The sequence below is a fragment of the Gimesia sp. genome, from assembly GCF_048262075.1.
GTDB lineage: Bacteria > Planctomycetota > Planctomycetia > Planctomycetales > Planctomycetaceae > Gimesia.
The window spans coordinates 115344-173014 of the sequence record NZ_JBLXFK010000010.1 but is presented as its reverse complement, the minus strand read 5'-3'; the positions used below and the strand labels follow the sequence as shown (position 1 = coordinate 173014).

The window sequence follows — 57671 nt, the reverse complement described above, 5'->3', positions numbered from 1 at the left end:
AGAAACAGAACGATGCGCTTCTGAATTCCGCTGAATGGAATGGATACAATCAGATGAATCAGCCGGATGAAACAACAGAACAGGCCAGCGTTGAACAGCCTGATGCCTGGGATCAGCTGGAGCAGATCGTCGCCGCCGGAGATCCTGATGCCGCACATTCATTTCTCAAGGAACTTCCTCCCGGGGAAGACGCGCGCATCATGGCACAGTTGTCGGAGACGGAACAGCATGAGTTCATCGCCCTGCTGGATGACGAGAACGCAGCACGCCTGATGGAGTCACTCCCGGAACTGCAGGCCGGGCAATTACTCTCTACTTTACCTGCGGAACAGGCCGCTCATATCTTTGATGAGATGAACAGCGATGAGCAGGTCGACCTGCTGGATCAGCTGTCGGAAGCCCAGTCCGAAGCCATTCTGGAAGAAATGGATCCCGAAGAAGCCGAGAATGTCCGCTTTCTTTCCAAGTACAATCGACTGAGTGCCGGCGGATTGATGATCACCGAACTGCTTTCCTTCCAGGAGACGGAGACGGTCGACGACGTGGTTGCGGACCTCCGCAAAAATGCCGAAAAGTATGCCGAGTACAACGTACAATATATCTACGTCATCAACGCCGATCTGCAACTCATGGGTGTACTGCGCCTCCGCGATCTGCTGATGGCGCCCCCCGGCCGCAAACTTTCTAAAATGATGATCGCTAATCCACATAGTTTTCCAGACGTAACCCCACTTCAGGACCTGCTGCATTTCTTCGACGCCCACCCACTATTTGGTCTTCCTGTCGTCGACGAGAACAAGGTACTGGTCGGCGTCGTCAGGCGGGAAGACGTCGAAGCGGCCAGCGAAGAACTGGCCGGGAAAACGTTCTTACGATTCGCGGGGATTATGGGCGGTGAAGAACTCCGCAGCCTGCCTCTCAAAACCCGCAGTGCGCGACGCCTGTCGTGGCTCAGTATCAACATCCTGTTGAATATCGTCGCCGCCAGCATCATCGCCATGTATGAAGAGACGCTGGAAAGTGTAATTGCGCTGGCCGTCTTTCTGCCCATCGTCTCCGACATGAGTGGCTGCAGCGGCAACCAGGCCATCGCGGTCAGCACGCGGGAACTGGTGCTCGGCGTCATAAGGCCCAGCGACTGGTTACACGTCTTCCGCAAGGAATTCGCATTGGGACTAGTCAACGGCTTCGCCCTGGGCCTCTTACTGGGAGCTGTCGCCTACATCTGGAAAGGCAATCCCTATCTCGGTCTGGTCATCGGCGGCGCACTCGGCCTCAACACACTGATGGCGGTCTGCCTGGGAGCCTTGATCCCGCTGTTACTGAAAGGCTTCAAACTGGACCCCGCCCTCGCCTCCGGCCCGATCCTGACCACCCTCACCGACATGTGCGGCTTCTTCCTCGTCCTCTCCTTCGCCCAGGCCCTGCTCCCCTGGCTGATTTGAGAAGAAGAACAACACTGCCACCAATCAGAGGAAAGAAAAAGAGCCGCCGAGGAGAGTCGAACTCCTGACCTACGCAATACGAATGGATGAAGAGGCACAAACTGAAAACCAACCAGACACCAACCGCTAACTACACAGGCGTTTGGTGTCTTTTCTTTTTGCCTGACTGGTTGTTAATGAGTGTTTGATTGGCGATTGGATGCGGAAGTTGGTGACGTTTTTGGTGATACTTATTACTCACACAGCTATTTTAATTATTGAATGCCCATTTTCTTTAAACAGAAAACCATTCCCAGGTATAAACCAATCATCACCACAGTCGAAATCCCGAAGCCCGTATTGAAGCCGACTCCTTTTTTCAACAAATAGGGCAATAACAAAAAGAAAGAGAGTGATGGCAAGACCAGCCAGAAAATATTTCGGGACAACTCAGAGACCTTGTCGATACTCCCAGTATCGATGTAGAGCCAGATCATGCCCAAGAAGGATATAAGCGGTAGGGAAGCGAGGACACTGCCCAAGAGAGTGCTGCGTTTTGAGATTTCAGATACCGCCACAACCAGAACCGCTGTCAAAGCTACTTTAATGAAATAATACATGGTCTCGCTCCAGTTGACACGTTTTGACTCTTACTCGACTAAAGTCTCCTCTGGCCATCGCCTGATTTGATTTCAAAAACGATGACCAGCATGGAGACCAGGGACTCAACAGAGTGAATTATTCCTGGAACTCACCCTGAGATGGTTTACCGTCGATTTCACCCAGTACGGTTCCGGCAAAATCAGCGACATTGCCTATTCCGGGGTCAGTCCCGACGAATTTGGCAGCTTTTCCATCCGCCGCATCCTGAGGAAGCATCTTGACGGTCATCGGGGGCACGACTTTGCCTTCTGCCGTTTTCGTTTCTTTGATCGACAGTGTCAGCTCTTTCGCAGCCACTGGGCCAGCTGATTTCTCATCTGCTCCCAGGAACAGAATCGTACACTCATGCTTGGGGTGATCGACCGTGAATTCGGCATGGTACTTACCCATATCAAAGACGACCCCGCCATTCGGACCTGTCCCATGCGAATGAGCATCGGCATGACTCTCTTCTGTCTGTGCTGCTGGCGGTGGAGTTGTCTCCTTCGAAGCAGAGTCTGTGCTGCCTTTATCTGCACAGCCTGTCACAAACAGAGCAGCGAACAGTAAGCCAGAGATTTTCAAGTTCATCATTTTGTTTTCCTTTTTTTAGAGAAATCAATCAAGAGTGTTGTTGTGTGACAGCCCGCAGCAGTTCCTCGTCAGAACTTTCACTGCGAACCAGTCGTTCGGCATCCTTGCCTGAGAATTTCCAGAACAGTCCAGGGTGAATAAAAAACTCACAGAATGTAGAGGTCACCAGGCCTCCCAGTATGACTGTTGCAACGGGATAGAGAATTTCCAATCCCGGTTTATTTCCGCCGACTACCAGGGGGATGAGTGCAATCCCGGCAGTCAATGCGGTCATCAGTACTGGAGCCAGCCGTTCCAGGCTGCCCCGCAGTACCATCTGAGTAGTGAATGCTTCTCCCTCTGCTTCCATTAAATGGAAATAATGCGTCACGAGTAAAATACCATTACGGACGGCAATTCCCCCCAGCGACACAAAGCCGACCATGCTGGCGACGGTCAGGGTCTGATTGGTTAGGACCAGCGCAAAGACACCGCCGATAAACGCCGTCGGAATGGCGTTCAGAATCTGGAATGTGATCCGGGCTGAGGGATAGAGCATCATCAGTACAATAAAGATGCCGGCAACAGAGACGGCAGCCAGAATGGTAATCAGGAATGTGGCAGAACGCTGCGCTTCAAACTGCCCTCCGAACTCCACAAAATAACCGGTAGGCAGGTCTACCTGTTTACGCACCTGATTTTCAATTTCTACTACGGTACTGGCCAGGTCGCGCCCCGACACATTACAGCGTATCGTCTGTCGCCTTCTGACGTTTTCCCGGTTGACCAGATTGGGGCCACTGGCTGATTCGGGGAAGTCAGCAACCTCTCGTAAGCGAATCTGGCCTCTGTTATCAGGGAGTTCGAGTCGCAGTGCGCCTAGATTATACGGATCGGAACGATAGGGTTCGTCGAGTTTGATGACCAGGTCGAATCGCCTCTGTCCTTCCAAGACCTGCGAGACAGCTTCTCCCTTCAAGGCTGTCTCAACAAAATTCGCGACATATTCTCGACTCAGCCCAAAGAAAGCGAGTTCTTCCGGTTTCAGGACTACATGCAGTTCATCGACTCGTTGCTGCGGATCGATAATAGGAGGCGTCACGCCGGGAATGTCAGAAATCGCATCCCGGACATCGCCTGCCAGTTCGCGCAGCTTGTCCAGATCGTCTCCATACAATTTGATTCCGACCTGGGCTTTGACTCCGGACAGCATATGACTGATAAGATGAGATAGCGGCTGTTCCGCTTCAATCCCCACTCCGGGAACATTCGTTTTCAGATCAGAAAGCAGCGTCTCAAGAAATTTGTCCCGCTCGTAGTCTGCCTGCGGATTCATTGTCAGGATATATTCTCCGACGTTGACCGGTTGAGCATGCTCATCCCGTTCTGCACGACCAGTGCGGCGGAAAAAGTGCAACACCGGACCGTTCGGATTGTTCTTTGACTTCTGCATTTTTACCAGTTGGGCATCGATTAGTGAAGACGCTTGATTTGAAGCTTTCAACGAAGATCCCCCCGGCAGGGTAACGTTGATCTGTACGCTGCCTTCATCGAATTTCGGAAGAAAGTCTGCTCCCAGTTTGGAGAGTTCCCAGGCACTGACACCAACCAGAGCCCAGGTCAGAACCAGTAAGACTCCTGCCCGCCGCATGCTGAACCGGATCAGAAACCCCGCGCCCCATTTCAGTATTCGCAACAGACGACCATCTTGATGATCGTGAGTTGCCTTAGCCTGGGGCAGCAGGTAGTAAGACAGTACCGGTGTCACACTCAGCGAGACCAGCAGAGATGCCAGGATCGAAACGATATAGGCTATCCCCAGGGGGACAAACAGACGCCCTTCCACTCCCGATAAGGCAAACAGGGGCATGAAAGCGAGCACTACTACTGCGGTTCCAAAGATGATGGCAGAGCGGATTTCCCGGCTGGCTTCAAAAACGACTACAATGGCAGGTTTTGGATCAGGACTTAAGTTGTTTTCTCCCAGGCGGCGAAAAATATTTTCCACGTCGACAATTGCATCGTCGACGAGTTCACCAATAGCCACCGCAATTCCTCCCAGAGTCATCACATTAATCGAGAGTTCGACTCCTGTGATCAGACCTACGATCCGGAAAACGAGAGTTGTGATGACCAGCGATAAAGGGATCGCCGTCAGTGTGATGAATGTCGTACGCAGGTTCAACAGAAACAGGAACAGCACGATCACCACGAGCACAGCACCAATCACCAGAGCTTCTTCAACATAGTAAATTCCCCGGTCAATGAAGCTCTTGAGTTTGAACAGCTTCGTATTGATGACGATGTCAGCGGGCAGCGACACTTCCGCATCTTGTAACGCAGCCATCACGTCGTCAGTCAGTTTTCTGGTGTCTGCGTGGGGCTGTTTGACAATCGTAATTACGACTCCCGCCTGTCCATCAATGCTGGCATCCCCTCGTTTCGGCGCAGGGCCTTCCATGATTTCTGCTACATTTTCCAGCAGGATAGAACGGTCACCGTTCATTTTAACGGGAACTCTACGGAGTTCTTCCAGCACGTCATTGGTGAGCGCTCCCAGGCGTCCAATGACCCGCACAGAGCGTTCGGTCTGACCGCTGAGTATAAATCCGCCGCTGGCATTCAGATTATTCGACTGGACTGCTGCTTCGACATCCTGCAACGTCACATTATATTCCTGTAACTTGATCGGGTCGACCAGAACCTGATACTGTTTTTCATCACCTCCCATGACAATGACTTCTGCAATGCCGCTCAATTTGAGTAATCGCGGTCTGATGAGCCAGTCTGCCTTGGTACGCAGGTCCATCCGTTCTTCCAGGGGAGTGGGAAAGACGACGTCATAGGATCGTTTATCCCAGACAAAGGAAACCTGCCGTCCGATATCTGCCGGTTCCCAATTTGGATTCTGGACCTGAACTTTGTGCCACAGGCTGGGATCATTGCGTTCCACCGGATTCCACACCGTCAGCACAGGCTTTCCCTCTTTTCCGGTACGTTCCGCCAGTAAGCCAGTCTGTCCAACCGGGGTCAGCGTTCCGCCTTGCGGTCCTTTACGACGGTGGATGCCCACATGCAGAATCTGTCCCATAATTGAGGCCTGGGGAGTCATGATGGGGCGGATGCCCGGTGGCATGGGAACATTCGCCAGGCGTTCTGAGACAATCTGCCGGGCATAGCGTGGTTCAGTCTGCCAGCTGAACTCGATATAAATGACGTTCATCCCCTGGCTGGACTGGCTACGAACATCTTCGACTCCGTTCGCTCCCAGGATGGCTGTTTCGATGGGATAAGTGATCAGGGTTTCGACCTCTTCAGACGACATGCCGGGGCACTCCGTCAGTATAACGACACGCGGGCGGTCCAGATCGGGAAACACGTCGATCGGCAATGTGGTAGTCAGGTAACCGCCGTATGCCAGAATGACAACACAGGCAGCCAGCACCAGTGTGCGATGAGTCAACGAAAGTCGAATAATGGAATTGAGCATGGCGTTCTTCTATTGCCCTTCATCTTCGTTTTTATGGAGGCTGCCGTCCGCGTGGATGTGGTAGCCTTCCGGCAGGTCATCCCCGGAGGACGATTTCAGCATGCGGTTCAACTGTTCGGCAGACCCCCGGACGACAAACGAACCGGGAATGAGCGCTCCATCATTGGCAATGACGGTATGACGACGATCCCGTTCCAGGACCCGCACCGGTTTACGATTGAAGGTATTCACATTCTGAGTGAAGACATAGGCTTCTGCGCCTTCACGGGCAACGGCATCTGTCGGAAGGACGAATACATTTTCGAGTTTTTCAACTCGAATCAACAGTCGAACCTTCTGTCCGGGACGAAAACGCCAGAGAACCTGAGTCTGTCCATCCTGATTCACAACGCGGGACTGATTTTCCAATGGCATGCGGAATGAGAAAGTACGGTTAACCGGATCGATCACATTCGAAAGGTATTGAATCAGAAAACGCTGATTGACGACGGGCCAGTCAGAGGAAGCGTGTTCCTGGAAATCGACTTCAACTGGCCAACCTTCTTTGACGCTGCGTTCCAGAAGTTGTGTTTCATCTCGAAAAGCACGCCCTTCAATTGCGAGCAGGCGATGATTTGCCAGCAGACACAGCATCTGGCCCGTTTTGACCTGCTGTCCCAGATCAACCTTGCACTCCTGGACCTCGAAGGTCGGAGACTCTTCCCGTTTGACGGTATCCCCTGTTGTCTGCATCACGACAGAGGCTCCCGGAGGGTTGGTTTTATTAGTTTGATCGGGAACAAGAATATTTAGCTCTTTGACGAATTTTCCAGTCGCGATTTCGCTCAGCTGCTGGGTTGTAAACCCCCGACTAAGCAATTCCTGTCGATAGCCTTTGATGGCTGCTGTCAGTCGCTTTATATCATTGGCGACTTCAATAATCAGCGAACCGGGAACGGCCCCTGCTGAAGCTTCCAGTCGCTTCTTTTTGGCTTCCGCCAACGTGATGTTTTGAGTGTCTTTAAACAGATTCGTCTGAGTCTGCTGTAACGTTTCGCTGAGAATACGGATGGTGTAGAGAACCTCTCCCGGACGGACTGTATCACCCGGGAAATAATACATTTTCTCCAGAACACCATCGACGGGTGAAATCACTCCTCGATCACTACGTCCGGGCCGATCTACGACCATTCCAGGAACCTGTAGTGTTTTCCAATAAGTCTCGGGCAGAACAGATTTGACCTGCAGCCCCAGGTTGGAAATCGCCTGATCGGAGAGGACGATCTTTTCCTGATTGGGAGCTTTTTTCTTATCGGTCTGTTTCGGATCCGCTGCCTGACTCCGCAAAATATCCGACTGTTTTTGCATTAGCAGCGGCCTCCAGTGATCGCGCAATAGAAATCCTGCTACGCTCAACACAACGAGAGCAATCCCCAGAGTGGGCTTTATCGACTGACCAGATATCTTCATGACTGTCCTTAATGCGTTCGCGGCTCGGTACGGTTATTTTCCGTTTTCTCCGTGTCGCGAGATCAGCTGGCATCAGAAAATGAGATATTTTCCGACTACGGAGTGGACAATGGATTGTGAGAACTTTTCGCTGCTTTACGGGAAAAATGCCCCAGATGGCAGTGAAAAAGACTTTGACGCCAGAAGCTGAGGCAGAACAACCAGTCTCTGCAATAAGACTGTTGCCGCCTGTTAAGTCATGCTTAGATCAGAATTGCATGATGGCAGAGAAAGAGTGGCGAATCGGGATCGGGAGGCGCGCAGTCCTGCACAAGCCAATCCGGTCCGGAAGCTGGAAGCGTTTCTGAAAATAGATCGGTCCCGGTTTCGTTCCAATGGAACTGGACGATCATATCGATCCTGATGTTGGATCGTGTTCCAGTCGTGAGATCCGAACTGTTCAGATAAACGGCAGAGGAATCGTGATGAAACGGGGATTCCATTTGATCAGAAGTTTGCCTGTTATGATCCTGGTGAGAGTGATTCTCATGTGCGTGGCAGTGAGTTCCATGTGAATGAACATGCCCATGCTGTTCCTCAGCGGAGGACGTATTGACATGAATATGAGCGCGTAGGCCATGTCCGACAGGTTCGTTACCTACATGCGAATGCCCGAATGTAACTGACTGCGTCAGCAACACAAACGGCATCAGGATCAGGGACACGATTCTTCGATACATAGTCATGGATTCCGAAAAAGACGAGACTTCACTCTCGATTTTAGCATTCAGATCAGTAAAGTCCAGATCCAGCAACAATAAAGTAATTCTACTTAAGTTCTTGTTATCAACTGACTCATACTAATGAATAGTACCATTTAGCGTAGCAAAATAATTTACAATATTTATTATGAATATTTGCAGCACAGTGACGATATTGAGGTTCTCTATAGGAGAAGTTCGCTTATTTCACCTTTTGAAAGGAGTCTGCTGCAGGGAATACGGTGGCGAGATCGAGCAGGGCAAGGTGTATACTATCGAACGATTCATGCAAGTGACTGGAATCAAACGATTCGCCCTCGACACTGCCCGTCGTAATGGCCTTACCGTTCGCAAAGTCGGTCGACGTTGTTTTAATTATGGTCAGGATTTCATTGATCATCTGCTCTCACCAAAAACCATTCAGAGTGAATCTCCGGTTGCTGGTGTTTCTTTCCCATGACTGGTCGGTGCCAGCCGCGTGATACCCGCTGTAGGTGGTATCGATAGATTTAATATCCGCTTTTCTGTTTTCGGGCAGTTCTGATTTAAAAGAACGGCTACGGGCATCTAATGAGGAAACCAAAAAGAGCCGCCGAGGAGAGTCGAACTCCTGACCTACGCATTACGAATGGATGAAGAGGAGTAGAATAATCTACTATTGTAGGCCCAAACGCTACGTATGCAGTGTTTGGGCCTTTTTTGTTTCTGTCGCCTCTGTTGTTGGTGAATTCTATTCGGGGCGTTGGCTGCGGTTTTTGGTGACGTTTTCGGTGACGCTTGATACAAGGCTCATTAACAGCTGCTGGTTTCTCTGATACCGAGTGCTAAACCAATCTCCCCCACCGCATACCGGCTGCATCACTAGCGATCTAACTCGAATGGGACTCAGGAATGATTATTGTTCGTCGGTCATTTTTTATGGCGTAACCTCTGCACATATGGTGAAACAGTTGAACCATCACAGTGAAGAGAGCCCAGAGTCACTACGGGCTTAAAGAATCGTGGATTGATAAATCTAACGTGAACACCTTCAGCGTGTCGCTCGCTGCTGCCACCTGGCAGGCATCGGAATAGGTTGGCCCAAACCATATCAAATGCTCAATCATTGGCAATGATAAACTTTGAGGATTTCTAAAAAATTATTCTGCGGTTTCGGGAGAGGGATCGTTGATGCCTTGGTGACTTGTGTCGTTTGGCTTTATTCTTAAAAATCCCAAGGCGAGTATCACTGATAGTGCGAGTGATTGAATCATTAAGAATATAGACATCCTGGCCCCAAAGGTTTCACTGCATTCAAGATTGTATGGTTCTGAGCTAATCTCAGGGGTTATGTATGCATAATTTGCAATGACAACTATCTGCCAAAGATACAGCACCAGTCCAGCGAGCATAAAAATTATGAACCCTAGTACTGCTCGTCCTTGCCAAACGAAGATTTTATCATTTAGTCCATCTAACCAATTTCGATGCTGAAACCAGTAACCAACCATTACGCCTACTGGAGTAAATTGTGTAACCATTCCACCGATGGCAACGAGATATTCATCGGTACCTGGCATGCCAATTCCAGATCGGAAAAAGCCACCAAAAACCAATACTGCGAAGACGATAACGGCGTATACCATTAGAAGAATAACTATTGTTGCCCTGAAAACGTGAGCTTTGCCCTCGCGTTCTAGAAAATTCATCACGCGCATTTTCAAATTATGCATAGTATTTCCTATCACTACGGTCCGAAGTTTTTCATGGCAGTTTTCAATTGAAGGAGTATTTTATTTGCTTCCCCTTCAGGTGGGGCGACAGGTTTTTGCCCATTTGATGATTGAATAAGCCTGACTGATTCAATCTCAATCACTATATTTTCAGTAACAGATTTGATAGACGCAGTTAGTATTTCCTTGTCATCGAAAGTAACCAATCCGCTATCTGTATTGATCCTGTTACGGCGTGCTTTGGTGATCAATTTAATCGTATCATTCTTTACTTCAGTGAATTGATGATCGACTGGATGATTGATTGAAGACAGTGCGTCCCCGATGATGCTGGCGAGTTTAACAGCGTTCATTCCCATTGCTTTCGGGTTGACTTCGCTAAATCGAAACACACTCGAGGATCTGTCAGAAGGAATTTCTCTGTAACCCATTTCCTTCATGCAATGTACATTGCCGTTCTCGTCAATGATTTCTCTGGAACCTTCCGGACAGTAGCGGCTTGTTCTTATAGTCGGAGTAGGACATGGTTGCCCGCACATATAGCCATTAACATCGACTGGGTTTGAGTAATAGTCGTAATAATAATCTCCGCACGTCGCGCATGTAGAGAATTGACAGGGGGAAGTTTGACAGCCTGAGAACAGAAAATACAGGCATAATATGAGTGCAGAATTACGGGCTTGCATGAGTTGAGACCGTATCAGGGGAGTGAACGAGAGTTGAGAGAGAAATGAGAGGCCAGAAGAATACCGGTACCTGAATGATCACTCAATACCAGTTTTCATTACTCATGCATTAATTTATATGTATTTTCTGGCCGAACATACTTAACTCCAATTGAAGCTGGGCGTTATTAAAATTGGGGTTAAGCAGTGTTTTTCAACTTGAATTCAGTGGTTCCATATTCATCGGTAACTTGTTCAGCGATACCGCGCCGGACGCATTCCCCTCTCAGCTCCTTTAACTCCTCAGCCTGTTTTTCCAGATCCATCCATCTATTAATCAAGAAGAAAACGAACCTTATGAATGCGATCAGAATAATGACAAAAAGAACAGATCCACTGTTGAAACTGCCCATTCCAAGACTCTCCTATTTTGAATCAAATTTTTATGAACCGGGGGGCAGGGCGTAGTATCTACATCAGGGCGAATGAGTATAGAGCAAATTTCGGGCACTAAATCCACATTTTTCATCTGAATGTTTCCCAAGAAATAATCGGAGTAGGGAACTTGATACAGTTTGCAGTTGACATATGTTACTAGTGCTGTAGCATATAGTCTTCCCTCTTTAGTAACAACTGGATCAATGAGCTGGTCCTCGGGACGTGTGCCACCCGGGCCTTTTTAATTACGCTCGTATGATTCAGATCTGGCTAAGAGCAGTTTTCTGTTCAAAAACAAGTTACCAATACAAGAGTCTTCAGTGATTGAAAAAGTTGGACATGTTCGAAACCCACTAACGATCATCGCGATCTCCGCTGGGCTGGCTGAAGTGGGCGGTACTGTCGTACTGCCTCTGCTTGAGCCGGTAACGCAGTCCATCTATGTCTGGTTCTTGATGCTTTTCCCAATGGGACTGGTAGGTATCTTTTTTTTCGTTCTTTACAAAAAACACCATGTGCTATACGCCCCATCTGACTTCAAGGAAGACAACACATTTCTTGATCTTCTCGAATCTCAATCAGTAAGCCAACGCCTGGAGTCACTTAAATGGGAAGTGGAAGAATCAGCGGAGGAAGAGCAGAGTGAAAGCACCGGCGATGGCTCCACGATTTCTGCGCTTGACGTAATGCAGCGGGATTACCGAGCCAAATATCTGCTCGCCGAAGAGTTGGCAATTGTTAAACTCTCCAAAGATCGAAACCTGAACATCCGCCGAAATGTAGCTGAACGCGGTAAATCCCACGGCGGTTTTGACGGCGCAGCGGAGTCAACAAACTACGACTATATCATTGAAGTGTCATACACCCGCCGCAACTGGATGACATCATTCTGGAAACACCGGATAAATCAAGTCAGCCAGTTTTTTGACAACCTTTCGCACGAACGCAAGAATAGATTTCGGGCCATATTTGCTATTGTGTACGATCGTGAAGACAAAGAGCGATTAATTAGGGCCGTGGAACGTGTGCAGAGATTGGTGGCAGACCTGCCTTACAACGTCGAGGTTGTGACCTTCTGTTACGAAGACCTCACGGATGAATTTGAATTGCGATGATGAACAATTGCTGGCAACCAAGCAGTGACGCGAAGCCACTCATACTTGAGGAATGTCTGATTATAGAATTCACTCCCGTTGAAACCTCAGTAACTCCCCCCCACTGGGCTGCCTTGATTCTTCGGGCAGCAATCTCGCAATACTCCTCGGACGCTTCAAAACCGATAATACCCCAGCCTTCTAGCACCGATGAAACCAGCGTCGTTCCTGATCCACAGAACGGGCGAATGCCAGACCACCAGCAGGAACACACTGCACCAGGCGTTTCATCAATGGCGTGGCATTGCCGGTCATGACGAATGGCTTTTAATCATCAAATCATGATGGTTTTGGGAATGTCGTTGACTGCCAGTGCACATTTGGTAGCATGGTTGTAACAGGCATATCCGAAACGATTTGGATTAGACAGGTGAACGTTATGAATAATAATGCTGGACTCCCCAGTAGTGATGAATTGGCTGAGCTTCCCAACAGATCGATAGCAGTATACGCAATTCGCTGTGCATTAAGGGTCCAGCCATTATTGGCTAGTTCAGAGATAAATAGCATTGATTACAAGGATGCCGTTTTAATTCTGAATTCGAACCTTCAAATTCTTACCAACACTGCCAAAGACTTGGTCTCAGCAGCAGCTGCCATTTCTACAGCCGCCAAAACAATTGAAAAGTACGCCCAGAAACATGCAGCCAGAAACTCTGTTCGGGAGGTTATTGCTGGGGTCGCCAAAGCCGCCGACTATGCTGCTGAGGCATACGCCACTTACTCGAATACCTCTACCTCTGCCGCTAAAGCTGCATTTGCAGCTGATGCCGTTGATGTCGAAGCTTATGATTTATATTCCGCCCCCTTTGGCGATGCTGCTTTCTCAGAAAATGTCTTTGGTGTCTACGCCAGAGCGGATTATGTACGTCTTAAAGAGCTCGAAATTGCAATCACTGATGCCTCTGAAACTGGCCCACTGGGGGACCTCTGGCATGGCTCACCACCTGATTGGTATATCGAAGCAAAGGAACGTTACGACAAAGCCATTGCGGAATGGGAACGCGAGTTGGCTGAGTATGATAAAAATGATGAAGAACGTCTTCTCTCTGTTTATGTCGATCCTGGGACATCTTCTCCTGAGCTGATTACCGAATTATATATCGCTCTGAATGCTCTGTATCGAGCGAATGGAGGTTCAGGGTTGGAGATAGCCAAGGAGGAGCGACGTTCAATGGCAGGGGAGATTGTTTAATGAGCATGTCTCCATACGAAGATGAAGCCATTGAAAACGAACAGGAACAGTTAATCGTTCAACGCACAGATTTTGCCCCCATCGATAAAAAAGACTCCCCCTCGGCATGGAGAAACTTTTGTAATGGATTCAGAAATTTTCTAGGCTTTAAATCAGCCGATCTCGTAGAGCGGTTCGCAGAGGCCCGCGTCAGAAAGGAAGAATACACAAATGATGCAACGATGCTTCAGGCCAAAGCTGATTATGAATTGAAGATGGCGGAAGCACAAAAACTTAGATCAGAAGCAAAGAAAATCGATGCTGAAGCCGAAACCATTGCCAATAAAAATCTGGATTCTCAGGTTGCTACTTTGTTGAAGGAACATACACGTGAAGAAGCAGAAGAAAAATTGCTAGATATCATCAGACGGATCGAACTTGAAAACGGGGGCTGCGTAGAAATCGACCTTGATGATTCGCAAAAAACTGATGTCATAGTCGAGGTACCACCCCTCACAATTAATGTTGAAGTCAAAATACCAGAAGCAGTTAAAACATCATCCCCAGAGCAGGGTACCCCCGATGCATAAACTTTTGGGCAGATAACATATTGCTAATCACATCAGCCAGCAATTATTTTTACCGGTTATACAGCCCCCACAACTCAAAATTATTTTGAAAAATATTACAACACGAATGTGATACTATGGTGCGATATGCACAACTATGTCCAGCACATCACGAGACGTGAGCTGCCAAATCTGGCCACCCCTGTCAATATTGATATTGACAAAATACAAAAATACAGTAAAATGCGTGTCAGTTGGTTTTCGGCTATTAGCTGCTGGTTATTCACTAATAGGAAGGATTCTGCGAATGAAAAAAGGTGGTGATATCGAGGGGCAAGGTCAGATCGAAGGCGGCACGGTATATACCCTGGATCGGTTCATGTCAGTGACTGGCCTGAAAAGGGTTGCCTTGGATTCTGCCCGGCGAAACGGCTTGACCGTTCGCAAAATTGGAAGACGCTGTTTTATCTACGGTCAAGATTTCATTGACCATCTGCTCGCACCAAAAACCGTTTCGAGTTAATCTCCGGTTACTGGTGTTTCTCTCCCACGTCTGGCCGGTGCCAGCCGCGTGATACCCGCTGTAGGTGGTATCAACAGATTTTATAATCCGCGTTTCTAACTGCTGTGCTCTCGAACTGCGCAAGCGGTCCGGTTGAGCTGAACCAATATGGCGTCATGAATCAGGGAGAACCTTCATGGCAACAGTTGCACCACCACGTCGAGGGGGAGGGAGGCCCATTGGGGCTAAAACTCAACTCTCTCCTGTGCGCGTGGATGTTACTAAATCGAGATGTCCCGCTTGCCGCTCTACTGACCGAACTGCTTATGAAGATGTGAAGACATCATACATCACTGGGACAGCCCCAGACGGGGAACCGTTCAATAGGTTCAGCAAAAAGCGAACACGTTGCCGAAACTGCAGGATGGCTCGGACAGATGTAATTTATGAGTATTCGATCTGATCAACCGGAAACTCGGAATACGAGTTTGTGATCTTACATAATTTTCAACCTGTGATATGTTGAGATACGTCAAAGACAGCAACGCGCTGTGTCACTATTAAGCATCACTTGAAAGGGAGTTCTCAAAATGACTCAGACCACATCGATTCAGCAAGGCGGCGTTTATCCGATCAGTCAGTTTAAGGAACTGTCAGGACTGAAGCACTACGCGTTTCGTAATGCCGTCAAGAAGGGGCTGAAGACCATCAGCATCGGACGGCGAAAATATGTTCGAGGTTCTGATTTCTTGACGTTCCTGGATAAGCAGTCCCGCGAGCAGGATGCCAACGAACAAGAGACAGTCACAGCCCTGTAACCACAGGGCCAGTGGCCTTTATCACGGAAGATTCTTTTAAGCGAGGGAATGATGTCGGCGGAAAAGAGCGAAACAACAAGAAACTTTGAACGACATTGGCAGCAACTGTCTGCAGAACGGAAGGCCAAAGAAGTTGAACTGGCAAAGCAAAAAATCCGCGAGGAAGGAATCGTGTTCAATGTCGACCAGGTGTATGAACAACGCGAGCGCGACCGATTGTATAAGTTGAAACTCGCCACACTGAAGGAGAAACGCAAGCTGCGGTTTCAAGACCTGATTCGTTTTCGGTAGCTAACCTGCAGCGGCGTTTTAAATTTCAATAACCATTTTAGGAGAGCCATAAATGAATCATAGCCTTAGAATTTCCAGTCCCCCTGAACGCGACTGGTATTCGGACGACACAAAAAAAGCGTTGGTGCCACTGGTGAAGGAGATTACCAAACACAACGACAATGTCAAAACACACGAAGAGCTGCGCAGTAAAGCAGAGTCTGAGGACATCGAAAATCTAACCTCAAAAGACCTGTTCGACGGTCAGGTGAGCGCAGCTTATCGATTCGACTTGTATAAGAAAGCAATCGAACTGTGTGACAAGGTGAAAGAATTCAACGATTTGCATGTTGCCGATCATCGCGCCCGACATCAGGAGATTGTTGAAGAGCGGACTGGATGGAGTGCTCGTATTCGTGAAGAACTGACAAAACTCGGCTATGTCGAAGAGGCGTTGCACCGGGAACACGTCCACCAAGTCAACAATTTCTACCGTATGCATCCTGAGGTAGTAAAGCTGAACCACCTGGAAGGGCAATTTCGGCACCCCGACTACCTGAAAGGGGGTGACCGGTCTGAACTGGTTGCCGGAATGGCAAACCTTCGAAAACGCTGCCTTCTGGCATAGGAACCACATTTCCGGGGATTGGCTGCGGAACATGCCATTCCAGCTTGGTAGCCGATCCCCGTTATTGAAACATTCACAGTCAAACTGTGAGGCTGGCTGGCGACTGGGAATTTAGGCTCTCTCCCCCCAGTCGCCAGCACTGGCAGTCAATCAGTCATTGGCTTTTTTAATGTTCTGCCGACCACTGAGGTTTTAATGATTGTCAACCCAGTGGTCGGCGTCGGGGCCGGTTGGGATGGCCTCGAAACGATTTACTGAAACCTTCCATTCATCAAGGATGATCAATTGATCTCAAATCCCACTACCGACACTGAAACCGTTTCCCACACCCGCAAGCTGGATGCAATCCGCATCTATGCGAAATTCCAATCGATTTGCCCCGCATTGTCTACTGAAGAGGCTGACCAGCTGCGGGACAACATTCTCTCGGACGGTGAATTCCGGGAACCCCTGATCGTCTGGAAGTCAGAAGGCATCCTGGTCGACGGTCATAACCGGTTTAATGTGTGGCGTACTCTCACGGACGAACAACGGCAACGGATTGCCCCGCCACGCATCAAGCAGCTGGAATTTGCAGACCGGGACGCTGTCCATGACTGGATCATAAACAACCAGATCGGACGGCGGAATGTAGCCCCCTCACAGCGGGCATACCTGGTCGGGAAGCTGTATAACTCCCAGAAGAAAAACGACAGAGATTTCTTAATGCGGGGTACAGAACGCCAAGAATCCCCGGAGGGACAAAATGTCCCCCCGGGAAATACGGCTGAAAGAATCGGCAACGAAGTTGGCATGAGTGGAAAGCAGGTCAAACGCGATGCCAAGTATGCCGAAGCCGTTGATAAACTGGCAACCAACCTTGGATCGGAAGTCAGGGACGAACTGCTAAACGCAAAGAAAGTCAGCAAAGATCGGGCTGTTGAGATTGCAGCATTGCCAGCTGATCAACAGAAAGCCGAATATGAGCGTGCGATGGGGAGAGGAGAGCCGTCTCCGGGCATTACCTTTGATCCTGCCGAGTGGGGCGGAATGGAACCCGTTGCCGATCCTGTTGTGCCTGACGACACTGTGACTGACTATCACGTGAAGGAAATGCAGGCTCCGTATCGGGAAGTACAGAAGCACGCAACCGCGATGAAGAAAGCCTTCGGTAATCTGTCGAGTGGTCCGGGTGGTGCCTGGTGCAATCCTAACGCAATGCAGGACATCATGACCTGTTACACCAATCTGATGAATACCATCAACTACCGCAAGCCGGTTGCCGTCTGTGGATACTGCAACGGCAAGAAGTGCGACAGATGCTACCAGACGGGCGCGTTGAATAAAGATCAGTCTCAGGCATTAGCCGAAGGTCGAAGCGCTACAGAGCAGCCCACAGCGGGCGTGCAACAGGCTGTCTGAGTGGCCCCTCTGGACCCCGTAGGTACTACTTTTGATTTGAAAAATGTCGTGATCATAGGGAACTGTCGGACTTTGTGTGTCTCTTTCCTTCCGAATTCAGAACACTGCGAATTGAAAATATTTGTCTTTTAACCAGGCTGCAAATAGCTGGTTTTCCCAGCAATTGGATTCAGTGAAACGAGGGGCGTCGGTTGATTTCTGGGAGGTTTCTCAATCGGCGTCCCCGTTTTCAAAATGTGATGACCAATCCCCAGAGCCAGAGCCACATCAACGCATAGGAATCTAATACGGAATCAAGATTGGTGGTTTCCGCAAGCCAAATCACAGGGGAGTAAACCTTCAACACTGGCTCACAACCAAGCAGCCCAAAAAATACATAGGTGGTAGAAAAAACGGGACCGAAACTCAGTATATACGCCACCAGCACCATGGAGACCGATTTGAAGGACTGCCATAACCGATTATTGGTCTCTCGGGATTTTGATTCGTTGCCGTCAAGCATTTTATAGTTCCCGTCCTGGATAGCGTTAATCCAAAACAGGAATCATAAATAATTCGGCTTTATGGAAACAACAGGAGTTTCATGAATTACGTTCTCAATCACGTCAGTCTGAATAAATTGACCATGCATCCCTTGAGCATCACGCTATATGGGTACGACCTTGACCCCAGTTTCATTGCATCTGTGAAGCAACACGGCATTATCTGTCCGATCCAGGTTACACAGGACCTGATCATCGTTGACGGACACAAGCGATTTCAGGCAGCCAAGGAAGTAGGCATCGTTGAAGACCATGTGATTGTCCGCCTGGACCTGAACGACGAATGGTCGATCCAGGAAGCCCTGATTGAGTGTAACAGGCACCGTGACCGATCAGCCGAAGTGAAGCTTCATGAAAGGCAGGTCCTTGCCTCTATCGCAGATGAACGGCGCAGGGAACGAGAGTTGGTGACTGGACGGCAGGAAGCCGTTGCCGTTGGCCTGCCCCAGTACGAGCCGTTTCAGTTTTCCCCATATCAGTGGGAGTACGACCCATAAGACCTTCTCCCCGGGTGCTCAATTTGATCACCCGGGAAATATGCTTCATCACGTTCTTTCTTCGAGTGGTCATAATGGCCACTCGGGAAAACAATGCGATTATTGATACAGATCCTCGTTCCGTCATTGTGTCGGAACGGGGATATCAGCCGTAAGTTTTCAACCAGCGGCATACAGCCCGAATTGGCAGTGAGTTGAAATAGTTCCGATGTGCCTAACCAGCACTGCGAACGTAGTACCCGGCAGTTACCGTGGAAGCCTGGATTGGCAAACAGGTTGGAAGCGGCGTCCCTGAGTGGGCGTGAAATGTGGAGCAAAGACCTGCCTGGATCGGAATGAACAGCGAAACGGACTTTTGACTATTAAAGTCTTAGCTCCGGTTACGCGCTGAACTGTCATGCCACCTTTCTTGGCTGAATTATGTTTTGTCATCCTGGACTGTGAGTTTCAGGATGATTCAACACTGCAGGAGGGGAATGATTGCTTGACATTGGGGTAACCCAGTGGTTGGTTAATCAGGGTTGATCGTCAACAGGCAATAAACCCCACCTGGGTATCCACGATTCAGAAACAGCGCTGAATACATCTAAGACGATGAACAGTGAACAAAACTGATAAGCAAATATTGAAACGGCCTATTGATACACATTCTGCAATGTGATTCTCAAACTGATTGACGGACGATGGCGAAAAAGTATCGGAACAAGGAAAACCAGGGCGTGATGTTTCGCAAGCGGTATAAGGGAAGCGCGAACCAGCCCGACTTTGTGGGGTCATTCACGATTGAGAACGGCAGGGAATACGAGTTCGCTGGATGGTAATTAAGGCCAGAAAACTCGAAACCCTACACGCGGTCGTGGGTGTCCCCGACTGGGGACGTATGGGAAGATAGGGGTACCGCTGCAATGCTTGCTCCGATTGAACAAAAAGTACTAAGAATCTCTACAGTCAATAACGTAATGTTTAACTTAAATTTACCCATAGTTGCACCACTTTCTGCTTTCAAAACACTTGGCAAAATAATTTGCCTTTTAACAAAACCAATCAGTACGAGCATAACTATGAAGCTAAACACTGCTACGGGATTCGAACCCCCCCCTATCATGTAGGCATAAAAATATACTTATTAACCGCCGGTAAGACTAAAACGTTCGTATTAAAACGGGATGAAAAATAAAATTATCAGAAATACTTTGTAACGTATTGACAATTCAATCGCTCGTTATAAGAATCGAAGCCCCGAAAGCCGAAAGGCAAGTTGAAAATTAAACCGAAAAAAACTGTTGAAACAAGAATCCATACTCTTGCGCAGAGTGGGGTAACCGTGAGGTCCCCAAGGCGGCTTCAACTCCGCCTCGGAACTGTGTGTGAGAGTATGGGTTCTTTTTTACGCCCTGTGCGTAACGAAAGGTGGTTAAGGATGAATACCACATTCACGAACCCCGCGTGCGTCTCTGGTTCTCAAAACGTCACTGAGAACGGCTTCAACTCCCCCAAAGGTCGATCAACGGCAGTTGATCAGCTGGCACACAAGGCAGCCAACTGGAAAGCCCTGGAACCGGTGCAAGCCCCCACCATCGGCACTCCAGCACCCGACGAAGTGCTACGCGTCGATGCCCCGCGTCATGACTGGCCGGTTTACCTGGTCAACGTTCCTGAAGACTGGCAAGCTGATTGCTGGAGATCAGCTCCACCACACACGACGATGTACAAGAAAGCCAAAACAGCTGCTGAGATTGCTGCTATCCTGAACCGAGAACGCATCGCCAACAGCAAGGACGGCTTTGTCTCTCACTGGTACATTCGCGTTCGTGTCGGTAGTAAGTATGGCAATCTCAGTGTTGCCCTTCCGACTCCCTGGAGGCCTGAAAACGAATTTGATCTACCACCCGCATTCATCAGGATCGATGGTCCCCGTGATCTGTGCAAGCAGATTGTCGGTGACTTGAACTATAGGCTTGATCACTGCGAGCCCGGAGAAGTCCGCAAGCGGGCTTATATCGCCCGTTCGATCAGTCCTGCAGATCTGGAACCGTGGCCTAACCAGGATGATACCCAGGTTGGGGAAAGCAAAGCTGATCCAGCCACACAGGCCTTCGTACAAAAGGGTGACACTGTGTCACCCTTAAATAAACCAGCAGAGATGGAAACCCAGTTGGTTGATTCTGAAGAGGACGAAACAGAACTCTTTGAGATTCAAATGGGGCATCACTTCGGTATGAATCCGACAATTAGCGAAGATGTGATGTTACAGGTTCAGAATGCAAACAGCAGCGAGGATGCCAGACGAAAAGCCGATTTATTTCTGATGGAATCTGCTATCGAGATGAGTCAGCGTATTGCTCTGAATGGGTTCAATGAAGCCGATAACGATGGGAACGAATACAATGTCGTTCTCACGGATGGCACGCATCTGAGGTTTCGGTTGAGCAGGTGCGAAGCGTTGAACCTGATTTCAGCCTGGAATCAATTGCGAAAGCACAGCGAGCCAGAAGCCGTAATCGAAAAACGGCAATAAGATCTTGTTTCTCCCGAGGCGCAGTTATTGCGCTTCGGGGATTCTTATATACCTAGATTCTTCTCAATTGGACTCTTGAATTCTACAGGGAAAATCACAAAACATAACTCTATGTATTCGTAGACTACATATGCGAACGATTCGTTACTATCCATTAACAATGCTAGAGGAGTATAGAACGTTCCAATCCTCTCTTCATATTGTTGATACTTAGGATCATCCATTACTTCGTAGTAAGTTAAACCTGAGTTGCTTTTAGAATAATCCAAAAGAATAGTGGCAGGACCAATGCTCAAAACATATACCACTAACAAAATAGGAATGGCATAGCCCAGAAAACGAAGAACTTTCCATCTGTTTTTTTCAGTCATTTTAAGTCACCTCAGAAAAGGAGAAATGCCAGAAACCCAGTTTAAACGAATTCATTTGAAGACGTAATACCTGTTTTCAATAGACACCCTCGACAATCGCACTGAATGGAGTGTAACGCGATTGATTCTCAGACGATGGATACGTCCTACAACACAATAAACACGGCTAACAATTAAGGTGAAACGATATATGGCAGCAATCAGAGTGAGCATCTTCAGACGGACTGGTGGCAAGTTCTTTCAGGCAAAATGGACCGATCCTGCCAGTGGTCGCACAAAGCAGAAAAGCACCAAAACCAATATCAGACGGGAGGCAGAACGGTTCGCCGCTCGCCTGGAAAAGGAACTCAATGACAGGACCTATTTTGAGCCGACAAAAATCAAGTGGGCTGAATTCCGGGAACGCTACGAAACAGAAGTTGTGCCTGGTTTAGCGCAACGATCATCTGAAAAGGTCACGACTTCCTTTAATCACGTTGCAAATATCCTGAAGCCAAATCTGCTTTCTCAAGTCGATGCCAACGGGATCAGCAGGATTGTGAAAGAACTCAGAGCGCAGGGACTGGAGGACGTCAGCATCAAGGGATATCTGGCTTACCTCAAAACAGCCCTGCAATGGGCAGCCTCTTTAAAGCTGATCCAGGAAGTACCAGTCTTCCCAAAGTTCAAACGAATTCGGGAAACGAAAGCAATGCGGGGACGTCCTCTCACATTGGATGAATTCAAATTGATGCTGGCAGCAGTTCCTAAGGTCTGCGGAAAGAAACACGCTTTCTCATGGCGTTTCCTGCTGATTGGCTTGTGGTACTCTGGATTGAGAATTTCAGAATCACTGGAACTGTACTGGGATCGAGAAGATAAGCTATCGGTTGATTTCTCCGGCAAACGTCCCATGCTGAGAATTCGCATGGAAGCCGAGAAAGGCAAAAGGGATCGATTGCTTCCAATCGTCCCTGAGTTTGCTGCCCTGCTCGCTAGCGTCCCTGAGGATGAACGGACCGGCCCGGTCTTCAATCCTATCGCCAGGATCAAGCGAACGGAAAGAATGCTCGCCTCAACGGTCTCAAAGCTGGTTGCTGACATTGGTGAGGCAGCTGGTATTGTCGTCGGTGACAAAGGGAACATCGATAAGGAAACCGGAGAGCGAAAACCCCGCTACGCGTCTGCCCATGATCTCAGACGGTCGTTTGGCGAGCGTTGGTCTCTCAAGGTAATGCCTGACGTTTTAATGCTGCTGATGCGTCATGCCAATATTGAAACGACTCTGAAGTACTATGTGGGACGGAATGCCCAGAAAGCAGCCGAGGCGGTTTGGGAGACCGTTGCAGACGATAGTGACGTTTTAGGTGACACTACCCAAAATGAAGAGAAGCCCAGGGGAACAGAGGACAATAAGTGCATTGTTCTCAAGGACTTAAAAGAGCCGCCGAGGAGAGTCGAACTCCTGACCTACGCATTACGAATGCGTTGCTCTGCCAACTGAGCTACGGCGGCGTTGAGGTTCAGCTTGTCACTGATAGATTCATCAGCCGCAGCAAAGGTTCGCCGGGCGAGAATCGTGGGGAGCCGGTTCCGAAAATGGAGATCGTGAATCGGGCTCTGGCGGTAGCATACCCCCTTTTTTCGGTTTACGAAAGGATTCTGCCCGTTTTTCGTCCCTGATAAAATGATTTCTCAGGCAAATTTGACGCCTGTAATGCCTGCCCTGTTTTTGTGATACCGCGTGTAGCGTGTGTCAATGCTGTCAGGTGCAGAAATCGTTTCAGTGACAAGACTTCAGATCAAACCGTATTTATCCTTGCTGTCTGCGCGGGGGTTAGCCACAATCGAAGGAGAACAATTCCTACCCAGATTATCCAGCCGGAGAAAACCCATGCAAAAACTGGCCTACGCCTGCCTGCTAATGGCTGCACTGCTTCTGTCCCCTTCCCTCCTGTCCGCCGCCGATCCTCCGCTCGAATTTGATGGCGTGACTGAAAAACATGTGATGATTCCCATGCGGGATGGTGTCAAACTCTCAGCCTATCTGTATATACCCGATGGCAAAGGTCCCTGGCCGGTGTTGATGGAACAGCGGTATGCCAGCCTGCGGAGTAAAGGGGGACGACTCTCTTTCGCGGAAATGGCCTCGCACGGGTACGTCGTGTGTGGCGTCAACTTCCGTGGCTCGCAGTTGTCTGAAGGAACCTGGGTTGGCTATCGCGATCTGCAGTGGGGGGAGAAGCGGGACGGCTACGATGTCGTCGAATGGCTGGCTAAACAGCCCTGGTCGACCGGCAAGATCGGAACCTTCGGCAGTTCACAGGCCGGTTATGCTCAGAATTACCTGGCGGTCACACAGCCACCGCATCTGGTCTGTCAGTTCATGATCGATACCGGCCTCAGTCTGTACGATGAAGGTTATTTCATCGGCGGCGCTGCCAAGCCGAATCGATTTAAAGGGATGGACGCTGTCAGCCGCGTGCCTGCACACAACCGGGCGCTGATGAAAGAATGGTTCTCGCATCCTGACTACGATGACTATTGGAGAGCGGAAGACGCTTCGCTGCATTTTGATAAGATGAATGTCCCCTGCTTTACCGTAGGCAGCTGGTACGATTTTATGTGTGTCGGCTCCGTGCAGAGTTTCATCGGACGGCAGCACAAAGGGGGCCCAAATTCACGGGGTCAGCAGAAGTTGTATGTCGGCCCCTGGCTGCATGGTCGCTTCAACAAGGTCAATAAAGTGGGTGAAATGGTATACCCCGAGAACGCCAACTTCGACATGATGACCGAGATGATCCGCTGGTTTGATCATTACCTCAAAGGAGTCGACAACGGTATCGAGAATGATCCCAACGTCCGTTATTACGCGATGGGAGCAGTCGGAGAACCGGGTGCACCGGGCAACGAATGGCGGGCACTGGAAGACTGGCCGCTTAAGACCGTCGAAACAGCCTACTACCTGCAGCCTGAAGGCAAGCTGGCGACAAACAAACCAACCGAAGGTGACGCGTTTACTCAGATCATTGCCGATCCATTGAATCCCGCGAAGATTGAAGCACGTGGCTTCCCCGGTGCCCGCGATGCCCGCAAAGTGGAAGAACAGGAGAACGTGCTCACCTTCACCACCGATCCTCTGACCGAGCCGGTTGAGTGGACCGGTAATGTCAAAGCAGAACTGCTGGTCTCTTCCTCGGCGAAAGATACCGATTTCATCGTTCGTGTGACAGACGTTTATCCGGACGGTCGTTCGATTCTGATCATCGATATGATCCGTCGCGCCCGCTATCGTGATGGCTACGAGCAGCAGGTCTTTATGGAACCGGGAGAGGTTTACAAAGTCCCCTTCAATATCGGCTGGTTGAGCCAGGTGTTCAACAAAGGGCATCGTATTCGCGTGACAGTTGCTTCGACGGGTGCCCCCTTCTATGAACCAAACCCGAATACAGGCGAACCGATCACGATCGAATTCCCTGAAAAAGTGGTCGTGGCGAAAAACAAAATTCATCACAGTCCACAAAACGCATCCCGCATTCTGGCCCCCGTCAACAAGTAAAGCGGACGTGGGTCTGTGATTCGAACCAAACCCTGCATCAGTTTTCCATAATAACGAGGATGATCATGAATCAGAATAAAACCGACCGACGACAGTTTCTGGCGGGTACCTTGGGTGCCGCCGTCGCGCTGGGTGCCACGCAGAGTGCGCAGTCCGCAGACTCGAAAGCCAAACAACAATTTTACGAACTGCGCATCTACCGCATAAGCTCAGCCGACAAGCAGGCAATCGTCAGCAATTATCTGGAGCAGGCGCTGCTGCCGGCATTAAAACGGATCGGGATCACCCAGGTCGGTGTCTTCAAGCAGATCGACGATAAAGAAGACCATTCCCTCTACGTACTGATTCCTTTTAATTCACTGGAGCAGTTCTCTTCGTTGAATGATGTTTTGGAAACCGACGAGAAATATCACCAGGCTGCGGCCGAGTATTTCTCTTTACCCAAAGATTCTCCCGCGTTCACACGGATTGAAAGCCGACTGATGAAAGCATTTAAAGGTATGCCTCAGTTAAAAGCGCCGGAAGGGAAAGGCCCGAATTTCTTCGAGCTGCGGACCTACGAGAGCCACAACGAAAAGCTGGCAAAACTGAAAGTCGACATGTTCAATTCCGGTGAGATTGAAATTATGGAAGATGTGCAACTGGCGCCTGTGTTCTTTGGTGAAATGTTGATTGGCGACGATGTCCCTAACCTGACGTACATGCTTTCCGCCCCTCATCGCGCTGCACATGAGGAACACTGGGTCGGATTTCGTACTCACCCGGAATGGGACCGTATGAAAATGATGGACAAATACAAAGGAACTGTATCCAAAATCACTCACTGGTATCTGGAACCTCTCCCTTATTCGGCGATTCAGTAACTCAAAACACATCAGCATTGGCTGGTATATTCTCTTAGATACCAACTGACATTCACTGAATCTCACCCCCTTTTTCCGAACTTACGTGAGATTCCCAACAGCAGATGACCTGGCTTGACGCCAGGAAGTCTTTTTACATAAGTGGCTATAATAAAATAAGATAGGAACAGATCTGTTTTTCCAGCCCTTCTGTGTGATGTTAAACAGTGGGGGCAGGGTGGGATAGAATCTGTTCTGAAACCCGAATTATGCTGAATGGAGGTTAGATTCTGAGCTGGATACCGTCTATTCTAGTGCATGTGAGTTAGCAGAGTGTTCTTAAGGCTGGCAAAGATGAATTTTGCAGCTGGCACTCTCCAATGAACTTAGATTATCCCTCTTCTAACGTATTGGAATTTGCATGCCTGATAAGCAGGCCAATCGGTGGTCGGCAGAGATTGAGGCGGTATATTTACGTGACGGTCGAGAAATCTGGGCATTATTATATGCCCAGTGCTCAGACTCTGATCGTGCATATGACGCACTTCAGGAAGCATTCGTACGTTTACAATCACAAGAAATAGAGTCAATTCGAAATATCCGGGCCTGGGTTTTGACTGTTGCTCAAAACTGGCTGCGCGACTATGCCCGTCGGCAGAATCATGCAGCGAGGCCTGCAGACTATTTAGACAGCATTGTAGGTAAACCTTCAGATCCATCGGAGGGTCTCGAGAAAGAAGAGAGAAACAGCCGAGTCAGGCTAGCACTTCAACAACTTCGAGCCGAGGACCGTGAGGTACTCGTACTTCGTTATGCACTAGGATGGTCATCAAAACGAATGTCGATAGCGCTCAATACTTCAACGTCAGCTATTGATATGAGGCTTTCTCGATCGAGGAAGCGGCTGTGTGAAGAGTTGGAAAAAGTGGGGATAGATCATGAAACCGTATGACACTTCAGGAATGCTCGAGAATGATGATGAGCTGGAGAGTGTTCTGCGCGAATATTTTCAGCAGGAGATGCCTCCAGAACTTCAGGAACTTTCCGAAGTCTCTGATGAAGAGTTTGAAAAACGATTCCAGCAGATACAGACAGTGGGAAACGAAACCGCTGATCCGTTCTCGTCCGGACATCAACGCGCCTATAAACTGGGCCTGTTGACTGCTGCCCTGTGTGCCTGTCTGGCCGTGGGACTGGCATTGATTCTTTTTCCCGCTGAAGAAAACCCAGTGGTCGTCGATCGTGTCGTACCAATTCAACCTGAAACAGACAACAATACGCCAGCAGCAATTACAGAAACTGACGATTCCGAAGTACTGGATTCGAATACACTGGTCGTCGTCGATCATGGCAACAGCCCAATGGAAATGACTCCCAGGATCGATAAGAATGTTCATGAATCGATTGATATCACACTTTATAATACGGAAATGGGACCTGTCGAACAGCGAACAGAACTCTCATGGACGAACATTACGGTTGAGAATCCCAAGACGGGTTCCAACGTCAAAATGTCGATGCCGGAATTAACCATTGATTTTGTTCCAGTAAATAAAGCCAGCCTGTCTCTCATCGGAGACGAGAGTGGCGGGAACGGCCAGTAGTCAACTGTTACTGTGCAATCAATGTTATAACCAGCGGATAAGTAGGAATTATTAATACGGGCCACTTGAAGGATCGATCCTGAACGGAAATGTTTGCGTTACCAGGTGAGGGAGCGGTCTTTCTCGAATCAATTCAAGGCAGTACAATGAAACAGTGTCGACGGTTCATCACGGGCGGTCTCATTTTTTCTCTGCTGGCCGGTCAAGCAGCTTTCGCAGATGACCAGCCGGTATCGGCGAAAAAACCAGATCAGGCAAATGTCAAACAAAACAATGCAGCTTCGGCAAAGCAGGCGATGTCCGCAGTGTCCAAAGAGGCCTCTGCCCCCAGTCGCGCGAAAGCCCGGATTCAAGTCACCAGTAGTCCCACGGGAGTGGCCCACCTGCGAAACTTCGTAGGCATCGTCACCGAACCGGTTGAAGCCGCCCTGTCTGCTCAGCTGAAGGACATGATGAAAGAAGGTCAGGGAGTCAGTGTAAAGCTGGTCCTGCCTGATTCTCCCGCCAGGCAGTCAGGCCTCAAAATGTATGACGTCTTGACGACCTTTAACGGGAAGGCGATTACTTCCTCCGATACACTCCGTAAATTTGTGTTGGATTCCCCAAAGGGAAGTAACGTGAAACTGGGTGTGATCCGTGCATCCAAACAGCAGACCATCGAGGTCACTTTATCTCAGAAGCTGTATCGCAATTATAAATTCACAGTCAAACCAGTGGGAAATCCCCCCCCGCCCAAAAAACCGGAGGACAAAGATAAACCGGCTCCCACACTGGACTCTGCTCAGGAAGGCCCTGTCGCATCCCGCTCGGGTGAAAAAAATACGAAAGGCCGCGAGTTGCCACTTGGGTTCAACCATGCTCCGGTAACGACAACACAGAACCTCTGTCTTCTATTCGTGGGCAGTATCAAAGATGGTTACTCCGTAAAAATCAGCTATCAAGACGAAACCGACACACTGCAGACGTATCAGCTCAATGGGAGTATCGATGAGATCACCGAACAGACCATCGACATGCCCAGCCACGTTCAGATGATGATCAATGAGCGCTTGCAGGAACTCAAAATGGCCTTGCAGGGGAAAGCCAGTTTTCGCCTGCAGGTCAAACCATATATGCAGGGAAAGAATCGTTTCACCCGTGTCTTTCTCAGTCGAACCACTAAAGAAAGATCGGTCCGGATGGTCGAGCTCGATCATCATCTGGGAAATCGTCCGACGCTGAACGTCAACCAGATCCTCGGCAACCAGGTTTTCACCTCAGAATTGAAACAACTGACGCCAGCCATTCAGGAACAGATTCGAGCTGCCTTGCATCGCGTTCGCATCCCGACTATCCAGATCCACGCGGATAACCCGATTTAAACGATATAGCAATTAGACATGAAAAAAGCAGCTGTTCCTGAATCAGAAACAGCTGCTTTTTTTTATGGGAATAGCTATCAACACGCGGGCATCTTACAGAAAACCGCGACGTCGCTGACTGCTATAGCGTTGCAAAGAGTCTTCAATGATCGGAAACGCGGCGGAAGCTGACTGAAATTCTTCTACTTCAACCGTTTTACCTTCCAGCATTTTGTAATCCTGAAAGAAGCGTCTCAGCATTGCCAGTCGGTGTGGAGGCAGTTCAGAAGCTTCTGTAAACGGGTTATATTCCGGATCGTTTACAGCAACAGCCAGGATCTTATGGTCTGGCTTACCACTGTCGATCATGGTCATCACACCGATCGCCCGGGCATCCAGAATCGTCAAGGGATCAACGGGCTCCTGACACAGGACCAGTACATCCAACGGGTCATCATCTTCAGCCAGCGTCTGGGGAATAAACCCATAGTTGGCGGGATAATGGACAGCGGAATAAAGCATGCGGTCCAGCCTGAGCAGGCCCGTTGTTTTATCCAACTCATACTTCACTTTGGAAAAGGTCGGAATTTCAATCACGGCGGTGAAATCGCGAGGCAGGTTCTGCCCCGGAGTCACATCATGCCAACAGTGGGTCACTGTTTCTCTCCTGAATTGATTCGATAGATAACAAAAAGATCAGTCAATTGTGCGCGTAATCAACTGGAACGTATCCTATTCAACTAGAGTGCATCACATTTAACCATAGCGTCTCTCAAACTATTATACTCGGTTCAAATAGCCCTGGAGACGCTACAGTAAAACTGGACACAGTCTAGAGTGTCTCGATCTATTCAGCCCGCCCCGGTTAGCCCTGGGAACGAACCACTAAACCTGAAATCAGGCTAATTTACTTTGAAAAGTTCAACGCGGAAGTGTAACGTCGCTCCGCCTGGAATGACTGGTGGCATTCCCTGGGCGCCGTATCCCAGCTCCGAAGGAATAATCAATTCGACTTCTCCCCCTTCACCGATCAACTGCAGACCTTCGGTCCACCCTCTAATCACACCATTCAACGGAAACGAAATGGTTTGCCCGCGACTGTAAGAACTGTCGAACTCAGTACCGTCTTCCAGCGTACCACGGTAATGGACGGTCACTTGATCAGTCGGTCCCGGTTTCACAGCGCTACCTTCGCGAACAATACGGTATTTCAAGCCACTTGCTGTAGATAAGTAACCTGGCGTTGATTCGTCACTCACGTAAACTTCCATTTCTTCTGATCGGGTACTTCTGCGTGGCCGGGAATCGGAACTTACCGAGACCGAACCTGCATCCTCTTGTGGTTGAAAGTAGCCTTTACAACCAGTAAAAGTCAGACAGATAAAGCCACATAAAACTAAAAACTGAGATTTTTTCATAGACTCATTACCTTATCTACCGGCAATCAATTATACTGCGGCCGTGACATCAGTAATGGTCATTATCGATACCATAACCAATAGGCCTTCGAGTTGCACCACCAGAGAGTCTGCCTTTTCCCGACTTCAGAAAAAGAGTCGCGACTCCTGATTTGATGAAATTCGATGTGCACACTTCACAATAAGTGTGCACAAATCAACTTTTTTCTATATGACGAAGTTCTTCTTAAATGATTGAGAATATTCACATCCGTACTACAAAACATGAGGATATCAGTAAGCTGACTGAATTTATTGTCCCATTTGTGGAGCAGGAAAAGATCTTACCTCGGACATCGGAAGAACTGGATGTATTAGTGGAAACCGGGTTTGTTGCGGTGGAACAGGTCGAAGAAAACGAGGAAATTGTCGGCTTCGCTTCACTGGAGATCTATTCCAGAAAACTGGCTGAGATCCGCAGTCTGGTCGTCGCCGATCACCGGCAGGGAATTGGGGTTGGTAAAAAACTGGTTTCAGCCTGTGTAGAACGGGCTCGTCAGAGAAATATTCTGGAAGTGATGGTGGTAACATCCTCAGACGTCTTTTTTCAAAACTGTGGCTTTGACTTTACACTGCCTGGCGAAAAAAAGGCACTCTTTCTTCAACCGCATCTGACTGACTGAGCAGTATCAAAACAGCAATGAGGGTAAAGGTCTTCTGCTGTAATCTGGTATCGACTCTTCCACCAAAAAACAGGACGTTTATTTGTCTACAATGGATGCGTTTATAATGTAATCCAGGCGAGGAAACTCTCGCTTCAGATAATGGTTGCCTTCATATTGTATTCTTGACTGTGTAGGTCCACGGCCTGCCGGAGAGCCTTCACCATATCCGGAGTACAGTGCCTCCACAATCTTCATATCGGCCTGAGACACGAATCCGAAAGGCGCAAATCCATATCCGTCGAGCCTGCGATTATCAGCGTAGTTGATAAAGATTTGAGTTGTTCTTGAATGGGGGGCGCCCGTCTTTGCAAACGAGACGTAGCCTTTAAGGTTGGACTTGACTACCGGGTCATCCTGAATCATCCGATCCCGCCACTTCTTCTGGATTTCCGGGTCACCATTAATACCGAACTGCGCCATAAAGCCATCGATGACTCGAAAAAAAGCACAGTTATTATAAAACCCTGATTGTACCAGTTTGTAGAACTGATCTGCCCCGTTCGGACACCAGTTCCGAGTGACATCAATATGGAATGTTCCGCGCGTGGTCACCATTTTGACTCGATAGGTCTCAGGCGTCTGAGCCTGAAGTGAAGTTTGATTTCCCATCCAGACAGATGAGCACAAAGCCGCTGCGACAATCAGAAAAGTCTTTCTTGATATCACGCTTTTCATTCCTTTAAAAGACGCTCAATGAAAATTTATATCGGCGAAAGTTTAGTTGAAATCAGGTTTTTATTACAAGATCGATTCATCTGTCTGGTCTGAATCGAAACTCAAAGAACAGGCTTGATCGATAAAAACAAAAAAAGCCGCCGCGAATCAGGGGGGGAGAATTCGCGACGGCCAGAGCCCGGGGCTGCTGACGATCAGCCCCTCTGCAGATCCCGCGATCTGCAACTTCGTGGAGTCGCCCACAAGTGTGGGCAACTCCGTTTTCCTTAGTATCCGAGGAGAGCTTCCTCTTCTTCTTCCTGGATGATGATACGGGGAGTGACCATCATCATCAGGCTTTCCGTTTCACGTCCCACTCCGGTATTCTTGAATAGACGGCTGACATAGGGCAGTTTATTCAGAATCGGAACACCGGCCATACTGCGACCTTCACGGAGTCGTTTGACACCACCCAGGAGCACAGTACCACCATCGGGCACACTGACTGTGGTTGTTACAGTCACCTGCTCGACCACAGGCTGCTGGATCGTCGTGGTACCCAGACCACCACCCTGCTGGCCTTGCTGACCTTGCTGGCCCTGTTGACCTTGCTGGCCACCCTGGCCCGTTTGGCCTGTGCCGCCGGCACCACCGATACCACCAACACCTGTTCCCACTCCATTTCCGAAGTTTCCACCACCCTGCTGACCCAACTGGCCACCCTGTTGGCCTTGCTGACCCTGCTGGCCCTGCTGGCCGCCGGTAGTCCCACCCTGGAAGGAGAAGGTAAAGACGTCGGTGACGTTGGTGAAGTTAGGATTGACGGAGAGTCGTACATAACGACGGTCTGCAGAGATCACAGCCGAGACTGTTAAGGAGACCCCTTCAGGAATGTTTGCGATAATCGGTGTGAACCCGACAGCGAAGTTACCTACCGTTGGCACCAGGCTGATCACGAATGGTCGCGATACGTTACTGGTCACAAAGGCAACCTGACCGTTGAAGAGTGTCACTTTCGGAGCAAACATCAGGTTCGATCGTTCATCTGCCTGAGCAGCGTTGATAAAGAAGAAGGCTTCGATGTCACTCAGAATAGCCAGACCCACGTTCACACCGGCGTTTGCATTGAAGCTACCGAATTCAGGTACACCGATTTCAAATGATCCCTGACGGAACTGCACATCGAGGTCGGGAGTGAAGGAGTCCGGAGAACTCATCCCGACAACAGTTCCATCTTTAGGCCAGTTGTCGAAGTTTAACAGGGTTCGAGTTGGCGGGTTACTGAAAGGTGCGACCCCTTCACTCCCCGTCTGACCACTCGTTGTGGTCGTCTGCCCCTGCTGTCCCTGCTGTCCCTGCTGACCACCACCACCGGTCTGACTGTTCAGCAGATTGACCTGACCGAAACCAGGAACCGGGTTGCCGTTGTCGTCCACAGTCGGACCACCTACGGTATCAGCGACGTTGAAGTCAAAGTCGACTCCAATTCGTTCGAAGAACCGGTCAGACACGGTGACAAAGCGAACTTCGATTGTAACCTGCAGGTCCTGCAATCTTCGCAGCTGTTCCAGCAGATTCGCAATTTCATCATGGACTTTCTGCGTCTGACGAATCACCAGACTCAATGTTGTTTCAAAAGGACGAACACTGCCTGCTCCACCAATCTCTTCCCAGGAATCTGGTTCGACGGTTGAGACAATCAGTTCGGTCAGAGAATCAAAGTCGATGTTGGATCCACCACCGGCAACCTGGGATGTTGCCCCATTGTTGTTCCAGGGATTGGAGCCGGGTACACCACCCATCACAGGGTCAGCAACCTGGAAGTTACCAGGAGCAGCCTGATTCCCCCCCATGCCGGAACCATAGCTGATCGCTCCCATTTGACTGTAGGGATTGGCGGCCATGCTGCCACTGGCGGCAAAGTTCGGAATCGGTACGACCAGGTCAGCCACCGGGTAAGTCTGAGTTTTCAAAGTTCCCTGCTGACGGATGCGACTGGTGATTTTCAATACTTCATTGTCAATTGTGTATGACAGATTCAGCGGTTCGAGCAACAGATTCAAGGCACTTCGCAGTTTGATTCCATTGACGTTGATCGTCACAGGAGCACTGGGAGTGACCCCTTCTTCTTCGAGTCCCAGACCATCCAGGAAGATGTTGATCCCGGTAAGAGTCCCAATCTTGGTCATGACATTTGTCAGAGGTTCACTTTCGAACTGAAGGTTAACCGGGCGATCCAGGCTCTCTTCAATCTGCAGTTCCCGTTCTGTTTTCTGGTTATGGTTTTTGACATGATATTTTTCACGTCGTTTGACCAGTTCTGCCCACTCTTTGGCATCGTGACCAAACTTGATATCTGGTGTGTAAGCATCTGCCAGAGCTTCTTCCACATCATTCAGCTGACTCCAGACGTTTGCCTCTTTCCGTTCCCGCATGGAGTTGTTGGAAGCTTCCCGTCGCAAAAACATGGACTTGAATTTCATGGTTTCGGCTACTGGGTTCTGTGGATCAAGGTCTTTAGCCTGTTTCGCAATCACTTCTGCTTCCGCATAGCGACGCTGATCGACCAGTTCGTTGAATTTTTCTACCAGATCGGCCAGTTCCTGTTCGACCCGGATTTTGTTTTTGATGCGAGCATCAATATATTCTTCAACTTCCTGGTTCTTCTTTTTCAGTTCTTCCAGAGGGGCGACCTGATTGCGGAAGGAGTCAATGGACTCGCGTGTTCGCTGCAGAGAACCGATCAGAGTAGCAGTCGATTTTTTATCCAGACTGGAGTTTTCGACTTTTGACATGGTCTGATCGATAATGCTTAACGCGTCGGTAGGAGCCGATTCCCGCATTCTTTCTGCTTTAAAGATCGCATTCAGTACATCAGATCGCAGGCGACTGAATTCAATTGCCTGTTTCTGCTGAACCAGATCAATGTTACTGGGTTCCTGCGAACCGACAGCCGGGTTGTCTGAAGTACTCTGGTTCTTGACCAGGCGGATTCTGTCTGCCCGTGAAGGAGCCAGTTCGCGTACTGCATCCTGCAGCTGTTGTGCACGGTGATTGTCCAGTTTTTCACCCGACTGGTAAGCAGCCAGGAATGACTGGTAAGCAGCCTCCCGATTGTTTTCAGACAGGTGTTGCATACCGAGGTTATACAGTTCCAGAGCTGATGCACCGGGATGAATCACGGCGATCTCACTGGCTTCATTCTTCTTCATCCGGGCAACCCGTTCAGGCTGTGCTGCCGTGCGGGATTCCAGATCTCGCATGACTGACTGCGGGCTGTCTTCACCAGGTTTGAATTCCACGCCGACTCGCAATGCTTCCTGGGCATTTACCCGGGCAGAATCAAGACGACCGGCTTTCAAATCGGTTCTTGCCTGTGCAACCAGTTTCTGAGAGAACTGTTTTTTACGTTCATTTTCAGCGGCATACAGTTGTTCCTCTGAGAGTCCACCTGGTTGACCGGCCATATTGCGGATGTCAGCCAGAACCTGTTCGGGACGATCTTCAAACAGACTGTAGGCAGTATCTACCTGCTGAGCTGCTTCCGCTTTCTGTCGTGCATCTTCGATTCGCCCTTGTGCTAAATCGTTCCGGGCAGCGGCAATCAGCTTGCGTGCATATTCAGGATTGTTCTTTTGACTGGCAGTATTACCAGGGTTAAATTTGTTTGCCGAGCTGGTTCCCACCCGCTTGATGAAAGCAGAGGGAGATTCGCTGGTAGAAGCAAATTCCATGTTCAGAGTTTCAGCCAGTTTCTGAGCAGAGGATGCCAGCATCAATGCTTCATCTTTATTCCCCTGCTGCAGGGCAAGCTGTGCCTGTTCCATCAGGCGATTAACCCGTGGTCGGATGGCATCCTGGTTCTGCTGAAGGCCTTTGATACCGGAAATGGTAGCGGCTTCGTCAGAGATACGATCAATGGCTGCCAGAACCAGTTCAGGGCGGTCGTCAAACAGGTCATAAGAAACTTTCATTCCCTGAACCTGTTGAACCTTCTGGCGAGCTCCTGCGAAGTTTCTTTTCTTAATATCAAGACGAGCCAGGCGTAACAATTCGCCAGCCTGTTCTTTTGAAGCTCCCTCAGTCGCAGTTAACCGGGCTGAACCCGTATTACCTGCGGAAGCAAGTGAATCTGCTCCAGACTGGGCACGTTTAATCTCGTCGAGTACCAGTTCCGGGCGATCGTCAAACAGTCGATAGGCGACATCCAGCTGGCTGGCCTGTTGAGCCAGAACCCGTGCGGAATCAAGTCGTCCTGACTGCAGCTCTGCGCGAGCCTGTTTCAGTAATCGTGCTGACTGGTCTTTCTCAGACGAACCAGCGGAAGACTGTGCGATCTGTTGAGTTGATTCCATTTTGCCAGCGAAAATTTTGGAACCGGTTTTACGTTCGATCTCAGACAGAATATGCTGAGGGCGTTCTTCAAACAGTTTGTAGGCAACATCATAATCCTGAGCCTGCAAAGCGAGGGTGCGGGCATCATCGTAGTTGCCAGAGTTTAATGATTGGCGAGCCTGCTTAAGGAGTACGGAAGCCTGCTCTTTTTCAGTCAGTATTCTGTCCTGGCTACCATCAAATGGATTTGCAGCGGAAGGTGAGAAGGGATTACTTCCGGCTGGTTCTTCGCTACCTGCGACCTGCATCACCTGTGAGTTCTGGCTGTTAAATCCACCAGTCTGTTGAATGGGAGCATTCTGCTGCATGCGTTGTTCGGCGCGAGCAATGGATGCGAGAACCTGTTCGGGACGTTCTTCGAACGGACCATACTCCAGTCGCATGGATGCGGCCTGTCCTGCCTTCTGACGGGCTTTGGCCAGTTCATTCAGTTTAATATCTTCACGAGCAGACTGAAGTAACTGTCGTGCCAGTTGCTTCTGTTCTTCCGGAGACTTTCCGGCATGACTCGAAAAGTTAGTCGTGTATTCGGTGTCGGATGCAGGAGACTGTGCTCGGACAATCTGTTTTTCCCGGGGAGCAGCCGCTCTTGTACGAGCCCTGCCCAGGTACTCGTTCATTTTGCGGAACTCGGCCGAGGACAGTCGTCCCGGAGAGACAGAGGCTTTTTCGAGCACCTCTACCGCTTCGGCGAATTGCCCTCGTTCGTAATATTGAGTCCCCAGACTCAGATAGTAACGAGCAGAGCGTAGTTGACGCCCCGATACAGACTGACCGTTATTCTCGACATCAGCAGCGACCTTCCTGGTCGTGTTGCCGAGATTGGCCAGCCACATTGACGCTGCGATCAGCGTCGTACAGGCCAGTACTCCAAATGCCTTGCCCAATGTAGGTCCCTCCTTCAAGCCAGAACACCAACTGTGATTATGTTTTTTTTGAGGAGTCATCATGACTTCCAACTCGCTATCTATCTATGGGTAGGATTTTAGTCCGAATTCTGGATTTAGTGCCATACGAGTTTTGCAGGACTAACCAGGATTCCAGAAAAACGAAACGCTATTGAATGTTTGCCCAGGGCAAAATTTAACAAACGATTGTCAGAGAAATGATAGTGTGATTTGAATTTTTGAGAGTAGAGAGAAGTGTGTGCGGTTAATAATCGATTTGTCGTTTTCAGGTCAATATGATTTTGACAATTTTTTCAATTTAATTTGAATGGTTTTCAAAATACTTTTTCACTCTGTATTTCATGAAGCAAATCTTAATGTGAGCTTCATTTTTGCTTTTCACAAAGCCACTTAATTTGTAATTGTTTCAGCTTCCGTTTCATATTCAAACATCGATTCGATGATCGCTTTATCGTATAGTTTGCTCAGGGTTTCCCTGGTCGCTTTCATACGGGCATCATTCACCATTGTTTGTTCCAGTTTGGACTGCACATCAGCAAACGGTGTATGTCCCGCCTCTTTCCGATCGATCACCTTTACGATCTGAAACGAATTATCTGTCTCGAAGACCTGACTGGTCTGTCCAATCGGCAGCTCAAACAATGCCGCTTCAACTTCGCTTTCAGCCAGGCTGCCTCGACCGGTCCAGCCCCATTGTCCTTTTTTTTCTGCCCGTGGTCCGTCGGAATACTTTTCAGCCAGAACACCAAAATCTTCACCGGCCTGCAGTTTATGAATTACTTCATCCAGGACTCCAACGGCTTTTTCTTTTCCACCATGTTTTGCATAGCTGATACGAATTCGCTGCCAGCGTGCTTTGGCGGGGTATGCATAATCCTGGATATTGGATTTGTAACGTGCCAGTACCTCTTCACGGCTGAAGTCATTTTTTGCTTTCGCTTTGACAGACATAAATTGAAGAGCTGACTGCTGCTTCATGAACATCTCTTTTTCAAAATAAAGCGATCGGCCCTGCTGGTTCAGTTTATCTTCGAGTTCCTGGGGAGAACCGGCCCCCACACTTTTTTGCAGTTCCGGGATTCTTTCTTCTTCAAAGGCTTTTTCCAGGTGCTCCTGAAGCATTTCCAGCTGTTCTTTTTTGAGCGTGGTTTTCATCTCATGAATCAGTAACTGACGTTCAATATGATTTTTCAGGTCACGTTTCACCAGGGCTCTACGCAGTTTCTGGTATTCTTCAGGCGGCATTCGCTGCTCTGCCTGCTTCAGTTGAAAGTCATAGACGCCAATGATGTCTGAGGTGAATAGCGGGGTCCCGTTGACCATTGCCACCACAGTACTGTCTGTTAATTCCTCGACTGATTCATCGATAACACTGGCTGTGGAAGTATCAGAGTTTGAGGAGGCCGTGATAACAGACGATTCGAACGGGTTGTCCGATTCCTCAAAGTCACCTTCCAGAATATTTTTTCTGTCTTGAGACCGACTCGCCATCTGCGTGTGTTCCAGCTTCTGCTGTTTCAGCGCGGATTCCAGACGTGGAGGGGGTGGTCCCAGCACCGGGTTGTCGACTTTGGGAGTCGTTTCACACCCTGTAATGCTGAGTACAGCAATCATCAATAAATATATTTGCGCGTAGCGCATCAAGATGCATCCTGCATGATGAACGAATTATTTACCGGGAATTTGAGAGACAATCAGTAGTTAGATTTTGAGATCAGCCCGAATTACAAAGGAGGTGTAAGGAAGGGAAACAGACTGCTTTCAAGATCTACAACACCCTTTTCAGTAACCAATGAACCTTTTCAGGGTTCATCCTTTGAACTGGTCAGGGCGATGTTGCAGGATTATAGGACGGATCAAAAGTTTGTTGCAATACCGTTTTGAGTTCCTGCATCACCTCTTCAGTATTCTCAGCAGAAATCGGCAATGGAATGTATGCTGACTTCTGATCCACGATCCGAACGGGAATCCGATCCCGATTGCTTTTTGACAATGCCAATATGTGATTTTTGTCTCGATAGCCCAATACAGCAAAGTTATTTTCCAGCCGAATACTGTCAACTTGCCAGCGTTGTGACAGAATTTGTAATTCTTTCAAAATCAATAATTGTCGCGCAGGATGCGGAATGGGGCCGAAGCGGTCTTCCATTTCTTCTTCCAGAGCGTTCAACTCCTCGATGGAGCGAACTGCTGAGAGTTTACGATAGAGTTCGATTTTAATGCGACCGGGAGGAATATAGTCAGAAGGCAGATATGCAGTGCAAGGCAGATCGATTGCCACATGATGATGCTCGCGAATGGGCTCATTTTTCAGTTTTCTGCAGGCATTTTCCAGTAACTGACAATACAGTTCGTATCCGACGGCTGCAATATGCCCGCTCTGTTCGGTCCCCAGGATATTTCCGGCCCCGCGAATCTCCAGATCGCGCATCGCAATTTTGAAGCCAGCCCCCAGTTCACTGTACTCTTCAATCGCTTTTAAGCGTTTCGCAGCAATCGGAGTCAGAAGCTGCCCATCGCGCAACAGCAGATAGCAATAGGCCCGATGGTGTGACCGCCCCACGCGCCCCCGCAGTTGATGCAGATCGGATAATCCATGGTTCCCCGCATCATGAATAAATATCGTATTGGCATTGGGAATATCCAGACCACTCTCAATAATCGTCGTGCAGACAAAGATATCCACCTTACCAGACACAAAATTCAACATCGCTGCTTCCAGCTCCGTTTCTTTCATCTGTCCGTGACCGATCCCGATACTCGCTTCCGGTACGATCTGCTGGATTCGATCGGCGTATTTCTGCAAATCATGCACGCGATTATGCACGAAATAAACCTGCCCATTGCGGTTCAATTCCCGGACCATCGCATGACGAATCAGCTCCGGATCGAAGCGGGTGATTCGTGTTTCAATCGGAACACGATCACGGGGCGCTGTCATCAAATTGGAAATATCACGAATCCCCAGCAGGGACATATGCAGTGTGCGCGGCACGGGGGTTGCACTCAAGGTCAGCACATCGATCTGCAGCCGCAGACGCTTCAGCATCTCTTTGGCTTCCACACCGAACCGTTGCTCTTCATCAATTATCAACAGTCCCAGGTCTTTAAACTTGACGTCCTTCTGGATCAGACGATGCGTGCCTATCACCAGATCAACACTACCGGTCGCCATTCCTTCCAGAATCGCCCGCTGTTCTTTTTTTGACTTGAAACGGGATAACCCTTCAACGCTAATCGGATATTCTGCCATCCGCTCACTGAAGGTTCGGGTATGCTGTTCCGCGAGCACTGTGGTCGGCACCAGGACGGCAACCTGTTTGCCGGCATCAATGGCTTTGAAGGCAGCACGGATGGCAACTTCTGTTTTTCCATAACCAACATCGCCACAGATCAGTCGATCCATCGGCTGTGGCCGTTCCATATCATGACGAACATCGCTGATGGCGTGCAACTGGTCGGAGGTTTCCGTGTAGGGAAATGCAGCTTCAAACTCTTTCTGCCAGTGGCTGTCGGGAGGATATGAGATTCCGGGTTGTCCCGATCGCTGCGCCTGCAGGCGCAGCATGTCACTGGCCATATCCCGGACCGCTTCAGCAGCTTTTTCCTTCTTGCTGGCCCAGCTTTTCGTCCCCAGCTTTGACAATTGGGGCACATGCTTGCCACCACCTATGTATTTCTGAACCAGATGCACCAGTGAAACAGGCACGTACATCTGCACTTTATCACGAAATTCCAGGGAGAGATGTTCTTCCCGATACCCTTCTTTCTCCAGTAGTTCCAAACCACGAAAACGGGCGATTCCATGCGAAAGATGAACGACGAAATCACCCACATTCAAATCCAGAAAACTGTCGATCGCCCGGCTCTCAACTTTGCGCTTGCGAGGCTTGTGCCTGATATCAGCACGTCCAAACAGCTCATGATCACTGAGTACTACCAGATGTTCGGGGACGATACGAAATCCCAGCGCCAGGTTGCCAATACAGGTTTTCACTCGCTGGGAGAGATCCAGTTCGGACTCTTCCAGCAGTTCCTGCAGACGGTCCTGTTCTCCCTGATTATGACAGCAGACCAGGACGGTATCCTGCGGACCGGTAATTGCTGCCAGTTCTTCCAGCATTTCCGACTTGGCCCGGGTAAACCGCTCTACAGATTCAATCTGCAGATGACAGGAAATTTCCGTCGATTCTGCAGAGATCGGTGCAATGGTCACTGAGGGAAAATCAGTACAGCGCGACATGGTAGCCGGCACACTGAACAGACCACGCGGATTTTCCAGACGATCCAGATAACGTTTACCTTCATCAATCAACTCGGGGAGTTCTACCAAGGCGATACAGGCATCGGGTGGCAGATTATCCAACAGGCTTTCAGATGCGGTGCCATCCTCATCTCGGGCTGGAGTTTGTGGTTGCCTGTCGGCCGACGCTGCGGGGACGGGCGAGATCAATGTCAGGTCAACCTGCTGACAGGTTTCGAGAGTCCGCTGAGTGTCCACATCAAACTGTCTGATGGACTCTACCTCATCCCCAAATAATTCAATACGAATCGGCAGCATTGAATCCGGGGAGTACAGGTCCAGAATCCCGCCATGCATACTGAATTCACCGGGAAGCTCAATGGCCGTGGTCCGTTCAAAACCACGCTCCAGCAACCATTTCATAAAGTCATCTGTATCGATTTCATCACCGACCTGAATTCGACGCGTCGCTTCTTGCCGCTGTTGTCGACTCGGTACTGGCTGCAGCAGAGCTGGAAATGATGTGACGATCACCTGGGGAGTCGAAGGCTTCCCCACTGACTTCTGTAACTGACTGAGCACCCGCAGGCGTGCGCCAAACACTGAATCGGCTACGTCATGTTCGTCGGGCAGAGTCTCCCACGCAGGAAAGATCTTGGGATTGATCCCCAGAAAACTGGCCAGGTCACCCGTAAATTCATCGATTTCAGAGAGACGTGGAAGCACGACCAGCAGTACGGAATCCAAAGCAGAAGCGATACTTGCCGCCGTCAGCGCGCACGATCCTCCCCAGGCTCCGTCAATGGTCCCACTCTGTCCGGATCGCAGAGCTGCTGTAACTGCGGCAAATCCATCGCTACGACTGAGAACGGGAACCAGATCCTGCATCGACTGAATCTGACTGTCACCAGGTATCTTCATGTTCGGTAACATTTTAGCAGGCGACTCCAGATTGTCACGTGCCTGCTGCCGAAAAACCTTTTCTACTGCTCGATTTGAGTCAATCCGACGTGACTTCATCCCGCGACAGAGTTACGATAGACGCATCATTGATCAGCTGGTTGGAAATTCTGTTGAACAGGTTTTTCATTCGGCTGCTTACCCGTTTTCCAGTACGAAGGATACACTGTGTCTGATAGTTTAGATGTTAATGTCGCTCTGGGGCCACGCAGCTACCATATTTCGGTTGTCAGCAACCAGTTTGATCAGTTTGCAGACACATTGGAAAACTGGATGAACCAGAATCCCGCCTACCGGAATGCGCTGGCAGATGGCAGTAAGATGGCATTTATCATTACAGACAGGAATCTATCGCCCCTGCATACTCCGTCGATCGAAAAAAGCCTCAAATCAAACGACTGGAAGTTTGAAACGGCCATCATTGAACCGGGTGAAAAATCAAAATCGCTTGAAGTGATTTCCAGCCTGTATGACAAACTGGTCGCCATGAAAGCAGACAGGCAAACCGTAGTGATCGCCGTGGGTGGCGGCGTGACGGGTGATGCTGCCGGTTTTGTCGCAGCAACTTATGTTCGCGGTCTTCCCTTTGTCCAAGTTCCGACTTCGCTGCTGGCCCATGTAGACAGCTCTGTGGGAGGCAAAGTAGGGGTGAACCATCCCCAGGCTAAAAACCTGATTGGAGCGTTCTACCAACCTCTGGGCGTTTTTATTGATACATCAACACTGGAAACGCTGCCGGTCAGAGATTACCGCAGCGGCCTGGCAGAGGTAGTGAAGTATGGTGTGATTCTGGATTCCCGCTTCTTTCATTATCTTGAGCAGAATATCGAAGCGCTGAATCAGCGCGATTCAGATGTGCTGCGCAAAGTGATCGCCCGCAGTTGTGAACTCAAAGCGGAAGTTGTGGAACAGGATGAACATGAACGTTCGGGCCTGCGTGCAATTCTTAATTACGGTCATACTTTTGCACATGCATTTGAAGCGCTTTGTGGATACGGCGAGCTGATGCATGGTGAAGCAGTTTCCATCGGCATGATCTATGCCAGCTATCTTGCTGAGAAACTGGACCTGATTTCACATCAGGAAACAGAGCGTCAAATCCATCTACTGGAGGCCCTTGGTTTACCAGTCCTGCTGCCGAAAGGGACCCGACTGGAGACAGACCAGATCATCGACCGTATGAAACTCGATAAAAAAACGGTAGGTGGCAAATTGCGATTTGTCCTGCCAACCAGCCTGGGCCGTGTGGAAGTTTTTAAAGAAATCCCGGAAAGCCTGGTCCGGGAAGTTCTGGAAGAATTAGCACACCCTGCAGCAACAGACGATGATTTTCAAATCTAGACTCTGTCCAGTCTAAGCGTGTTGTTTCCGTCATAACTGCGGTTTTTCTCCCGTTGAAATTGATGCACCGTGCCATTTTCAGCGTCATAACCTACAGGGAAATACCTCAAACAGTATCATACATCCACGGAACAGAAACATAGTGAAGTACAAAGTTTGCTGAATTTCTTGCCGATTTTATTCTCTCAATCGGCACAGACTGTAGAGTTCCTACAAAAAACACCTTCCCCTGTTTCTGATTGCCACGATCCAGCCACATCGCAGAAATTAGAAACTACTCTTACCTGTAGGCCTGCTGTATTTTTCTCAGAACCATTGTGCCACGGCAAAACTTCATTTCCAGAATTAAAGGTTTGAAGTGCGCACTATCCCGGTATGAAAGGATGTAGATGTCGAAAACAAATACTACAAACACAGCAGGAGAGTGGCGTCTGATTAATGGTGATCGGATTCTGGATATGGCCATTGGCGATATTGATTTTCTTGCCGAATTAATCGATCTGTTTCTGAGTATCATTCCTGAGCACATGTGTGAAATCAGTCTGGCAATCGAAAGAAAAGAGGCAGAGACATTAGCCATTGCTGCACACGGCTTTAAAGGAGCCGTTGCCAACTACACCAAAGGAGAGCCTTACCTGCTGTTGCAGGCACTGGAGGACGACGGAAAGTCAAATCAACTTCAGGACGCCTCGATCAGTTACACTGCATTAGAGAATGAAATGCAGGAATTAATCAGTGAATTGAATATGCTCATGGCTCAAGTATGCCATTAAAACTACATTACCCGCTAAATCTGGTTCTAAACCAAAGGTCGATAAAATGAAAATATTAGTTGTAGATGATGTTGGTTATTCCTGTCACTTTCATGCAAGACTCATCGAAAAGTTTGGTTATCGATGTTGTTCAGCGACCTCAGGTTTTGAAGCCTTGAATCTACTGAAAACTGATAATGATATTAATATTGTCATTACGGATCTGATGATGCGGGGGATGGATGGGGTTGATTTATTTAAAGAAGCCCAGCATCTCGAACGATTCACGGACGATGGCCAGCTGGAACCACCGCAGTTTATTCTAATGACTGCTTTGCGACTGGAAAAGAATTCCAACGATAAAGACGTACAACGACTCAAACTGGCAAAGGAACTGGGCGTTTCCAAAATCATGTTCAAGCCGCTGGATCAGGATGAACTTCAGGAAACATTAAAAGATATGGTTATGGGGGCTCCAGAAGGTTCGGGAAACAATCAAGCTGTCGACTTATTTACGCCGGCTCAAAAGATCAAAGATGCGGTCAAAGATATCATAGACTCTGGCAATGCCGGAGCCGCTGAACAGTTCATTGAATGCCTGAATGGGGAAGTCAAATCACTGCAGGAATTTCTAGGTCAACTGGAAACTGTTTAAGCACACATATTTACAAAAGGCCACGTAATATCAAACTACCATATTTTATTGATTCATAAACAGGAGGGATTTGACTGTATCTGAACAAGAACTATAGTTGTGGTATTCCTGAAACATACCTGATCATTGCTCGTATCAGGTTAACATCATTTTTCATTTCATTTCTGCGATGGGTATCTCCCATGAGTCTGATAAATCTGGATCAATATACAGTCAAACAGAACCGGGCGGTCTCGCGCGTTCTGGATACACTGGATCGTATGGATCGGCGAACTGGTCTGCACTATTCGGAAAAACGTGCGCACGAGCGAAAAGACTTTCGTGGAATCGTGTGGATCTCATTGCCTGACAGCGATGCGATCGACGACCAGGAATCCACTACTATTAAAGTCTGGTCTCGCTCGATCTCTCAGTCCGGTCTCTCTTTCATTTACCCGTTTCCGATCTATCGCAGCAATATCATGGTAGGAATACCAGTCCAGGATTCACACATCGCCTGGTTTCGTTCAGAAATAGTCAGGCAAAAAGAGATCCAGGAAGAACAATTCTGGGAATTTGGGGTTCGCTTTGTGGGTAAAGTGATTACCTGAAACGATTATAGAAATTTGGTTCTCAGTTGGATTTTGAGAGTCTGGAAAGATATGATTCGATGCTTCTCTTCAGTAACTCAAGTAACTCAAGTAACTGAACCAATGAATCGAATTCATCGTAGTGAACGGGAATCATACCGGTAATGGAAGACCTCGCTGGCCTCCTGCACAAGAATTTGACTGAGATACAAAACCGGATCCGAGCAGCCTGTATCAGGGCAGATCGTGATCCCACCTCGGTGACACTGATCGGCGTCACCAAATATGCCCGTCTGGACTGGGTCTCTGAGCTGATCAAACTTGGCTGTCGAGATCTGGCAGAAAGCCGTACCCAGCAACTCGTAGAACGGGCCGAGCTCCTTTCTTCGGATTTACACTGGCACTTCATTGGCCCCTTGCAGCGCAATAAGGTCAGACGAACGATCCAATACAGTCATTTGATCCACTCCCTCGATTCAGAAAAATTACTGAAAACCATCGATCGCATCGCTGCTGAATCTGACCTGAAGCCACGTGTTCTGATCGAGGTAAACCTTTCAGGTGAAGCAAATAAAAAAGGATTCCAGAAATCTGAACTGCTACGCCTGTGGCCGTCTCTCTGTCAGAATAGTCACCTGCAAATCAGCGGTCTGATGACGATGGCGCCCCATGTGGATGATCCTGAAGCAGCACGCCCGGTCTTTCGTGAGCTGTCAGAGCTGCGTGATTCTCTGCAGGCAATTTCTCCAGAACAAATCAAGCTGCAGGAACTGTCGATGGGCATGAGCGGTGATTTCGAAGTGGGTATTGAAGAAGGAGCTACCCTCGTGCGCGTTGGCAGTGCGCTCTTTGAAGGGCTTGGCACCTCGTCCGGGAATTGAGAACGCAACGTGAATCTATCATTAAATCTGGAAATGGATGGTACTGCGATTCTTCTGCCGGTTCGCGCACAACCGCGATCCAGTAAAAACGCGATTGAGGGAATTCATGATGGCAGGCTCAAAATCTGCGTCACACAGGTTCCTGAAAAAGGGAAAGCCAATAAAGCGTTGCTCAAAGTGATCCAGTCAGCACTCAAACTGAAACGATCGCAAATTGAGTTATACAAAGGGGAAACAGCGGCATTGAAAGTCTTTCGCGTTCACGAAATCTCCAGAGAAGAGTTGTACTCACGAATCGTAGCAGCAACCGCGCAGTCCCGGTAACCGAGATTTGCTGTAACAGTCGCAGACCGGCGTCTATCCGGACACCACTTTTTTCAAAGTTTCTGAGATTCGAAATTGGCAACCTGACGGCCAGGATTCTGTCCACATAGATTGCAGCCATTCAGACAGGGGCATATAATTAACAGGCGTCCGTGTCTTACCCCCAGAGATCTTTGCTGCGTCTACGGAATCAATCTTCACTGAAAAACAGCAGCGATCTCTCAAACTTAAAGAGCATTCCATTAAACCACAGCGTCTCTCACCTGATGATACCCGGCCCCAAATGCCCTGGAGACGCTACAGTAAACCTGGACACAGGCTGGATTCCCTCCTCGCCTGAAAATCTCAAAAAGGACTATTCGATTATGAGCAACCTGATGCCTGTTCGCCTGCTGCTGGGCGCCCTACTGGTTTGTGGACTCTCACTGTCAGTGAAAGCAACGGAACCAACAAAATTGTCTGACTCATGGGAACAGTGGAGGGGACCTGATCGCCAGAACCATTCTGCCGATACCGGCCTGCTTGATGACTGGAATGCGACACCTCCCAAATTAATCTGGACTGCCAGCGGAATGGGAAAAGGATACGCCAGTGTTTCGATCAAGGATAACCGGCTGTTCACAACCGGAAACCTCCCGGAGGGGCAGGCAGTCATCGCAGTTAACACCGATGATGGCAAGATCCTGTGGAAAACCAACCTGCTCGAACTGAATCCCGAACATGGTTACCCCGGTGCACGCTGCACACCTTCCATCGATGGCGATCGCCTGTATGCGATTGCCTCAAATGGTGCGATTTTCTGCCTGAGTACCGCCGATGGGGAAGTCATCTGGCAGAAAAACTTTGAAGACGAGTGGGACGGAAAAATGATGTCCAAATGGGGTTTTTCAGAATCCCCACTGATCGACGGCGATCTCGTCTTATGCACCCCGGGTGGAAAAGATGCCATGATGGTGGCCTTGAATAAAACAACGGGCAAGGAAGTCTGGAAAACTTCCGTCAAGGACCTGGGAGAACAAGGCAAAGATGGTGCCGGGTATTCTTCCATCGTGATTTCGAATGGAGCCGGCGTCAAACAGTATGTTCAGCTCACCGGTCGGGGAGTCATTGGGGTACGAGCCAGTGATGGCAAACTGTTATGGAATTATAATCCCGTTGCCAACAAAGTGGCCAATATTCCAACTCCCGTTGTCTCCGGCGATTATGTCTTCTGTTCAACCGGTTACGGTACTGGTAGCGCACTATTGAAGCTCTCCAAAGAGGGCGACGGAGTCAAGGCGGAAGAGGTTTATTTCCTCGACGCCAAAACCCTGCAAAACCACCATGGCGGCATGGTCCTGTATAAAGATCATATCTACTGCGGGCACGGTCATAACAACGGATTTCCACTCTGCCTGAACCTCAAGTCGGGGAAAGTCGTCTGGGGCGGAAAGATTCGCGGGGAAGGTTCTGGTTCAGCTGCTGTCCTGTTTGCAGATGGAAACCTGATCTTCCGCTACGAAAATGGTGAGATCGCGCTGGTGGAAGCCACAACTGAAGATTATAAACTGAAAGGTTCTTTCAGGCCTGACAAGGTTCTCGGCAAAGCCTGGGCTCATCCGGTCGTCTGTGGCGGAAAGCTCTACCTGCGAGAGCAGGATGTACTGATGTGTTACGACCTGCGAAAGTAAAGTGATGCACAGATAATTATTTAATAATAAAAGCTCTGTCGAATTGATCGGCAGAGCTTTTTGTTTTTCATAAATTGTACTAACCGGCCGCATTTTTAAAGCGACTCAGATCAATTTTCCCGTTCCCTTCCACTGGCAGCTTGCCGTTAGGACAATAGCGGGAACGAGCCACACTGGACGCAATGTTATAAGTATAGACCGCATCCTCCCGGATCAGAAAGATAACAGTCCCTTTGTTCTGGGCACCAATCTTATCCAGCAACTCGACGAAAGGCAGGCTCTTCCGGAGATCGTCTCGACGGACATGCAGGTCTTTCGCGGGCCCGTCCAGAACGACGATTCCGTTTTTGGTACATTCAATAAACGTGGGATTCAGGTCTACGCCTGAGCCTCCCGGCTGAATTCGTACTTCCGCGGCAACCGGGTTTTCCCGTTTATTCAATTCGATTTTGAGCTTATCAATTTCCTTCTGTAACGTCATCGGTTCGTCTTTAATTTCGGTGATCCGTTTTTCAAGACGATTCGCTTCCGCCAGCAGCTTTACCTTTTCCTCGGGGCTGACATCCGTCGGAATTTTGTTTTTTTCCTGCTTCAGCTTTTTGAGCTCTTCTAAAGCCAGGATCAGATCACGATTCAGTTTTGACAAATCTTCTACCTGACTCTGGACCTGCTCCAGCTCCTGCTGTTTCTCGGTTATCTGCTCCTGATCTTTTTCGAATTCTTCGACGCGTTTCCAGGATTCATCCTGTTGATCCATTTGACTGAGCGCCATGGCGGTGATCATCAGCGTCAAAACACCAATCACACACGCCAGAATACTCAGAAACGGAAACAGGGAAACCGTTTCTTCACTATCCTTCTTCTTTCTACCCACGTTACCTTACTCTCTTCGAATTTCCGAACAATCCCCAGCGTTTGCGAGGTGCCTCCACCTGCTGAATCAGCACTTGCTTTTCCCCCAGGTTCGTCAAAACCGTATTCAAGCCGTTTAATCCCTGCTGCACGCCATTAAAAGACTGGGACAGCACACCGGCGGCTGCGGTCATTTCCGTCGCTTCACCGTTCATCTTTTCCAGATGTGTTGAATGCGCAGACTGGAGAGCAGTCATTTTCTCTTCCACGCTTTCCAGGTGCTTCATCACCTCTTGCACCTCGGCCAGTTGTGCTTCCTGCTGCTCTCGAATTTTATCATCGATTTTACCCCAGGATTTCACAACCTGCTGTGACAGCGTACTGCCGATCCCTTCCAGTTTTTCAATCCAGGACTGTAATTCTGCATGATGGTTCGCCATTGCTTTATCTATGGTCCGCTGAATCAAACGACGATGATCTTTTTCATCACCGCCGCCACCACCATGATCGCTCTCCTTAAGTCGTTTCAGCAGGTTTTCATTGCAGTATTCATCGACCCAGTTCAGCAGATCCTCTTCGGATTTCTGCATGGAACTGCTGGGAAACATGACCAGCATACTCATCACCAGCGCGACGAGTGTTGTATCGAAGGCTGTCGATAGACCACCAGTCACACTCCCCAGAGATTCTTTTAAAGCAGAGATGTCGGTGGCATCATCCATCCCACCAGAGAAGCCACCGACCGCGGCACTAATTCCGATCACAGTACCGATGAACCCCAAAATCGGGATTGCCCAGATGAAGACTTTGAGAATTGTATAACTGGAATCGACGGCTGTCGCATCGATTTCCGATTGAGACTGCAGACGGTTGGAAACTTCAGAACTGCTTCTCAAGACACTGAAATGCTCCAGACCTCGTAAAACCCGGTTTACCAGAAAACTTTCACGGGGATCTACGGGCAGGTTTTTGACGTGCTCAATAAATCGGGCAACGGTCTTCTCGGATATTTCTTCAGAAATATCCGTAGGCAGCGTATCAAACAGCATTGAATCCTTCTGTTTGGCCAGTTTGCGGGATTTCAGAATCAGAATTGTAGCAGACCAACTCATCAAAAAGACCAGCGCAAATGGCACCCAGCCCCGGTCCAGAAACAACTCTCCCAGGTAGTAATTCCGGAAAGGGAACATCAACGCGATAAATGCGACAGATGCCCCAACGGCAATCATTCCACTCTTCGAGAGGCTGACTTCGGTACCATCGGCCCAGCCACTGGAAACATGCTTATTTCCACCGCGACTGCTACTCGAAGGCCTGCTACTGGCACTGGTTGAACCGGTAGTGTTGACATCGATGGAAGTATCGATAACGGGTGTCTCAGGTTTTTTGACCAGCATCGTATGATGGCAGTACGGACAACGAACCTTTTTACCCACGTTTTCATCGCGGACTTTTAGCTTTTTGGAACATTTTTCACAGGGAAACTGGAAATACATTGAGGAAACCCCAGGGTGCAGTAAACTTTAGTGTAGTATCAAGCGTGTCAATAACAGGCCCAACAGTAATTCATACGAAATAGTTTAGCCAAGCTGTCTCAGTCCCAAAAGTCAACAGCCTGCCGCAATCATCTAAACGCGGCAAACAGTCGCCATTCCTGCTGGATTTCTCAGTTATTGATACAGCAAGACCGAAAAGACCTCGGTATTCACTGGAAATAGAATTCTCAGACTCCCCCCTTGTTTATTGAGTTCTAAATACATCAGAATACACGAGATAAAAACGACTTGCTATAATGACAGCAGGTAGAATGCAATCGAGTGAAAACTGTTTACGCTTTCCGTTGACCACTTTTGAGCGGAGAGTAAGTCCTTCAAGCATAGAAAACAAATTCATGTCTGCAGATTCCGTTGAAACCACCAGCCGATACTGGGCCGGCTTCGACCTGGGTGGCACCAAAATGCTTGCCAAAATATTTGACGCTCAATACAAAACTCTAGGAAAAAAACGGAGAAAGACCAAAGGGCATACAGGGGTAGAAATGGGGCTGGAACGCATGGTCCAGACGATTCATCAGGCTTTGGAAGAAGCCGGTCTGACTCCCCATGAACTGGCAGGCATCGGTGTCGGGTGTCCTGGCCCGCTGGAACTGAAAGCGGGGATTATTTTCGAAGCTCCCAACCTGGGCTGGTATAATGCTCCCGTTAAAGACGTACTGGAAAAAGAGTTCGGTTGTCCGGTTGTGATCTGTAACGATGTCGATGCCGGCGTCTACGGCGAATACCGTTTCGGAGCTGGCAGAGGTGCCCAATCTGTCATGGGAATTTTCCCGGGAACCGGAATTGGCGGCGGTGCCGTCTACCATGGACAATTGATCCAGGGTAGTAAAAGTTCCTGCATGGAAATTGGACATATTAAAGTCCTGCCGGAAGGCCCCGAATGCGGGTGTGGCCAACACGGATGCCTCGAAGTTCTGGCAAGTCGCCTGGCAATCTCAGCCGCGGCAGCACAGGCTGCTTACCGTGGAGATGCGCCGGTCCTGCGTTCCATGGTGGGTACGGACCTGTCGGATATTCGCAGTGGGATCCTCGCATCAGCGATCAAAGGAGGTGACGAGAGTGTCAAAAAAATCATCCTGCGGGCTGCTGAATATATTGGGATTGCTGCCGGAAACCTGGTCCACACTTTTTCCCCGGAAATCATTGTTCTGGGAGGCGGCCTGGTGGAAGCCATGCCCGAGCTGATTGTACCGGCGGTGACCGAAGCCACCCGGCGCAATGTAATGCCGACCTTCAAAGACTCATTCAAAGTCGTTGCCGCTCAACTGGGGGATGACTCCTCAGTCATGGGAGCTGCCGCCTGGGCTCAGAACGTAATTCAGCAAAACTCTTCGGTGAGAATTGAAACGCAGGTATGAACACAAAAGATTCACCGCCGGCTGAGGCATCAACGGGTTCCAGTCGATCCGAGCCTGGCACAATTCAATTGATCGCCGTCATCGATATTGGTACAGGCGCCATTCGCATGGCTATTGCTGAGATCAAAGAAGATGGCTCTGTGTACGCATTGGAACGACTCTCCCAGGCGGTGACCCTGGGGAAAGACACATTTCAAACGCGGAATATTCAGAAGTCCACGATGGAAGAGTGTGTGCGGATCCTCAAAAGCTATCGTCGACGCCTGGATGAATACCAGATCACACGCGATGATCAGATTCGGGTTGCTGCGACCAGCGCTGTCCGCGAAGCTGACAATCGCCTGGCGTTCACAGACCGGATTTTCATTGCGACCGGGTTTGAAGTCTCCCCCCTTGATGAAGCCGAAGTGAATCGAATTACCTACCAGGGGATTCGTCCCTACCTGGCGGCTAAACCCAACCTGGACGAAGCACAAACCATTGTTACGGAAATTGGTGGAGGCACAACCGAACTGCTGCTCGTGCAGAAAGGTGATGTCCTGTTCTCCGGAAACTATCGACTGGGGGCTTTGCGGCTACGGGAAATGCTTAAGGGATACCGCGTTCCCTTCTCAAAGGAACGCACAATCATGGAGAATCAGATTGAACGTGTGATTCAGCAGATTGTTCATGAAGTTCCCGGCAATAAATCAGTCAAACTGGTCGTACTGGGAGGCGATGTCCGTTTTGCATTGGCCCAACTCCGGCCTGATGATGAAATTCCGGATCCTGGCAACTCCCCCGATGAGCTGGATCGGCTCAAGGTATCTGAACTCAGTAAGTTTACTGATAAAATCCTGCAGAAAAACGAAGACGAACTGGTCCAGGAGTACCATCTGTCCTTCACTGACGCAGAAACTCTCGGACCGGCACTACTCGCTTATACCAAGCTGGCAGAAGCTTATCAGCAAAAACATATCTATGTCACCAAAGCCAACTTTCGTGATGGTCTTTTGAAAGAAATGGCCGACCAGAGTAACTGGTCAGAAGAGTTCAATCAGCAGGTGCTTCGTTCTACCATTGATTTTGGAAAACGTTTCGACTTTGACCAGACCCATGCAAGCCATGTTGCCTTTCTGGCAGATACCCTGTTCCAGTCTTTGCAGAATGAACACAAACTCGACGCGCGAAATCGATTGTTGTTGTATATTGCGGCCTACCTGCATGAGATCGGGATCTATGTAAATCAACGCGGTTACCACAAACATTCAATGTACCTGATCAGCAACGGAAATCTGTTTGGGCTGGGGCAAACCGATCTGCTGATGGTCGCGTTGATTGCCCGATATCATCGCCGGGCTTCACCCAAAGATACGCACCCCGGATATTCCGCACTGGATCGTGTCAGCCGCATTGCCATCGCTAAAATGGCCGCCATCCTGCGAGTCGCTGACGCTTTGGATTATTCCTACAGTCAACGGGTTCAGGAAATTGATTGCGAGATTGACCAGGGACAATTAATCATCTCGATCCCCCATGTGGAAGACGTCTCGCTGGAACAAATCGCGCTCGTTGAAAAAGGCCCGTTGTTTGAAGAAGTCTTCGGGTTAAAAGTTCACTTGAGGAAGAAACAGTAGCCCTGCCTGATGAGATTTCCAAACGACGATTAAGCTTTACTTCACTCACATGACATACTGAAATAACAGGTTGACCATGGCCAACAAAACAACAAATTTTATCAACAGAGAACTCAGCTGGCTGGAATTCAACCAACGGGTTCTGGATGAAGCCCATGACCCGCAAATCCCACTGCTGGAACGACTGAAGTTTCTGGCCATCACCAGCTCCAACCTGGATGAATTCTTCATGGTTCGTGTGGGTGGTCTGCATCTGCTGCAGGCCAGTGGAAATAAAAGCACGGATCCATCAGGGCTGACACCGCGCGAAATACTTGATGCCGTCAGCCTGCGTGCGCATCAGATGATGGTGGAACAGTATCAGTGTTTGCTCAAAGAAATTGAACCTCCTCTGGCAGCCGCCGGCTTTCAGCGCGTCAATCCCCAGGAACTTTCCGATTCCCAGCGACGGATTGTCGAACATGTATTCCGGGATGAAATCTATCCCGTACTCACACCAATGGCAGTCACGGAAGATATGGAATTTCCCTATCTGGTTAATCAGACGTTGAATCTCATCGTGCGACTGGCCCCCGATGAGAAAAGGAAAGGGAAAGGAAAAACGGAAGAAGACCGATTTGCGATTATTCCTTTTGGCAGAACCGAATTCCGGTTCATCACCCTTCCCTCGGAAGGTGGCTATCAGTACCTGCCTATGGAAGATGCGATTTGCCTGTTTATTGAACAATATTTTCAAGGCGAACACGTTCTGGAAAGTATCCCTTTTCGTGTGACTAAAAATGCAGATGTCAGTCTACAGGATGAATTTGCCTCTGACCTGTTGCATCAGATGGAAGACATGCTCGACCAGCGCAAGCAGGGGGATTGCATCCGACTGGAAATCGTGGAATCGGTTTCTGTGGAAACACTGGAATTTCTGGAACGCGGACTGGAGGTCCTTGATGAGAACGTTTACCGGATCCCCGGGCCACTGGACCTGACGGCCTTTATGCGGCTGACAGACACTTCGGGGTTTGATGCGCAGAAAGATGTCAGTTGGCCGCCTCAACCCTCTCCTGAAGTCAATCCACGCATCAGTATGTTTGAAAACATCACCAGGCATGACATCCTGCTGTGTCACCCCTATGAAAGCTTTGAACCCGTCGTACGACTGGTTGAAGAAGCAGCCATCGACCCGGATGTGCTGGCCATCAAACAGATTCTCTATCGCACGAGTAAACACAGCCCTATCGTGGCAGCGCTGATCCGCGCTGCTGAGCATGGCAAGCATGTCACCGCAATCGTTGAGCTCAAAGCCCGATTCGATGAAGCGCGGAACATTGAATGGGCCAAAAACCTGGAACATGCCGGCGTGCAGGTGATCTACGGAGTCAAAGGGCTCAAGACACATGCCAAGATCTGCTGTATTATTCGTCGCGAACCACACGGGATTCAACGTTACCTGCATTTTGGGACTGGTAACTACAACGATGCCACGGCAAAAATCTACAGTGATATCAGCTACTTCACTAACGATGAAATTCTCGCGTCTGACGCCATCAACTTTTTTAATTCAATCACCGGCTATTCGATCCCTCAGAAATATCAGAAACTGGAAGCGGCCCCCATCAGCCTGCGGGATAAACTGCTTGACCTGATCCATCATGAAACGGAGAGAAAAAAACAGGGACAGAAAGCCCGAATTGTGGCGAAGATCAATTCTCTGGTCGACCCCGAAATCATTGAAGCACTATACGAAGCATCGGAAGCCGGTGTGAAGATCAAGCTCAATATTCGTGGTATCTGCTGCCTGCGACCGGGGGTTCCCAAGCTTAGTAAAAACATCGAAGTTGTCAGCATCATCGACCGCTTCCTCGAACATGCCCGGATTTTCTACTTCTATCATGGTGGAGACGAACGCATCTTCATTTCCAGTGCCGACTGGATGCCCCGTAATCTGGATCGCAGAGTTGAACTGCTCGTACCCGTTGAAGAAGAAAAGTGTCATCGAAAATTAATCAAAATCCTCAACAGTTACTTCGAAGACAACGCCAAAGCAAGCGTCTTAAACAGCGAGGGAGTTTACGAACGGATTACCCCAAATAAAGAGAAGAATCTGGTGCGCTGCCAGCAGGTACTCTACGAAGAAGCCGTCGCTGCGATCAAGCAGGCTGAAAAAGCAGGACGCACCGTCTTTGAACCGCATATGGCTCCGGAAGATCAATAACAAAGCGAACCTGTTTCAGACTCGCGTGTCACTACACAAGAAGCCAGTTAATTGAAGACACAAGAGTCTGCTGGCTGACTTCATTGATCCGGAATTCGCAGGAATGGTTAAAGTCTTATCTTCTTCAATAAGAATATGTTACCGATTTCTGTTTTCCCGTTCATGAGAATTTCTGCAGGTTCCCTGGAAATAGGTCTTGTCACATTTAAGGGATCTGCAAAAATAGTTGTAAGTAATGTATCACACCCACGCAGTGTGATAGGACTAAAGCCTGTGTTCAAGTTGGAGCTACAGACCGATGATGAAACAGGGAGTTTATCCAAGAAAAGGAGGTGATTGAGTGGACAGTTATTGTTGTAGCCAGAAAGGTGGTTGTTCTTAGCGACTACTGGCGGGTTGTCAAAGACAACCACCACTCGTGAGGATCACCTCGATCCAAACGAAAATTAGCCAGAGGCTGATCTGCGCCAGCGTGGATCAGCCTCTCTTTATTTCCAGAGAAGCTCATGAAAAAACAGCACCGGAGTCAGGCTCCAGTGCTGTTTTTCATTTTCGGTTATCCGTGATGACTGCAATCAGACTTCGTTCGGAACTACGAATGGTTCACGATACTCGCGTGTCAGATATTTATCTGCTTCCGCGTCGTTTACAAACTGTTCCGTTTTGGGATCGAAGTTCAACTGACGTCCCAGTCGGAAGGCGATATTTCCCAGGTGGGCAATACCAGAACTGGTATGCGCTGTCTCAACAGGACCGTTCAAAGTTTCTGCCTTGCGAGAACGGACCGCATTCAGGAAGTTCGTGAAGTGAGGAACAACCGGATCGTCACCACTGTTTTTAGGACCCGGCTCTCCTTTACGTCCCAGGAAGATTTCATAGGAGTTATAGCCTTTCACGACCATGTATCCTTCTGACCCGTAGAAGATATTACCTACAGAGGCTCCCCCTTCGTCATTGGTCATCCAGGGGCGTACTTCAAACTGAATCATTTTATTTTCTTCAGGATAGAAGTAATTGGTGGAAAGAACTTCGGGTGTCACTTTGTCATCATCCCAGAGGAACTTGCCTCCCATTGCAGTAATCTGAGAAGGTAGTTTGACATCCAGGCCCCACAGACACATATCTGTTTCATGGACACCCTGATTTCCCACATCCCCATTGCCATAATCCCAGGTCCAGTGCCAGTTGTAATGGACATAACGTTGTGAGAAATTGGTTTCCTGCGCAGGTCCCTGCCAGAGATTCCAGTCGAGGTAGCCTGGAGCTTTCTCATCCGGTTTGTGGCCGATGGAAGGACGCCAGCGAAAGACCAGGCCGCGTGCCATATAAACATCGCCGATCGTTCCTTTGCGCAGGTGCTCCACCCCTTCCTGAATCGCAGGCTGGCTGCGGAGCTGGACGCCATGCTGCACGATCCGTTTGTATTTCTTAGCCGCTTCAATCATTTTGCGGCCTTCAAACAGATTATGTGAACCCGGTTTTTCGACATACACGTCTTTACCGGCCTGGCAGGCCCAGATGGTCGCCAGGGAATGCCAGTGATTCGGTGTCGCGACAGTCACAACATCAATGTCATCCCGGTCAAAGACCTTACGCATATCGGTTTCGGTCTCAACTTTGCGTCCGTATTTTTTTTCGAACTCGGCAGCCCGTTTGGCAAGCACCTGCTCATCGGGATCACACAACAGTACAACATCAGCGCCTTCAA

The 57671-nt window shown here is 49.1% G+C and carries 47 protein-coding genes, 1 tRNA gene and 1 pseudogene (2 of these 49 cut by a window edge); 29 read left to right on the top strand and 20 right to left on the bottom strand.

Annotated features, from left to right (window positions below; genetic code table 11):
* A protein-coding gene (gene mgtE / locus ACN0YH_RS19430; protein WP_417381244.1) for a magnesium transporter crosses the window boundary here: on the top strand, positions 1-1445 show its 3' portion. It extends 61 nt beyond the left edge of the window; the window shows 1445 of its 1506 coding nt (coding positions 62-1506); the start codon falls outside the window, past its left edge; it ends in the stop codon at positions 1443-1445.
* A gap of 254 nt (positions 1446-1699) precedes the next feature.
* Here mgtE and ACN0YH_RS19425 read toward each other — a convergent pair whose 3' ends face one another.
* From ACN0YH_RS19425 to ACN0YH_RS19405, 5 genes are all read right to left on the bottom strand, one after another.
* Positions 1700-2044, bottom strand: coding sequence for a DUF3147 family protein (locus ACN0YH_RS19425; RefSeq protein ID WP_417381243.1), 345 nt, complete (start codon positions 2042-2044; stop codon positions 1700-1702).
* 118 nt (positions 2045-2162) lie between these two features.
* Positions 2163-2660 (bottom strand): hypothetical protein, encoded by a 498-nt coding sequence (locus ACN0YH_RS19420; protein WP_417381242.1) that lies wholly within the window; start codon positions 2658-2660, stop codon positions 2163-2165.
* A gap of 28 nt (positions 2661-2688) precedes the next feature.
* A complete protein-coding gene (locus ACN0YH_RS19415; RefSeq protein ID WP_417381241.1) occupies positions 2689-6129 on the bottom strand; it encodes an efflux RND transporter permease subunit in 3441 nt (1146 codons plus the stop codon).
* Positions 6130-6138: 9 nt separating this feature from the next.
* Positions 6139-7476, bottom strand: coding sequence for an efflux RND transporter periplasmic adaptor subunit (locus tag ACN0YH_RS19410; RefSeq protein ID WP_417381240.1), 1338 nt, complete (start codon positions 7474-7476; stop codon positions 6139-6141).
* A gap of 344 nt (positions 7477-7820) precedes the next feature.
* Positions 7821-8297, bottom strand: a complete 477-nt coding sequence (locus ACN0YH_RS19405; RefSeq protein ID WP_417381239.1) for a hypothetical protein — start codon at positions 8295-8297, stop codon at positions 7821-7823.
* A gap of 307 nt (positions 8298-8604) precedes the next feature.
* Here ACN0YH_RS19405 and ACN0YH_RS19400 point away from each other — a divergent pair, with 307 nt between their 5' ends.
* Entirely contained in the window at positions 8605-8778 is a 174-nt protein-coding gene (locus ACN0YH_RS19400; RefSeq protein WP_417381238.1) for a hypothetical protein, read from the top strand.
* Positions 8779-9457: 679 nt separating this feature from the next.
* Here ACN0YH_RS19400 and ACN0YH_RS19395 read toward each other — a convergent pair.
* From ACN0YH_RS19395 to ACN0YH_RS19385, 3 genes are all read right to left on the bottom strand, one after another.
* Positions 9458-10030, bottom strand: coding sequence for a hypothetical protein (locus ACN0YH_RS19395; protein WP_417381237.1), 573 nt, complete (start codon positions 10028-10030; stop codon positions 9458-9460).
* Positions 10031-10044: 14 nt separating this feature from the next.
* Positions 10045-10383 carry a hypothetical protein gene (locus ACN0YH_RS19390; protein ID WP_417381236.1) on the bottom strand — a complete coding sequence of 113 codons (339 nt, stop codon included), beginning with the start codon at positions 10381-10383 and terminating at the stop codon, positions 10045-10047.
* Positions 10384-10895: 512 nt separating this feature from the next.
* On the bottom strand, positions 10896-11108 hold the full coding sequence (locus ACN0YH_RS19385) for a hypothetical protein (RefSeq protein ID WP_417381235.1): 213 nt from the start codon (positions 11106-11108) through the stop codon (positions 10896-10898).
* 345 nt (positions 11109-11453) lie between these two features.
* Between ACN0YH_RS19385 and ACN0YH_RS19380 the strand changes: the two genes are divergently transcribed.
* The 8 genes from ACN0YH_RS19380 (at position 11454) to ACN0YH_RS19345 (ending at position 17649) form a co-directional block, all read left to right on the top strand.
* Entirely contained in the window at positions 11454-12248 is a 795-nt protein-coding gene (locus ACN0YH_RS19380) for a hypothetical protein (RefSeq protein WP_417381234.1), read from the top strand.
* A gap of 418 nt (positions 12249-12666) precedes the next feature.
* Entirely contained in the window at positions 12667-13482 is an 816-nt protein-coding gene (locus tag ACN0YH_RS19375) for a hypothetical protein (protein WP_417381233.1), read from the top strand.
* Positions 13482-14051, top strand: coding sequence for a hypothetical protein (locus ACN0YH_RS19370; RefSeq protein WP_417381232.1), 570 nt, complete (start codon positions 13482-13484; stop codon positions 14049-14051). Before ACN0YH_RS19375 ends, ACN0YH_RS19370 begins: the two co-directional genes overlap by 1 nt.
* A gap of 286 nt (positions 14052-14337) precedes the next feature.
* Positions 14338-14553: a hypothetical protein gene (locus ACN0YH_RS19365; RefSeq protein ID WP_417381231.1), complete on the top strand. Its 216-nt coding sequence runs from the start codon at positions 14338-14340 to the stop codon at positions 14551-14553.
* A 569-nt stretch (positions 14554-15122) separates the two neighbouring features.
* Positions 15123-15350, top strand: a complete 228-nt coding sequence (locus tag ACN0YH_RS19360; protein ID WP_417381230.1) for a hypothetical protein — start codon at positions 15123-15125, stop codon at positions 15348-15350.
* Between the two features lie 48 nt (positions 15351-15398).
* A complete protein-coding gene (locus tag ACN0YH_RS19355) occupies positions 15399-15641 on the top strand; it encodes a hypothetical protein (RefSeq protein ID WP_417381229.1) in 243 nt (80 codons plus the stop codon).
* A 52-nt stretch (positions 15642-15693) separates the two neighbouring features.
* On the top strand, positions 15694-16248 hold the full coding sequence (locus tag ACN0YH_RS19350; RefSeq protein WP_417381228.1) for a hypothetical protein: 555 nt from the start codon (positions 15694-15696) through the stop codon (positions 16246-16248).
* 285 nt (positions 16249-16533) lie between these two features.
* Positions 16534-17649, top strand: a complete 1116-nt coding sequence (locus ACN0YH_RS19345; protein WP_417381227.1) for a hypothetical protein — start codon at positions 16534-16536, stop codon at positions 17647-17649.
* 229 nt (positions 17650-17878) lie between these two features.
* Here ACN0YH_RS19345 and ACN0YH_RS19340 read toward each other — a convergent pair whose 3' ends face one another.
* A complete protein-coding gene (locus tag ACN0YH_RS19340) occupies positions 17879-18151 on the bottom strand; it encodes a hypothetical protein (protein ID WP_417381226.1) in 273 nt (90 codons plus the stop codon).
* 81 nt (positions 18152-18232) lie between these two features.
* Between ACN0YH_RS19340 and ACN0YH_RS19335 the strand changes: the two genes are divergently transcribed.
* Together ACN0YH_RS19335 and ACN0YH_RS19330 are read left to right on the top strand one after the other, a co-directional pair.
* A complete protein-coding gene (locus tag ACN0YH_RS19335) occupies positions 18233-18688 on the top strand; it encodes a ParB N-terminal domain-containing protein (protein WP_417381225.1) in 456 nt (151 codons plus the stop codon).
* Between the two features lie 1420 nt (positions 18689-20108).
* On the top strand, positions 20109-21206 hold the full coding sequence (locus ACN0YH_RS19330; RefSeq protein WP_417381224.1) for a hypothetical protein: 1098 nt from the start codon (positions 20109-20111) through the stop codon (positions 21204-21206).
* Between the two features lie 44 nt (positions 21207-21250).
* Here ACN0YH_RS19330 and ACN0YH_RS19325 read toward each other — a convergent pair whose 3' ends face one another.
* Positions 21251-21577 (bottom strand): hypothetical protein, encoded by a 327-nt coding sequence (locus tag ACN0YH_RS19325; protein WP_417381223.1) that lies wholly within the window; start codon positions 21575-21577, stop codon positions 21251-21253.
* 190 nt (positions 21578-21767) lie between these two features.
* On the opposite strand from ACN0YH_RS19325, the pseudogene ACN0YH_RS19320 reads away from it, so the two are divergent.
* Positions 21768-22853 (top strand): annotated as a pseudogene (locus ACN0YH_RS19320) (tyrosine-type recombinase/integrase); the annotation flags it as partial.
* A gap of 145 nt (positions 22854-22998) precedes the next feature.
* Here ACN0YH_RS19320 and ACN0YH_RS19315 read toward each other — a convergent pair.
* A tRNA-Thr gene (locus ACN0YH_RS19315) sits at positions 22999-23071 on the bottom strand.
* A gap of 379 nt (positions 23072-23450) precedes the next feature.
* Between ACN0YH_RS19315 and ACN0YH_RS19310 the strand changes: the two genes are divergently transcribed.
* The 5 genes from ACN0YH_RS19310 to ACN0YH_RS19290 all read left to right on the top strand — a co-directional run bounded on the left by ACN0YH_RS19310 (position 23451) and on the right by ACN0YH_RS19290 (position 28922).
* Positions 23451-25115: a CocE/NonD family hydrolase gene (locus ACN0YH_RS19310; RefSeq protein WP_417381222.1), complete on the top strand. Its 1665-nt coding sequence runs from the start codon at positions 23451-23453 to the stop codon at positions 25113-25115.
* 65 nt (positions 25116-25180) lie between these two features.
* Positions 25181-25978 (top strand): NIPSNAP family protein, encoded by a 798-nt coding sequence (locus ACN0YH_RS19305; RefSeq protein ID WP_417381221.1) that lies wholly within the window; start codon positions 25181-25183, stop codon positions 25976-25978.
* Between the two features lie 400 nt (positions 25979-26378).
* Positions 26379-26909 carry an RNA polymerase sigma factor gene (locus ACN0YH_RS19300; RefSeq protein WP_145231184.1) on the top strand — a complete coding sequence of 177 codons (531 nt, stop codon included), beginning with the start codon at positions 26379-26381 and terminating at the stop codon, positions 26907-26909.
* A complete protein-coding gene (locus tag ACN0YH_RS19295; protein WP_417381220.1) occupies positions 26896-27561 on the top strand; it encodes a hypothetical protein in 666 nt (221 codons plus the stop codon). The genes ACN0YH_RS19300 and ACN0YH_RS19295 overlap by 14 nt, the downstream gene beginning before the upstream one ends.
* Positions 27562-27650: 89 nt before the next feature.
* The gene (locus ACN0YH_RS19290) at positions 27651-28922 is read left to right on the top strand and encodes a PDZ domain-containing protein (protein ID WP_417381219.1); all 1272 of its coding nucleotides are present in this window, start codon (positions 27651-27653) and stop codon (positions 28920-28922) included.
* Positions 28923-29015: 93 nt separating this feature from the next.
* On the opposite strand, the gene ACN0YH_RS19285 is transcribed toward ACN0YH_RS19290, so the two are convergent.
* Both ACN0YH_RS19285 and ACN0YH_RS19280 read right to left on the bottom strand, forming a co-directional pair.
* The gene (locus ACN0YH_RS19285; protein WP_002647797.1) at positions 29016-29558 is read right to left on the bottom strand and encodes an inorganic diphosphatase; all 543 of its coding nucleotides are present in this window, start codon (positions 29556-29558) and stop codon (positions 29016-29018) included.
* 245 nt (positions 29559-29803) lie between these two features.
* Positions 29804-30319, bottom strand: a complete 516-nt coding sequence (locus ACN0YH_RS19280; RefSeq protein ID WP_417381218.1) for an FKBP-type peptidyl-prolyl cis-trans isomerase — start codon at positions 30317-30319, stop codon at positions 29804-29806.
* A 230-nt stretch (positions 30320-30549) separates the two neighbouring features.
* Here ACN0YH_RS19280 and ACN0YH_RS19275 point away from each other — a divergent pair, with 230 nt between their 5' ends.
* Positions 30550-30981 carry a GNAT family N-acetyltransferase gene (locus ACN0YH_RS19275; protein ID WP_417381217.1) on the top strand — a complete coding sequence of 144 codons (432 nt, stop codon included), beginning with the start codon at positions 30550-30552 and terminating at the stop codon, positions 30979-30981.
* 78 nt (positions 30982-31059) lie between these two features.
* Here ACN0YH_RS19275 and ACN0YH_RS19270 read toward each other — a convergent pair whose 3' ends face one another.
* The 4 genes from ACN0YH_RS19270 to mfd all read right to left on the bottom strand — a co-directional run bounded on the left by ACN0YH_RS19270 (position 31060) and on the right by mfd (position 42156).
* Entirely contained in the window at positions 31060-31689 is a 630-nt protein-coding gene (locus ACN0YH_RS19270) for a peptidylprolyl isomerase (protein ID WP_417381216.1), read from the bottom strand.
* Positions 31690-31964: 275 nt separating this feature from the next.
* Entirely contained in the window at positions 31965-36959 is a 4995-nt protein-coding gene (locus ACN0YH_RS19265) for a hypothetical protein (protein ID WP_417381215.1), read from the bottom strand.
* A gap of 411 nt (positions 36960-37370) precedes the next feature.
* Positions 37371-38621, bottom strand: coding sequence for a peptidylprolyl isomerase (locus tag ACN0YH_RS19260; RefSeq protein WP_417381214.1), 1251 nt, complete (start codon positions 38619-38621; stop codon positions 37371-37373).
* A 184-nt stretch (positions 38622-38805) separates the two neighbouring features.
* Complete coding sequence (mfd, locus tag ACN0YH_RS19255; RefSeq protein WP_417381213.1) at positions 38806-42156, bottom strand: transcription-repair coupling factor; 3351 nt, start codon at positions 42154-42156, stop codon at positions 38806-38808.
* 195 nt (positions 42157-42351) lie between these two features.
* Between mfd and aroB the strand changes: the two genes are divergently transcribed.
* The 7 genes from aroB to ACN0YH_RS19220 all read left to right on the top strand — a co-directional run bounded on the left by aroB (position 42352) and on the right by ACN0YH_RS19220 (position 48375).
* The gene (gene aroB, locus ACN0YH_RS19250) at positions 42352-43524 is read left to right on the top strand and encodes a 3-dehydroquinate synthase (protein ID WP_417381212.1); all 1173 of its coding nucleotides are present in this window, start codon (positions 42352-42354) and stop codon (positions 43522-43524) included.
* A gap of 389 nt (positions 43525-43913) precedes the next feature.
* Positions 43914-44297, top strand: coding sequence for a hypothetical protein (locus ACN0YH_RS19245; protein WP_417381211.1), 384 nt, complete (start codon positions 43914-43916; stop codon positions 44295-44297).
* A gap of 46 nt (positions 44298-44343) precedes the next feature.
* A complete protein-coding gene (locus ACN0YH_RS19240; protein WP_417381210.1) occupies positions 44344-44931 on the top strand; it encodes a response regulator in 588 nt (195 codons plus the stop codon).
* 182 nt (positions 44932-45113) lie between these two features.
* A complete protein-coding gene (locus ACN0YH_RS19235) occupies positions 45114-45521 on the top strand; it encodes a hypothetical protein (protein ID WP_417381209.1) in 408 nt (135 codons plus the stop codon).
* A gap of 143 nt (positions 45522-45664) precedes the next feature.
* Positions 45665-46381, top strand: a complete 717-nt coding sequence (locus ACN0YH_RS19230) for a YggS family pyridoxal phosphate-dependent enzyme (RefSeq protein WP_417381208.1) — start codon at positions 45665-45667, stop codon at positions 46379-46381.
* A gap of 9 nt (positions 46382-46390) precedes the next feature.
* Positions 46391-46705 (top strand): DUF167 domain-containing protein, encoded by a 315-nt coding sequence (locus ACN0YH_RS19225; protein WP_417381207.1) that lies wholly within the window; start codon positions 46391-46393, stop codon positions 46703-46705.
* A gap of 365 nt (positions 46706-47070) precedes the next feature.
* Positions 47071-48375: a PQQ-binding-like beta-propeller repeat protein gene (locus ACN0YH_RS19220; RefSeq protein WP_417381206.1), complete on the top strand. Its 1305-nt coding sequence runs from the start codon at positions 47071-47073 to the stop codon at positions 48373-48375.
* A gap of 79 nt (positions 48376-48454) precedes the next feature.
* Here ACN0YH_RS19220 and ACN0YH_RS19215 read toward each other — a convergent pair whose 3' ends face one another.
* Positions 48455-49249, bottom strand: a complete 795-nt coding sequence (locus tag ACN0YH_RS19215) for a hypothetical protein (RefSeq protein ID WP_417381205.1) — start codon at positions 49247-49249, stop codon at positions 48455-48457.
* 1 nt (position 49250) lies between these two features.
* A complete protein-coding gene (locus ACN0YH_RS19210) occupies positions 49251-50723 on the bottom strand; it encodes a MotA/TolQ/ExbB proton channel family protein (protein WP_417381204.1) in 1473 nt (490 codons plus the stop codon).
* 395 nt (positions 50724-51118) lie between these two features.
* On the opposite strand from ACN0YH_RS19210, the gene ACN0YH_RS19205 reads away from it, so the two are divergent.
* From ACN0YH_RS19205 to ppk1, 3 genes are all read left to right on the top strand, one after another.
* The gene (locus ACN0YH_RS19205) at positions 51119-52141 is read left to right on the top strand and encodes an ROK family protein (protein WP_417381203.1); all 1023 of its coding nucleotides are present in this window, start codon (positions 51119-51121) and stop codon (positions 52139-52141) included.
* Positions 52138-53757: an exopolyphosphatase gene (locus ACN0YH_RS19200; RefSeq protein WP_417381202.1), complete on the top strand. Its 1620-nt coding sequence runs from the start codon at positions 52138-52140 to the stop codon at positions 53755-53757. The genes ACN0YH_RS19205 and ACN0YH_RS19200 overlap by 4 nt, the downstream gene beginning before the upstream one ends.
* A gap of 76 nt (positions 53758-53833) precedes the next feature.
* Positions 53834-55963, top strand: coding sequence for a polyphosphate kinase 1 (ppk1, locus tag ACN0YH_RS19195; protein WP_417381201.1), 2130 nt, complete (start codon positions 53834-53836; stop codon positions 55961-55963).
* Between the two features lie 575 nt (positions 55964-56538).
* On the opposite strand, the gene ACN0YH_RS19190 is transcribed toward ppk1, so the two are convergent.
* Positions 56539-57671: the 3' portion of a Gfo/Idh/MocA family oxidoreductase gene (locus ACN0YH_RS19190; RefSeq protein WP_417381200.1), read on the bottom strand. Its footprint extends 166 nt past the window's final position; only the last 1133 of its 1299 coding nucleotides appear in the window; its start codon lies beyond the right edge, outside the window — the gene reads right to left on this strand; it ends in the stop codon at positions 56539-56541.

Bases quoted from the DNA above. Each gene is read 5' to 3' on its own strand.
- ACN0YH_RS19425 (WP_417381243.1), bottom strand. From the start codon at position 2,044: ATGTATTATTTCATTAAAGTAGCTTTGACAGCGGTTCTGGTTGTGGCG.
- ACN0YH_RS19420 (WP_417381242.1), bottom strand. From the start codon at position 2,660: ATGATGAACTTGAAAATCTCTGGCTTACTGTTCGCTGCTCTGTTTGTG.
- ACN0YH_RS19415 (WP_417381241.1), bottom strand. From the start codon at position 6,129: ATGCTCAATTCCATTATTCGACTTTCGTTGACTCATCGCACACTGGTG.
- ACN0YH_RS19410 (WP_417381240.1), bottom strand. From the start codon at position 7,476: ATGCAAAAACAGTCGGATATTTTGCGGAGTCAGGCAGCGGATCCGAAA.
- ACN0YH_RS19405 (WP_417381239.1), bottom strand. From the start codon at position 8,297: ATGTATCGAAGAATCGTGTCCCTGATCCTGATGCCGTTTGTGTTGCTG.
- ACN0YH_RS19400 (WP_417381238.1), top strand. From the start codon at position 8,605: ATGCAAGTGACTGGAATCAAACGATTCGCCCTCGACACTGCCCGTCGT.
- ACN0YH_RS19395 (WP_417381237.1), bottom strand. From the start codon at position 10,030: ATGCATAATTTGAAAATGCGCGTGATGAATTTTCTAGAACGCGAGGGC.
- ACN0YH_RS19390 (WP_417381236.1), bottom strand. From the start codon at position 10,383: ATGAACGCTGTTAAACTCGCCAGCATCATCGGGGACGCACTGTCTTCA.
- ACN0YH_RS19385 (WP_417381235.1), bottom strand. From the start codon at position 11,108: ATGGGCAGTTTCAACAGTGGATCTGTTCTTTTTGTCATTATTCTGATC.
- ACN0YH_RS19375 (WP_417381233.1), top strand. From the start codon at position 12,667: ATGAATAATAATGCTGGACTCCCCAGTAGTGATGAATTGGCTGAGCTT.
- ACN0YH_RS19370 (WP_417381232.1), top strand. From the start codon at position 13,482: ATGAGCATGTCTCCATACGAAGATGAAGCCATTGAAAACGAACAGGAA.
- ACN0YH_RS19365 (WP_417381231.1), top strand. From the start codon at position 14,338: ATGAAAAAAGGTGGTGATATCGAGGGGCAAGGTCAGATCGAAGGCGGC.
- ACN0YH_RS19360 (WP_417381230.1), top strand. From the start codon at position 15,123: ATGACTCAGACCACATCGATTCAGCAAGGCGGCGTTTATCCGATCAGT.
- ACN0YH_RS19355 (WP_417381229.1), top strand. From the start codon at position 15,399: ATGATGTCGGCGGAAAAGAGCGAAACAACAAGAAACTTTGAACGACAT.
- ACN0YH_RS19350 (WP_417381228.1), top strand. From the start codon at position 15,694: ATGAATCATAGCCTTAGAATTTCCAGTCCCCCTGAACGCGACTGGTAT.
- ACN0YH_RS19340 (WP_417381226.1), bottom strand. From the start codon at position 18,151: ATGCTTGACGGCAACGAATCAAAATCCCGAGAGACCAATAATCGGTTA.
- ACN0YH_RS19335 (WP_417381225.1), top strand. From the start codon at position 18,233: ATGAATTACGTTCTCAATCACGTCAGTCTGAATAAATTGACCATGCAT.
- ACN0YH_RS19330 (WP_417381224.1), top strand. From the start codon at position 20,109: ATGAATACCACATTCACGAACCCCGCGTGCGTCTCTGGTTCTCAAAAC.
- ACN0YH_RS19325 (WP_417381223.1), bottom strand. From the start codon at position 21,577: ATGACTGAAAAAAACAGATGGAAAGTTCTTCGTTTTCTGGGCTATGCC.
- ACN0YH_RS19310 (WP_417381222.1), top strand. From the start codon at position 23,451: ATGCAAAAACTGGCCTACGCCTGCCTGCTAATGGCTGCACTGCTTCTG.
- ACN0YH_RS19305 (WP_417381221.1), top strand. From the start codon at position 25,181: ATGAATCAGAATAAAACCGACCGACGACAGTTTCTGGCGGGTACCTTG.
- ACN0YH_RS19300 (WP_145231184.1), top strand. From the start codon at position 26,379: ATGCCTGATAAGCAGGCCAATCGGTGGTCGGCAGAGATTGAGGCGGTA.
- ACN0YH_RS19295 (WP_417381220.1), top strand. From the start codon at position 26,896: ATGAAACCGTATGACACTTCAGGAATGCTCGAGAATGATGATGAGCTG.
- ACN0YH_RS19290 (WP_417381219.1), top strand. From the start codon at position 27,651: ATGTTTGCGTTACCAGGTGAGGGAGCGGTCTTTCTCGAATCAATTCAA.
- ACN0YH_RS19280 (WP_417381218.1), bottom strand. From the start codon at position 30,319: ATGAAAAAATCTCAGTTTTTAGTTTTATGTGGCTTTATCTGTCTGACT.
- ACN0YH_RS19275 (WP_417381217.1), top strand. From the start codon at position 30,550: ATGATTGAGAATATTCACATCCGTACTACAAAACATGAGGATATCAGT.
- ACN0YH_RS19260 (WP_417381214.1), bottom strand. From the start codon at position 38,621: ATGCGCTACGCGCAAATATATTTATTGATGATTGCTGTACTCAGCATT.
- mfd (WP_417381213.1), bottom strand. From the start codon at position 42,156: ATGTTACCGAACATGAAGATACCTGGTGACAGTCAGATTCAGTCGATG.
- ACN0YH_RS19245 (WP_417381211.1), top strand. From the start codon at position 43,914: ATGTCGAAAACAAATACTACAAACACAGCAGGAGAGTGGCGTCTGATT.
- ACN0YH_RS19240 (WP_417381210.1), top strand. From the start codon at position 44,344: ATGAAAATATTAGTTGTAGATGATGTTGGTTATTCCTGTCACTTTCAT.
- ACN0YH_RS19235 (WP_417381209.1), top strand. From the start codon at position 45,114: ATGAGTCTGATAAATCTGGATCAATATACAGTCAAACAGAACCGGGCG.
- ACN0YH_RS19230 (WP_417381208.1), top strand. From the start codon at position 45,665: ATGGAAGACCTCGCTGGCCTCCTGCACAAGAATTTGACTGAGATACAA.
- ACN0YH_RS19220 (WP_417381206.1), top strand. From the start codon at position 47,071: ATGAGCAACCTGATGCCTGTTCGCCTGCTGCTGGGCGCCCTACTGGTT.
- ACN0YH_RS19210 (WP_417381204.1), bottom strand. From the start codon at position 50,723: ATGTATTTCCAGTTTCCCTGTGAAAAATGTTCCAAAAAGCTAAAAGTC.
- ACN0YH_RS19205 (WP_417381203.1), top strand. From the start codon at position 51,119: ATGTCTGCAGATTCCGTTGAAACCACCAGCCGATACTGGGCCGGCTTC.
- ACN0YH_RS19200 (WP_417381202.1), top strand. From the start codon at position 52,138: ATGAACACAAAAGATTCACCGCCGGCTGAGGCATCAACGGGTTCCAGT.
- ppk1 (WP_417381201.1), top strand. From the start codon at position 53,834: ATGGCCAACAAAACAACAAATTTTATCAACAGAGAACTCAGCTGGCTG.